Source organism: Psychrobacillus sp. OK032, assembly GCF_900111345.1.
Taxonomy (GTDB): Bacteria; Bacillota; Bacilli; order Bacillales_A; family Planococcaceae; genus Psychrobacillus.
Window position 1 is genome coordinate 57,672 of record NZ_FOGY01000009.1, and the last position, 57,671, is coordinate 115,342.

The 57,671-nt window shown below is 37.6% G+C and carries 58 protein-coding genes and 1 pseudogene (1 of these 59 only partly in view); 45 read left to right on the plus strand and 14 right to left on the minus strand.

The window, feature by feature from the left end; translation table 11 throughout:
• Positions 1-20: 20 nt before the first annotated feature.
• Entirely contained in the window at positions 21-1,541 is a 1,521-nt protein-coding gene (locus tag BMZ04_RS16765) for a glycosyltransferase family 2 protein (RefSeq protein ID WP_369802685.1), read from the minus strand.
• Positions 1,542-1,869: 328 nt separating this feature from the next.
• Here BMZ04_RS16765 and BMZ04_RS16770 point away from each other — a divergent pair, with 328 nt between their 5' ends.
• Together BMZ04_RS16770 and BMZ04_RS22480 are read left to right on the plus strand one after the other, a co-directional pair.
• Complete coding sequence (locus BMZ04_RS16770; RefSeq protein WP_093274058.1) at positions 1,870-2,115, plus strand: hypothetical protein; 246 nt, start codon at positions 1,870-1,872, stop codon at positions 2,113-2,115.
• Positions 2,116-2,356: 241 nt separating this feature from the next.
• On the plus strand, positions 2,357-2,515 hold the full coding sequence (locus BMZ04_RS22480) for a hypothetical protein (protein WP_177184486.1): 159 nt from the start codon (positions 2,357-2,359) through the stop codon (positions 2,513-2,515).
• 560 nt (positions 2,516-3,075) lie between these two features.
• On the opposite strand, the gene BMZ04_RS22930 is transcribed toward BMZ04_RS22480, so the two are convergent.
• Entirely contained in the window at positions 3,076-3,183 is a 108-nt protein-coding gene (locus tag BMZ04_RS22930; RefSeq protein ID WP_255367985.1) for a putative holin-like toxin, read from the minus strand.
• 398 nt (positions 3,184-3,581) lie between these two features.
• On the opposite strand from BMZ04_RS22930, the gene BMZ04_RS16780 reads away from it, so the two are divergent.
• Positions 3,582-4,022 (plus strand): Lrp/AsnC family transcriptional regulator, encoded by a 441-nt coding sequence (locus tag BMZ04_RS16780; protein WP_093274064.1) that lies wholly within the window; start codon positions 3,582-3,584, stop codon positions 4,020-4,022.
• Positions 4,023-4,034: 12 nt separating this feature from the next.
• On the plus strand, positions 4,035-4,640 hold the full coding sequence (locus BMZ04_RS16785) for a LysE/ArgO family amino acid transporter (protein WP_093274074.1): 606 nt from the start codon (positions 4,035-4,037) through the stop codon (positions 4,638-4,640).
• A gap of 59 nt (positions 4,641-4,699) precedes the next feature.
• Here BMZ04_RS16785 and BMZ04_RS16790 read toward each other — a convergent pair whose 3' ends face one another.
• A complete protein-coding gene (locus BMZ04_RS16790; protein ID WP_093274078.1) occupies positions 4,700-5,506 on the minus strand; it encodes an IclR family transcriptional regulator domain-containing protein in 807 nt (268 codons plus the stop codon).
• Between the two features lie 179 nt (positions 5,507-5,685).
• Here BMZ04_RS16790 and BMZ04_RS16795 point away from each other — a divergent pair, with 179 nt between their 5' ends.
• The 15 genes from BMZ04_RS16795 to BMZ04_RS16865 all read left to right on the plus strand — a co-directional run bounded on the left by BMZ04_RS16795 (position 5,686) and on the right by BMZ04_RS16865 (position 19,767).
• Complete coding sequence (locus BMZ04_RS16795) at positions 5,686-6,453, plus strand: dioxygenase family protein (RefSeq protein ID WP_093274082.1); 768 nt, start codon at positions 5,686-5,688, stop codon at positions 6,451-6,453.
• 137 nt (positions 6,454-6,590) lie between these two features.
• A complete protein-coding gene (locus tag BMZ04_RS16800; protein ID WP_093274085.1) occupies positions 6,591-7,424 on the plus strand; it encodes an alpha/beta fold hydrolase in 834 nt (277 codons plus the stop codon).
• Between the two features lie 14 nt (positions 7,425-7,438).
• Positions 7,439-8,161 carry a carboxymuconolactone decarboxylase family protein gene (locus BMZ04_RS16805; protein ID WP_093274089.1) on the plus strand — a complete coding sequence of 241 codons (723 nt, stop codon included), beginning with the start codon at positions 7,439-7,441 and terminating at the stop codon, positions 8,159-8,161.
• Between the two features lie 12 nt (positions 8,162-8,173).
• The gene (locus tag BMZ04_RS16810; protein WP_093274093.1) at positions 8,174-8,860 is read left to right on the plus strand and encodes a CoA transferase subunit A; all 687 of its coding nucleotides are present in this window, start codon (positions 8,174-8,176) and stop codon (positions 8,858-8,860) included.
• Complete coding sequence (locus BMZ04_RS16815) at positions 8,857-9,495, plus strand: 3-oxoacid CoA-transferase subunit B (RefSeq protein WP_093274100.1); 639 nt, start codon at positions 8,857-8,859, stop codon at positions 9,493-9,495. Before BMZ04_RS16810 ends, BMZ04_RS16815 begins: the two co-directional genes overlap by 4 nt.
• 21 nt (positions 9,496-9,516) lie before the next feature.
• Positions 9,517-10,629 (plus strand): muconate cycloisomerase family protein, encoded by a 1,113-nt coding sequence (locus tag BMZ04_RS16820; RefSeq protein WP_093274105.1) that lies wholly within the window; start codon positions 9,517-9,519, stop codon positions 10,627-10,629.
• 18 nt (positions 10,630-10,647) lie between these two features.
• Positions 10,648-11,841: a thiolase family protein gene (locus tag BMZ04_RS16825; RefSeq protein WP_093274108.1), complete on the plus strand. Its 1,194-nt coding sequence runs from the start codon at positions 10,648-10,650 to the stop codon at positions 11,839-11,841.
• Positions 11,842-12,118: 277 nt separating this feature from the next.
• The gene (locus BMZ04_RS23075; RefSeq protein ID WP_304442107.1) at positions 12,119-12,886 is read left to right on the plus strand and encodes a LysM peptidoglycan-binding and 3D domain-containing protein; all 768 of its coding nucleotides are present in this window, start codon (positions 12,119-12,121) and stop codon (positions 12,884-12,886) included.
• A 526-nt stretch (positions 12,887-13,412) separates the two neighbouring features.
• A complete protein-coding gene (locus BMZ04_RS16835; protein ID WP_093274112.1) occupies positions 13,413-14,501 on the plus strand; it encodes an ABC transporter substrate-binding protein in 1,089 nt (362 codons plus the stop codon).
• A complete protein-coding gene (locus BMZ04_RS16840) occupies positions 14,491-15,327 on the plus strand; it encodes an alkaline phosphatase family protein (protein ID WP_093274113.1) in 837 nt (278 codons plus the stop codon). Before BMZ04_RS16835 ends, BMZ04_RS16840 begins: the two co-directional genes overlap by 11 nt.
• Positions 15,328-15,358: 31 nt before the next feature.
• Complete coding sequence (locus tag BMZ04_RS16845) at positions 15,359-16,201, plus strand: ABC transporter permease (RefSeq protein WP_177184493.1); 843 nt, start codon at positions 15,359-15,361, stop codon at positions 16,199-16,201.
• Positions 16,201-16,986, plus strand: coding sequence for an ABC transporter permease (locus BMZ04_RS16850; RefSeq protein ID WP_093274116.1), 786 nt, complete (start codon positions 16,201-16,203; stop codon positions 16,984-16,986). The genes BMZ04_RS16845 and BMZ04_RS16850 overlap by 1 nt, the downstream gene beginning before the upstream one ends.
• On the plus strand, positions 16,983-17,987 hold the full coding sequence (locus BMZ04_RS16855) for an ABC transporter ATP-binding protein (protein ID WP_093274119.1): 1,005 nt from the start codon (positions 16,983-16,985) through the stop codon (positions 17,985-17,987). Before BMZ04_RS16850 ends, BMZ04_RS16855 begins: the two co-directional genes overlap by 4 nt.
• Entirely contained in the window at positions 17,984-18,769 is a 786-nt protein-coding gene (locus BMZ04_RS16860) for a DeoR/GlpR family DNA-binding transcription regulator (protein WP_093274123.1), read from the plus strand. Before BMZ04_RS16855 ends, BMZ04_RS16860 begins: the two co-directional genes overlap by 4 nt.
• Entirely contained in the window at positions 18,766-19,767 is a 1,002-nt protein-coding gene (locus BMZ04_RS16865; protein ID WP_093274127.1) for a histidinol phosphate phosphatase domain-containing protein, read from the plus strand. Before BMZ04_RS16860 ends, BMZ04_RS16865 begins: the two co-directional genes overlap by 4 nt.
• A 590-nt stretch (positions 19,768-20,357) precedes the next feature.
• Here the strand turns inward: BMZ04_RS16865 and BMZ04_RS16870 are convergent.
• The gene (locus BMZ04_RS16870; RefSeq protein WP_093274130.1) at positions 20,358-21,404 is read right to left on the minus strand and encodes an acyltransferase family protein; all 1,047 of its coding nucleotides are present in this window, start codon (positions 21,402-21,404) and stop codon (positions 20,358-20,360) included.
• Between the two features lie 328 nt (positions 21,405-21,732).
• Between BMZ04_RS16870 and BMZ04_RS16875 the strand changes: the two genes are divergently transcribed.
• Positions 21,733-22,170 carry a hypothetical protein gene (locus BMZ04_RS16875; RefSeq protein ID WP_093274133.1) on the plus strand — a complete coding sequence of 146 codons (438 nt, stop codon included), beginning with the start codon at positions 21,733-21,735 and terminating at the stop codon, positions 22,168-22,170.
• 531 nt (positions 22,171-22,701) lie between these two features.
• On the opposite strand, the gene BMZ04_RS16880 is transcribed toward BMZ04_RS16875, so the two are convergent.
• Complete coding sequence (locus BMZ04_RS16880) at positions 22,702-23,643, minus strand: urea transporter (RefSeq protein WP_093274138.1); 942 nt, start codon at positions 23,641-23,643, stop codon at positions 22,702-22,704.
• 248 nt (positions 23,644-23,891) lie between these two features.
• Here BMZ04_RS16880 and BMZ04_RS16885 point away from each other — a divergent pair, with 248 nt between their 5' ends.
• From BMZ04_RS16885 to tsaD, 14 genes are all read left to right on the plus strand, one after another.
• Positions 23,892-24,110, plus strand: coding sequence for a DUF5342 family protein (locus BMZ04_RS16885; RefSeq protein WP_093274143.1), 219 nt, complete (start codon positions 23,892-23,894; stop codon positions 24,108-24,110).
• Between the two features lie 392 nt (positions 24,111-24,502).
• Entirely contained in the window at positions 24,503-24,805 is a 303-nt protein-coding gene (locus BMZ04_RS16890; protein WP_093274147.1) for an urease subunit gamma, read from the plus strand.
• A 16-nt stretch (positions 24,806-24,821) separates the two neighbouring features.
• A complete protein-coding gene (locus tag BMZ04_RS16895) occupies positions 24,822-25,136 on the plus strand; it encodes an urease subunit beta (RefSeq protein WP_093274151.1) in 315 nt (104 codons plus the stop codon).
• Positions 25,137-25,140: 4 nt separating this feature from the next.
• A complete protein-coding gene (ureC, locus tag BMZ04_RS16900; protein WP_093274154.1) occupies positions 25,141-26,853 on the plus strand; it encodes an urease subunit alpha in 1,713 nt (570 codons plus the stop codon).
• A gap of 9 nt (positions 26,854-26,862) precedes the next feature.
• Entirely contained in the window at positions 26,863-27,318 is a 456-nt protein-coding gene (gene ureE, locus BMZ04_RS16905) for an urease accessory protein UreE (protein ID WP_093274157.1), read from the plus strand.
• Positions 27,311-27,997 (plus strand): urease accessory protein UreF, encoded by a 687-nt coding sequence (locus BMZ04_RS16910; protein WP_093274161.1) that lies wholly within the window; start codon positions 27,311-27,313, stop codon positions 27,995-27,997. Before ureE ends, BMZ04_RS16910 begins: the two co-directional genes overlap by 8 nt.
• Before the next feature lie 25 nt (positions 27,998-28,022).
• The gene (ureG, locus tag BMZ04_RS16915; protein WP_093274166.1) at positions 28,023-28,634 is read left to right on the plus strand and encodes an urease accessory protein UreG; all 612 of its coding nucleotides are present in this window, start codon (positions 28,023-28,025) and stop codon (positions 28,632-28,634) included.
• A gap of 1 nt (position 28,635) precedes the next feature.
• Complete coding sequence (locus BMZ04_RS16920; RefSeq protein ID WP_093274171.1) at positions 28,636-29,460, plus strand: urease accessory protein UreD; 825 nt, start codon at positions 28,636-28,638, stop codon at positions 29,458-29,460.
• Between the two features lie 40 nt (positions 29,461-29,500).
• Positions 29,501-30,160, plus strand: a complete 660-nt coding sequence (locus tag BMZ04_RS16925; protein ID WP_093274175.1) for a HoxN/HupN/NixA family nickel/cobalt transporter — start codon at positions 29,501-29,503, stop codon at positions 30,158-30,160.
• Positions 30,161-30,410: 250 nt separating this feature from the next.
• Complete coding sequence (locus tag BMZ04_RS16930; protein ID WP_093274179.1) at positions 30,411-30,821, plus strand: YugN family protein; 411 nt, start codon at positions 30,411-30,413, stop codon at positions 30,819-30,821.
• A 128-nt stretch (positions 30,822-30,949) separates the two neighbouring features.
• Positions 30,950-31,402 (plus strand): tRNA (adenosine(37)-N6)-threonylcarbamoyltransferase complex ATPase subunit type 1 TsaE, encoded by a 453-nt coding sequence (gene tsaE, locus BMZ04_RS16935; RefSeq protein ID WP_093274184.1) that lies wholly within the window; start codon positions 30,950-30,952, stop codon positions 31,400-31,402.
• Positions 31,399-32,085 (plus strand): tRNA (adenosine(37)-N6)-threonylcarbamoyltransferase complex dimerization subunit type 1 TsaB, encoded by a 687-nt coding sequence (gene tsaB / locus BMZ04_RS16940; protein WP_093274190.1) that lies wholly within the window; start codon positions 31,399-31,401, stop codon positions 32,083-32,085. Before tsaE ends, tsaB begins: the two co-directional genes overlap by 4 nt.
• The gene (rimI, locus tag BMZ04_RS16945) at positions 32,075-32,536 is read left to right on the plus strand and encodes a ribosomal protein S18-alanine N-acetyltransferase (protein WP_093274193.1); all 462 of its coding nucleotides are present in this window, start codon (positions 32,075-32,077) and stop codon (positions 32,534-32,536) included. The genes tsaB and rimI overlap by 11 nt, the downstream gene beginning before the upstream one ends.
• Positions 32,533-33,552 (plus strand): tRNA (adenosine(37)-N6)-threonylcarbamoyltransferase complex transferase subunit TsaD, encoded by a 1,020-nt coding sequence (gene tsaD, locus BMZ04_RS16950; protein WP_093274197.1) that lies wholly within the window; start codon positions 32,533-32,535, stop codon positions 33,550-33,552. The genes rimI and tsaD overlap by 4 nt, the downstream gene beginning before the upstream one ends.
• Before the next feature lie 424 nt (positions 33,553-33,976).
• Here tsaD and BMZ04_RS16955 read toward each other — a convergent pair whose 3' ends face one another.
• Positions 33,977-35,908, minus strand: a complete 1,932-nt coding sequence (locus BMZ04_RS16955) for an ABC-F family ATP-binding cassette domain-containing protein (protein ID WP_093274635.1) — start codon at positions 35,906-35,908, stop codon at positions 33,977-33,979.
• A 130-nt stretch (positions 35,909-36,038) separates the two neighbouring features.
• On the opposite strand from BMZ04_RS16955, the gene BMZ04_RS16960 reads away from it, so the two are divergent.
• Positions 36,039-36,683 (plus strand): redox-sensing transcriptional repressor Rex, encoded by a 645-nt coding sequence (locus BMZ04_RS16960; RefSeq protein ID WP_093274202.1) that lies wholly within the window; start codon positions 36,039-36,041, stop codon positions 36,681-36,683.
• 168 nt (positions 36,684-36,851) lie between these two features.
• On the opposite strand, the gene BMZ04_RS16965 is transcribed toward BMZ04_RS16960, so the two are convergent.
• Entirely contained in the window at positions 36,852-37,565 is a 714-nt protein-coding gene (locus BMZ04_RS16965) for a CPBP family intramembrane glutamic endopeptidase (RefSeq protein ID WP_093274207.1), read from the minus strand.
• 532 nt (positions 37,566-38,097) lie between these two features.
• On the opposite strand from BMZ04_RS16965, the gene groES reads away from it, so the two are divergent.
• Positions 38,098-38,382, plus strand: a complete 285-nt coding sequence (gene groES / locus BMZ04_RS16970; RefSeq protein ID WP_093274211.1) for a co-chaperone GroES — start codon at positions 38,098-38,100, stop codon at positions 38,380-38,382.
• Positions 38,383-38,615: 233 nt separating this feature from the next.
• Positions 38,616-40,247: a chaperonin GroEL gene (groL, locus tag BMZ04_RS16975; RefSeq protein ID WP_093274217.1), complete on the plus strand. Its 1,632-nt coding sequence runs from the start codon at positions 38,616-38,618 to the stop codon at positions 40,245-40,247.
• 97 nt (positions 40,248-40,344) lie between these two features.
• On the opposite strand, the gene BMZ04_RS16980 is transcribed toward groL, so the two are convergent.
• The 4 genes from BMZ04_RS16980 to BMZ04_RS16995 all read right to left on the minus strand — a co-directional run bounded on the left by BMZ04_RS16980 (position 40,345) and on the right by BMZ04_RS16995 (position 43,750).
• Positions 40,345-40,632, minus strand: coding sequence for a tyrosine-type recombinase/integrase (locus BMZ04_RS16980; RefSeq protein ID WP_369802689.1), 288 nt, complete (start codon positions 40,630-40,632; stop codon positions 40,345-40,347).
• Positions 40,633-41,679: 1,047 nt separating this feature from the next.
• Positions 41,680-42,240 carry a cupin domain-containing protein gene (locus BMZ04_RS16985; protein WP_093274224.1) on the minus strand — a complete coding sequence of 187 codons (561 nt, stop codon included), beginning with the start codon at positions 42,238-42,240 and terminating at the stop codon, positions 41,680-41,682.
• Positions 42,241-42,345: 105 nt separating this feature from the next.
• On the minus strand, positions 42,346-42,861 hold the full coding sequence (locus BMZ04_RS16990) for a ferritin (RefSeq protein ID WP_093274229.1): 516 nt from the start codon (positions 42,859-42,861) through the stop codon (positions 42,346-42,348).
• 496 nt (positions 42,862-43,357) lie between these two features.
• Complete coding sequence (locus tag BMZ04_RS16995) at positions 43,358-43,750, minus strand: tyrosine-type recombinase/integrase (protein ID WP_093274234.1); 393 nt, start codon at positions 43,748-43,750, stop codon at positions 43,358-43,360.
• 168 nt (positions 43,751-43,918) lie between these two features.
• On the opposite strand from BMZ04_RS16995, the gene BMZ04_RS17000 reads away from it, so the two are divergent.
• Positions 43,919-45,097 carry a M24 family metallopeptidase gene (locus tag BMZ04_RS17000; protein ID WP_093274239.1) on the plus strand — a complete coding sequence of 393 codons (1,179 nt, stop codon included), beginning with the start codon at positions 43,919-43,921 and terminating at the stop codon, positions 45,095-45,097.
• Between the two features lie 337 nt (positions 45,098-45,434).
• A complete protein-coding gene (locus BMZ04_RS17005; RefSeq protein ID WP_093274243.1) occupies positions 45,435-46,004 on the plus strand; it encodes an SF0329 family protein in 570 nt (189 codons plus the stop codon).
• A 911-nt stretch (positions 46,005-46,915) separates the two neighbouring features.
• Here the strand turns inward: BMZ04_RS17005 and BMZ04_RS17010 are convergent.
• The gene (locus BMZ04_RS17010) at positions 46,916-47,878 is read right to left on the minus strand and encodes an aromatic acid exporter family protein (RefSeq protein WP_093274247.1); all 963 of its coding nucleotides are present in this window, start codon (positions 47,876-47,878) and stop codon (positions 46,916-46,918) included.
• A 487-nt stretch (positions 47,879-48,365) separates the two neighbouring features.
• Here BMZ04_RS17010 and BMZ04_RS17015 point away from each other — a divergent pair, with 487 nt between their 5' ends.
• Together BMZ04_RS17015 and BMZ04_RS17020 are read left to right on the plus strand one after the other, a co-directional pair.
• On the plus strand, positions 48,366-49,001 hold the full coding sequence (locus BMZ04_RS17015; protein WP_093274251.1) for a YczE/YyaS/YitT family protein: 636 nt from the start codon (positions 48,366-48,368) through the stop codon (positions 48,999-49,001).
• A 981-nt stretch (positions 49,002-49,982) separates the two neighbouring features.
• Positions 49,983-51,644, plus strand: coding sequence for a hypothetical protein (locus BMZ04_RS17020; RefSeq protein ID WP_093274255.1), 1,662 nt, complete (start codon positions 49,983-49,985; stop codon positions 51,642-51,644).
• A gap of 405 nt (positions 51,645-52,049) precedes the next feature.
• Here BMZ04_RS17020 and BMZ04_RS17025 read toward each other — a convergent pair.
• A pseudogene (locus tag BMZ04_RS17025) lies at positions 52,050-52,322 on the minus strand (tyrosine-type recombinase/integrase); the annotation flags it as partial.
• Positions 52,323-52,476: 154 nt separating this feature from the next.
• Here BMZ04_RS17025 and BMZ04_RS17030 point away from each other — a divergent pair.
• Together BMZ04_RS17030 and BMZ04_RS17035 are read left to right on the plus strand one after the other, a co-directional pair.
• On the plus strand, positions 52,477-54,150 hold the full coding sequence (locus BMZ04_RS17030; RefSeq protein ID WP_093274262.1) for a sensor domain-containing protein: 1,674 nt from the start codon (positions 52,477-52,479) through the stop codon (positions 54,148-54,150).
• Positions 54,134-55,429, plus strand: a complete 1,296-nt coding sequence (locus BMZ04_RS17035; RefSeq protein ID WP_093274265.1) for a globin-coupled sensor protein — start codon at positions 54,134-54,136, stop codon at positions 55,427-55,429. The genes BMZ04_RS17030 and BMZ04_RS17035 overlap by 17 nt, the downstream gene beginning before the upstream one ends.
• Before the next feature lie 418 nt (positions 55,430-55,847).
• Here BMZ04_RS17035 and BMZ04_RS17040 read toward each other — a convergent pair whose 3' ends face one another.
• A complete protein-coding gene (locus tag BMZ04_RS17040; protein WP_093274269.1) occupies positions 55,848-56,228 on the minus strand; it encodes a YmaF family protein in 381 nt (126 codons plus the stop codon).
• A 319-nt stretch (positions 56,229-56,547) separates the two neighbouring features.
• Here BMZ04_RS17040 and BMZ04_RS17045 point away from each other — a divergent pair, with 319 nt between their 5' ends.
• Together BMZ04_RS17045 and BMZ04_RS17050 are read left to right on the plus strand one after the other, a co-directional pair.
• Positions 56,548-56,733 (plus strand): hypothetical protein, encoded by a 186-nt coding sequence (locus tag BMZ04_RS17045; protein WP_143128316.1) that lies wholly within the window; start codon positions 56,548-56,550, stop codon positions 56,731-56,733.
• A 461-nt stretch (positions 56,734-57,194) separates the two neighbouring features.
• On the plus strand, positions 57,195-57,671 hold the 5' portion of the coding sequence (locus BMZ04_RS17050; RefSeq protein WP_255367987.1) for a YybS family protein. The gene runs 84 nt beyond the window's last position; only the first 477 of its 561 coding nucleotides appear in the window; it begins with the start codon at positions 57,195-57,197; the stop codon falls past the right edge of the window.

The window sequence follows — 57,671 nt, forward strand, 5'->3', positions numbered from 1 at the left end:
TAGAGCACTTCTTGAAATTTTTAAGCTCTATGCCTAACTCTTAATTTCCAGATTTGATAGATCATAGCCAGAGATGAGTAAACCGTTAAATATGTTAGAACTACCCAGCCTGTTTCTAAATAAGGCTGTACTGCCGTCTGTACCTTTTCACTTGTTAATAAAGCTCGTTGATCAATACAGAAGTAAGTTCCTAGTGCAATCAAAAGGATAATAACTACGATCCCTTCTGTAAGTTTACTTCGTGTATTGCCTCTCTCGGCGTTATACTGGATTGCCCAACCGTCTTTTTTTACAGCGGAGAATTTTCCTAACCATACATTTGCAAAGGTAATTAAATTGACCCATAAATATATTTCAGGGCTAATCAGCAATGCAGCTAAAATGACATCTATTGGTCTATGCATGGGGGTTTTTATTGCTAGTATAGTATTTAATATAGATGCTATAACAACAGGTGTAAGCCATATCCAAGACCAAAAGAATTGGTCTGTTGCAAGAGCTACAACTAGTAGTAACATTAATAATGCGCGTATTGTCAAATTGATAAATGATTTTATTTGGGAACGCCATATTCTTGCGCGGTGTTTTGATTTAACTCCGATATCCCTATTTGTAAGTAATTCAACAGTTCCCGATTGCCATTTATTTCGTTGTTGTCGAAAGGTATGATACGACCTCATCGCGTCCACAAAACAACGGGCAGTAGGACTAATTAGTGTTTTCCATTTCTTCTGGATTTGCCAGGTTAAAAGCATATCCTCTACATCACTTTCATCTTGCCAAGGACCATCTAACTTGTTTTCATCTATAACTTCTTGTAATGCTTCTGGTCTAAATAAGGTCGCTTGGCCGCCAAGAACGTATGTACTTCCTCCGCTATATTGGAGATCTAGTAGCCAGCTTGCCATATCTTGTTTTTGTTGATGTGTCCACCAACGTGAAATTGGACCCCCATACTCACCGGTTGCAATCTTTTCTTCATAATAAACATCATCTTTTGGAATAAGGCTTTTCTTTTTTGGCATCCTCATGGTGTACTTAGCCATTACTCCACCAATATTTCGAGAACTCATGAGTCCATCCCATAATTGAGATAATGCGTCTGGTGCTAGTCGACTATCTGCATCCATCCCAAGTATTGCCTTGATGGAATGTTTGTAATATTCCTCTTGTATGTTTAATTTTTTATCATATAAGTCTAAAGGATCTCCATAAATACTTTTCCAAGCTGAGTTTAACGCTCCGACTTTTCGTTGTTTATTATTTTTTGTCGTAAGAACTCTCAATCTTAGGTTGAATTCAAGTCCTGCTTCTAATGCTATTTCCTCTGTCCGATCTGTACAGTTATCAGCAATCACAATCACATCAAGTTCCACGTCTTTTGGTAAGGTTTGATCCCCTAAACCAGCTAAACAGTCACGGATTGATTTCTCTTCATTATGTGCGGGAATAAAGGCAACAATTCTTGGCTTCATATACGTATTCCTTACTCTTGCTACAGTGCTACCATTGGAAATATTCATCATAGCGGAATCCATCATACTTAACCAATCACTCCTTCATCTTATAAAACAAAAAACGGGCAAGATAAATAAATTGTTATGCTGAATGTAATTATAAGTAAGTACATAACTAAAATATGTGGGATGATAGGCAAGTAGTACTAGTTTTTAGTTGTCCCGTAATTTATTCCTTACTACCAAAATGAAAACTATGTAATTGCTAACTTTAGGCTTTATGAGTCGATATATTTGAAGGAATATATAACTTGGCATATTTCAATTTAATGGTAATGTTATCCTTTTTTATTGTACATAGTATCCATAAAATGATGAATACTATAGAGGAAAGCTAAAAGGAGCGATACTTATGGCGATGTGTCCTTTATGTAATTCATTAAAAGAATTAGAAGTTTCTTGTCCCAATTGTGGTACCCAGTTAGACGACTCAGGTAAGGTATCTGATTTTTTAGATCCATATGGACATTATAATGATGAAGAGACTGTGAAAATGGGTGATGGGTATCCAAATACAGCGAGAGATCAAATTTGTCCTCATTTGATGGTCTGTAATGATTGTGGATATGATGTGGTGAAATTCATACAAGAAGAATAATCATAATATGCTCCACGAAGCATCGGTGTTTACACATGGTGCAACCGAGTTTACAAGAATGTTAAATGGGCCATTTTTCAAGACAGTGACTTTTGGTAGACTAGACAGCCAAACGCTTACGCGAAAGGCTGTATTTTTTGTGGGGAGAGATGCTCGGATCATTAAGTTTTAAAAGAAAATGTTAGAAACAATTATTTTAGGGAAAAGAAAGGGTGAAAAGAACATTAGGAAGGTGAATGTGATGAAAAAAGAGTCAAATCATGAAAAGGATTCCTCCAATCAAAAAGATCTAACTGTTGAACAAGGAAAGCCTAATGAGTTAAGTGAGCAACAGAAAGAAAAACTTCAGGTGAAAGATGGTCAAAATGACCACCATGTGGATGAACGCGGCGGAAATTAAGTTTAGAAAGTTAATATAATGAAATCCGTGACTCCATGTGGGATTTTTAATTTAGATTCTCTTTTTGGGGGGAACAGCGCAATTGAGGCAACAACACCTTAGGTGGTTGTTGCCTCTCTGAATTAAAGCATTTTTGAATTATCGTTTTTTTGTGTGCTTGGATTTTCTACTTTAGGTTTAATATGTTGTTTGGCGATATCAGGATTCATTTGTAACGTTGCAGCATCTAAATTATTATTCATTGCACCTGTTTTTCATTTTTCGCGTTTACATCATGTTTCAAGCTACATTCCCTCCAATTTGATATGACCTATACCTTATTTTGCTCTTTAAAATATACTGTATGTATAGATTTGTCGGAAACATTTTCAAGATAGTACTAAACAGTTTTCTTTCACGTCGTATATGTTGAATGCAACAAAGTTTCTGTATATAATGAATTTAGAAACGTACAATAAAAAGACTGGATACGCGAATATCCAGCCTCACAATTGCAAACCGCAGAAAGAGCGGTTGGTCCGGGTAAGAAGTAACCGTTAAACCTTTAGCTCAGGGGACGGTTATTTCTTTTTTTCAAAGAAAATAATCAATGTCACAACGATTGAAAAAGCCGCTAATAGTACAGCACTAAGCTGTATTAACAAACTGATTGCTTCGTATATGGTCATTGGCATCACCTCCTTGAAAGGAAGTGACCAACCGCCCACCCTGCTATGCAATTGTAAAATGATTATAGCACATAATAGAACGAATGATCTTTTTGAGGTCAGAATTATCAAAAAAAATTATCCAGGTCAGAGGCAATGAAAGGTTGTTTCTGACCTGGATTTTGTTTTGAGTAATAAATGTAAGGCTCTTGAATATTTCGGAATAGTGTTGGAGTGTTCAAGAAGTAAAAAGTTGCTTTAGATTTTAAAGTGTTTATTTATAGAGAACCTTTAATGTTTTAATAAATAAAGTGTATTTAACAAATACTTTATTTATTATTGGTTTTTATTGATTCTATTTATTAAGTGTAAGTATTTTATATAATATAGTTAAATGAATGCGAAAAGGTGATGGAATCATGGATATAATCGATGCGAAAATTCTAGAAGTGTTAAAGGAAAATGGTAGGTCCACAGCTTCTGACATTAGCAAGAAAGTGAACCTCTCCATACCTGCTGTATCGGAGCGAATCAGAAAATTAGAAGTTGCAAACATAATTGAACAATACACAGTTAAAATAAACCGTGAAAAAATGGGCTATAAATTGTTAGCAATTATTTTTGTAAATATCGATCATACAGCGAATATCCAGCAATTCAGAGAATCGATTATTCAGTTTTCCGAAGTGATGGAATGCCATCATATGGCGGGAGAATATGATTATATGTTAAAGGTGTTAGTAGAAGATACTGCTCAATTAGAAGTTTTTCTAAGTGAAAAGCTAAAATCGATTCGAGGAGTTCAAACTTCCAACACTTTGATCGTGTTATCTACATTAACAGAGAAGTTAAATCGGTAGGGGAAATAGCAGATGATTTGGAAAGGGTTTCGTTTTGGAATGTTTCTGCAAATTGCAGTTGGGCCAATCTGTTTGTTTATTTTTCAAACTGCAGCCACTTCTGGATTTGTTGCAGCAGCAACAGGTGTATTGGGAGTAGCCATAATTGATGGTCTCTATATACTTGCCGCAATAATTGGAATAGGGAAGATACTGAATAAGTATCCAAAGATGAAAGAAGTCATTCGTTACTTTGGAGCAGCAGTCCTTGTTCTGTTTGGTTTAAGTAACATAGTAGGGGTTTTTGGTTTTTCCATTATCCCAAGTTTAAATTTTCACTCTGAACAAAGTGTAGAAATAATATTTGTTAAAACGCTTGTTTTAACACTTTCTAATCCATTAACGATTCTATTTTGGGCTGGCGTTTTGTCTACTAAATTAGTAGAAGAAAATTTACAGCAAAGGGATATGTATTCCTTTGGGCTTGGTGCGGTGTTATCTACTTTGTTTTTTCTAATGCTCATTTCTATTTTGGGTAGTTTTCTACTTATTTTTGCAGAGCCAGTTGTGCTGAAAGGATTGAATATAATCGTAGGAATCGTGTTGGTGGCGTTTGGAATACGAACAGCAGTCAAATAGAAATCCAGGCAGAAACCATTTAGTTTGCCTGGATTTTATTTTGAGTAATTGTCTAAAGCCTACACATATCTCGAGTCATTCGTAATCGCCATAGCTTCACTGATTTTCTCGCCGGTTTCTTGTAAAAGGGGTAAAAACTCATTACGTAGTACTTCTCTTGAAACGCGCCCTGCATGAACAGAGCAGTTAAAAGCAGCGAATACTTTTCCAGATGCATCTCGAAGCGGTACAGCGATGGAACGGAGACCTTCTTCTAACTGCTGATCGACACCGCCCCATTCATTTTCCCGAACTTCTTCTAGCATAGTGAGCAGCTGCTCTTTATCAACAATCGTTTTATCTGTAAATTTTTCGAAATCGAAGGACTCTAAATAACTTTCTAATCTTTCTTTTGGCAAGTATGCAAGTAGGACATGGCCCATAGATGTTGCATATGCTGGTAGGCGTGAACCTACATCTAAGTTGATGGACATAATTCGTTTCGTGGAAACACGTGCTACATAAATGATATCTGTGCCATCTAGAATTGAAATAGAGCAAGATTCTCCGGTTTGATTGACGAAATCACGCATAAACGTATGGGCGATGCTCCAACGATTATTAGAAGATAAGTATGCGTAGCCGAGTGATAGTGTACGAGCCGTCAATGAGAATACACTGTTGTTGGATTCGGCGAAGCCTAAATGTTCTAGTGTTAATAAAATTCTTCGAGCGGTAGGTCTACTTAGTCCAGTTATTTTCGAAACAGCACTAATTGTGAGTGCTTGATTGTCCTGTGAAAACGCTTGAATTACTTGTAGTCCGCGTTCTAAAGATTGTATGTAGTCTCCTGATTGTTTGAAATTATCTAACTTCTCTGTTGACAAGTATATTACCCCTTATGTTAAAATGAATTTGTACGAATAAAGTACTCGTGTACGTATATCGTACATAAATTAAAAGTATTTAGCAAGTATTCTTTCAATAGTTTCTTTATTTTTTTAATAGAAATGAATGCGCTTACAAAGAAGATGGGAAAAACAAACAAATCTTAGGGGGAAATAAAATGACAGAAGTAGCAGTGAAAAATGCAAGGGTATTAGAGGCGTATGAAGGATTCGTAAAACATATGAAAGCATTTTTAGACGAGCAACAGTTTAATCATGAAGAGTATACAAACTTCGTTAAATGGGCGGATCGTTTAGGTAGAAGTGGAGAGATTCCATTATTCTTAGACGTTTTTGTAGAAACATATGTGTTAGAAGCAAAATATAAAAACGCTCCAGGAACAGAGCCATCGTTACTTGGACCTTACTATGAGGAGAACTCACCACTGCTCGAAGGATCTAAAGTGGTTATTCCGCAACGTCCTGATGAGCCTGGAGATAAATTGAGATTTATCGGAAACGTTAGCTCTGTAAATGGACCAATCGGAAAAACGAAGGTCGAGTGGTGGCAAGACGATGCGGACGGATTATATTCGAACTATGATTCTACTGCACCGGATTTCAATTTAAGAGGGCAGTTCTACACAGACGAGAATGGAGATTTTGAAGTACAATCGATCGTACCAATTCCATATCAAATTCCAACAAATGGTCCTACTGGTGAATTTACATTTGCTGCAGGTTATCATGCATACCGCCCAGCGCATATTCATATTAAGTTCGAACACGAAGGACATGAAACTTTAATTACACAAGTATTCTTTGAAGGAGACCAATGGTTAGAAACTGATGTTGCCAGCGGTGTTCGCTCAACCCTTACAACTAAACTGATTGATAAAGGTGACCATAAAGAAGCTAGCTTAAACTTTGTTATGCGAACTGAATAAAAAAATAATTCTATAGCTATCGAGTGTATCTTGATAGCTATTTTTATTAGACTTTTTCAAATATTTTGGTATGATAAATATAATAATGTACGAATGGAGTAAAAGTGTACACATATCGTACAAAAAGAGGTGGAAACATGGAATTTTACAAAGTAAATGTTAATGGAAATTCTATTCAAGTTGCTGATTATCCAGGAGAAAAGGGACCGATTATTGCGATTCATGGGTTAACTGGAACGCATAAGAATATGCATTACTACGCTGAAAAGTTTAAAGGAGAATATCGTTTTATTTCAGTAGATTTACGCGGTCGCGGGAATAGTGATGAGACAGATGTAGAACCATCCATTTTCAAACATGCGGATGATATTGTCGGTTTAATAAATGAGTTGAAGATTGAAAATCCTATTCTATTAGGATATTCGATGGGTGCTTTTATTTCGGCGATTGTGGCGAGTCGATTAAAGTCGGTGCAAGGTCTAATATTACTGGACGGTGCTGCAAAAACTACGGAACATCAACGAGAGATTGTACAGCCTTCTTTAGGAAGAATTAGCAGAGAGTTTACGTCAAAAGAACATTACGTAGAAGAAATTAAAAAAATATATACGAACCTAGGCGTCGAGTGGAATGGTGTATTACAAGATACAGTTGAATACGAGGTCGGGCTTGTAGGAGACCATTGGGAGAACAAATCAACGGAAGCACGTATAGTTGCTGATTTTAATAGCTTCTATACATTTAGTCCAAAAGAGATCTGTGCGCAAATTGAATGCCCAGTACTACTTGTATATGCAAAAGGCAATATCGGTTCGATGCCACCACTTTTTTACATAACAGATTATGAAGAAACACAAAGCTATACAAAGCAAATCGAAACAGTTGTCTCGGACTGTAATCATTACACGATGGTGTTTGAAAAACGGGAAGATATTAATAGTTATTTAGAAACTTTCTTAAACAAAATTTAATAGAGGTGGAAACTATGAGTAAAGGGCTGGAGTATTTTAAACAAGTGTACGATGAAGTTCCGGGTTGGGTGCAAAAAATGCATGATTACAGCCCAGTTGTACTGGATCATTATACTGAGTTACGTGGAGAAATCATGCAAGACGGAGCGTTATCTCGCAAGGAAAAAGATGTGCTTTTAGCGAGTATGAACGCAGCTAGATTGTATGCACGTAGTATGGGTTATCACACGAAGGGCGCGATTGATTTTGGTTCGACGATTCCTGAGTTAGTAGAATACTTTTTAGTTTCTTATTTATATGGAGGAACTGCAGCTTTAAAAGTATCGCTCGAGGGACTTGCCTATGCTCTGGAGTTAAAAGGATTAAAAGTAACGCAATCACAGAAGGATCCGGAATCGCTTGAAGAGATTTTTGAGACGATCATTACGTGGTTAGGTAGCGAGGATACTAGCTTTATAGTAGATTCACTAGCAATAATTCAAAGTGGTGACAAGGCTAAAATTGAAGAAAAGCTTCTTGGTGAAGGCCATGTGTCTACGCGTATGAAGCATTTGAATATGGTTGGAAATTATATTACTCAGTTACGAGGAGCGGATGCGGTTCCTTGGATCGAAAAAGCAAGAGCAGTCGGCGTAACGGAAGCTGAATTAGCGGATGTTGGGTATATTTGTGTGTTAACGGCTGGTATTCCTGCATGGTTTGAAATTAGTGATTCATTAAAGTTAGAGATTAAGTAAGGAGAGTTCAATATGTCAAAGGTTATCAGTGATATTAAAGATGCTTTAGCTTGTGTAGAGAGTGGTCATACCGTTTTAGTAGGTGGTTTTGGTTTAATAGGAGCACCTCTTTCATTAATAGAGGGGTTAACAGAAAAAGATGTAACGGATTTAACGATTGTTAGTAATAACTTAGGTGAATCGGGAAAAGGTCTTGGTATTTTACTGAATCAAAACAAGATTAAAAAAGGGATAGGCTCTTATTTTACAAGTAACCGGGATGTTGGGGACAAGTATCAAAAAGGAGAAATCGAGCTAGAATTGCTTCCTCAAGGGACATTGGCCGAATCTTTACGTGCAGGTGGAGCTGGACTAGGAGGATACTACACGAAGACTGGTGTTGGAACGGATCTCGCAAAAGGTAAAGAAGAACGAGAGATTGATGGAGTGAACTATATTTTCGAAAAGGCAATTCGTGCTGATGTTGCACTAATTCGTGCACATAAAGCAGACACCCTTGGAAATCTTGTTTATTACAAAACTGCTCGTAACTTTAACCCGCTTATGGCAACTGCTGCTAACAAAGTAATCGTAGAAGTGGATGAAATTGTGGAACCTGGAGAGTTAAATCCAGAAGAAATCGTGACGCCATTTTTGTATGTCGATACAATCATTAAAGCGCAGCAAGTGTTGACGAAGGAAGGGGTTGTGAACAAATGACTTCAATGAATAAAACAGATATGCAGCATTTAATCGCTAAGCGTGTCGCAGCTGAACTCGAAGGACCTTGTGTTGTGAACTTAGGAATTGGTATTCCTACGCTTGTTGCAGAATATATGGATGCAGGAAATATTTACATGCATACGGAAAATGGTCTGCTCGGAGTAACAGATGTAGAGGAAGCGGATATCGATCCAAACCTTGTAAATGCAGGAAAGTTACCAGTCGGGGAGGCAATTGGTGCCTCATATTTCAATAGCTCAGATTCCTTTGCGATGATTCGTGGAGGGCATGTAGATGTAGCAATTCTTGGTGCGCTTCAAGTTGATCAGATTGGTGTTATTGCGAACTGGGCCGTTCCTGGGAAGAATATTATGGGTGTCGGCGGTGCGATGGATTTATTGGTCGGTGCAAAGAAAGTATTTGTGACGATGAGCCATACATCTAAAGATGGTAGTAGCAAGTTGCTAAAAGAGTGTACATATCCAATTACATCGACAAGAAGCGTTGATATGATTTTCACGGAACTCGCAGTGTTTGAAGTAGTGGATAAGCAATTGAAGCTAGTCGAGTTAATGCCAGGTGTAACGATTGAAGAATTACGAGCAAAAACGGAAGCTGATTTTATACATTAAATAGAAGAGGATTGGTTCTATATGAAAATACGTTCTTTTGATGTTTATATATTAGATTTACCAACAATTCGCCCACACCAATTAGCTATGCATACAATCGTCTCCCAATCGATCGTCGTAGGTTGTGTCACGGATGAAGAAGGTCGTGAAGGTTGGTCCGAAGTGGCGACAATTGGAGGAGCATCCTATGGAGAGTCGACACCTGAAGCGATTAAAGCAAATATTGATACGTATATTGCACCACTAGTAATAGGGAAAGATCCAGTTCACTTTGACAAGATTATGTATGAAGTTTCCCAACAAGTAAGAGGCAATAACTTTGCCAAAACGGTTGTGGAAGCAGCAATTATCGATTTAGCCGCGCGTAGTAAAGGAGTGGCAGCTTTCGAATTGTTCGGAGGCCAAATTCATACTTCATTGCCAATTGCATGGACGCTTGCTAGTGGAAATACTGCAAAAGATATTGAAGAAGCGAAAGAATTCTTGCATCAAAAGCGCCATAATATTTTCAAATTGAAAATCGGAAAAGGCGATCCTTTTAAAAATGTTGAGCATGTTCGAAAGATTAAACAGGCCGTTGGAGACGAGGCACGCATTACGGTTGATGTCAATCAAGCGTGGGATGAGGATACAGCAAATTATTGTATCGCTGCTTTAGAAGATGGTGGCGTTTCTATGGTAGAACAGCCACTACCAACGTGGAATTATGAAGGAATGGCAAGGTTGACGTCTCGTTTCAAAGTACCGATTATGGCAGATGAAGCTGCAAATAGCATACAAGATGTGTTCCAAATTTCGAAGCACCGTGCAGGAAATTGTATCGCGTTAAAACCTTGTAAAGCAGGAGGGCTAACGCAAACAAAAAAAGTGGCGGGTATAGCGGAAGCAGCAGGAATTGGATTGTATGGAGGTACGATGATCGAGTCTAGTTTAGGAACAGCGATTTGTGCTCAACTGTACGCAACAATTCCAGAAATGAAATTTGGTACAGAGATATTTGGTCCTTTATTATTTAAAGATGATCTTACGTTGGAACCTATTAAGTTTGAAAACTTTGAAGTGGTTATTCCAACCGGTCCTGGATTTGGTGTAGAAATTGATCGTGAAAAAGTGAAGCATTATGCAAGAAGCTAATAGGTTGGAGATGATGAAATGAAAAATGTAGTAATCGTAGATGCTGTTCGTACAGCAATAGGAAAACTTGGTGGAAGCCTTGGCAATGAAACAGTAGATTTCTTAGGATCACATGTAATAGAGGAATTAATTCGTCGCACAGAAATAGATAAAACTGCTGTAGAAGAAGTGATTTTAGGTCAAGCGAAACAAAGTGCGGATGTATCAAACCTAGCAAGAGTTGCGATGCTTCGAGCTGGGCTACCTGTAGAGATTCCTGGATATACAATTCATCGACAATGTGGATCAGGCGTTCAAGCGCTAAACTCTGCAGCTCAACAAATTCAAACTGGATTAAGCGAAATTATTATTGCGGGTGGAGCAGAGTCGATGAGTACTGCACCATATTACGTGAATAGTGTACGCTTTGGAACAAAGTCTGGAGATGTCTCGCTGAAAGATCCGAATACTGCAAGTCAACCTGGCTCTCAGCCAAGAGAAGTATATGGCGATTTGAATATGGGAATCACAGCAGAAAATGTAGCAGAAAAGTATGGTATTTCAAGAGAAGCACAAGATGAATTTGCATTAAGCAGTCAGGAAAAAACGAAAAATGCAATTGAAAAAGGATTTTTTGATAAAGAAATAGCACCGTATCCAGTGAAAACTCGTAAAGGCATTGTAGAATTCAAAGTCGACGAGCACCCTAGAGAAACAACTTTAGAGAAGTTGGCAGCATTGAAACCAGTATTCAAAGAAGGCGGTACGGTAACTGCGGGTAACGCTAGTGGTCGTAATGATGGAGCAGCTGCGTTATTAGTAATGTCTGAAGAAGAAGCATTAAAACGTGGCTACAAACCAAAGGCACGAATAATCGCACAAGCTTCTGTAGGATGTGCACCTGAGTTAATGGGAATGGGTCCTGTATATGCGATGCAAAAGGCATTGAAGCAAACTAATTTGTCGATGGCGGATTTAGATGTAGTAGAATTGAATGAAGCGTTCGCATCGCAAGCAGTTGCCTGTGTGAATGAGTTAGATTTAGATTACAGCAAAGTAAATCCAAACGGTGGAGCCATTGCAATGGGTCATCCAATTGGCGCAACTGGTGCTATATTATTGACGAAGTTAGTGCATGAATTAGAACGTACTGGTAAGAAATACGGTGCGGTGACACTGTGTATAGCTGGCGGTATGGGCATTGCAACAATCATTGAGAATATGCAAGTTTGAGTGAGAGCTGCTTAGGCGGCTCTTTTGTTTTGTGAGAGACTCCGAATAGTTGCTTATCTCACAAATTTCGTTTCCTTTAGCCATTAATTTCTAGTAAAACTGTACTTTCTTATACTGGAATTTCACGAAAAATAAAGCCATTTTTCAAAACAGATTTTAATTGTTTTGGAAGATGGCTTCTTTTTATTTAATTAGAATGTTTGTTTTTCGAAGTTTTTGGGCAAGACTGTGAGGAATTAAAATGTTTAACAGTTTACTTGCAAAGGAGGAGTTTTATTTGAATTTTAGAACATTTTTGTTCATTGTGCTTATTACGTTTTCAATGAATACTGTAGCACAAGCGGCGGATCTCCCTATAGGCATAGGTGCAAGCGGTTTCGATGCTTCCGATAGTTTTCCGGTAGAATATGAACTGCCATTTCAATATGCTTTAGATATGGGTATGGTCAATTATCCACCAGTGGAACTGGAAGCAGAGCCTAAAACATATAAGGTTATGGAAGGGGATAATTTGTTTCGAATTGCACTTAAACATAATATTCCATTGGAGTCGCTAGTTGAATGGAATAACTTAGCGGGAGATGTAATACATCCAGGTAAGGAATTAATTGTGAGCGGTGGTGTCAGTGTGGATACCGTTCATAAGAAACCTGATAGGAAGGTGGCGACCGTATCCAGCCCAATTGTTACACCCCCACCAGTCGTAGTACCAGAAGTGAAGGAAGAAAAAGTAGAGGTCGCAGAGGAACAAGTAGTGAATGAATTGCTTGTAACAGCGACTGCTTATACCGCATACTGTACAGGATGTTCTGGAACGACAGCATATGGAATTGACTTGCGTTCCAATCCGAATCAGAAAGTAATTGCCGTTGATCCAAGAATTATTCCACTAGGCACAAAAGTTTGGGTGGAAGGTTATGGAGAGGCCATTGCCGGTGATACAGGTGGGGCTATAAAAGGTCATAAGATCGATGTATTTATTCCATCCTATGATAGTGCGATGGAATGGGGCGTCAAAAAGGTGAAACTTAAAGTACTCAATTAATAAGCGGAATCCTATGCAAAGTGTTTTGCATAGGATTTTTTTATGAGACTTGAAATCTAATATTATGGGGTAACTTTCTTTGTCGCGTTCGGTAGCTGGTTTGTCGCTTTCGAGCTGGTCTTTGTCGTGTTCGAAGGCAAGTATGTCTCGTTCGCAGTGGATTCTGTCTTGTTCAACCATTTATTGGAATGAAATTATGAGTCAAAAACTTTATTAAGATTATCCGCTGATTAGGCGCATTCCATTGATTGAAGCGGAAGGCGTCCGCCTGGAATGAAAATCCAGGCTGTCACCTTAGAGTGTACTCTATTCCTATTACGCAAACTATCCTATATAAGGGTAGTTTTTTTGTGCTTAAAATGAAGGAGTATCTCAATCGTACTCCAAGTTCTCCATACACCTTCACAATAACTCAACAATTTTTACTTAACATTATTAACCCCTCCATACTTGCTTAATGTTTGTTTCGTAATATAAACCTTGTAAGCAAATCAAAACAAACATAAACAAACGGAGGTTTTCATCAATGTCTTTTAATCGCGTCTGGAAGAAAAGTTTAATCGGTGTACTAGCGATATCTATTTTGGCGGCTTGTTCGGATAGTTCGGCTAAAACAACAGTTAATGGCAACGATTTATCGTTAGATGAGATTACAACAAAAGCAAAAGAAGAAGGTAAAGTAAATTCGGTCGGAATGCCGGATACTTGGGCAAACTGGGTGGAAACTTGGGAAGAGCTTGGAACTGAGTACAACTTAGACCATTCAGATACAGATATGTCGAGTGCAGAAGAACTTGCAAAGTTTGAAGCGGAAAAGGAAGATGCAACGGCTGATATCGGAGACGTTGGTATTGCGTTTGGACCGATTGCAAAAGACAAAGATTTGACATTAGCTTATAAAACTTCTTACTGGGACGATATTCCAGAATGGGCTAAAGACGATGAAGGTCATTGGGTTGTTGGATATACAGGTACAATGTCCTTTTTAACGGATACAAATAATGTGAAAAACCCACCTAAATCATGGGATGACATTAAAAACGGTGATTTCAACGTGAGTATTGGGGATGCATTAACTGCAAACCAAGCACAGTTTGCTATTTTAGCAGCAGCTATGGCTTATGGCGGAGATGAGAAAAATTTACAACCAGGTATTGATTTCTTCGCAGAGCTTGCGAAACAAGGTCGTTTACAAGGTGATGCAACAGTTGCAAACTTGGAAAAAGGTGAAATTGATGTAGCAATTATGTGGGATTTCAACTCCTTAGGCTACCGCAGCCAAATTGATGAATCTCGTTTTGATGTAGTAATTCCAGAAGAAGGATCTGTTATTTCTGGATATGCAACAGTTATCAATAAATATGCAAAAAATCCACATGCAGCAATGTTAACGCGTGAGTATATATTATCGGATGCAGGACAAGAAAATCTGGCAAAAGGATACGCTCGTCCAATTCGTGAAAGCGTGGAGCTTTCTGCAGAAGTAGAAGCATTGTTATTACCAGCGGAAATGTATGCAAATGCAAAACCAGTTGGCGATCAAAAAGCGTGGGAAGAAACTACGAAACAAATTCCACAAATGTACCAAGAACAGGTGTTAATCCATGTCAAATAATCGTGTAGTTCTTATAGTGATAGATGCACTTAGATATGATACTGCATGTACACATATGGGATTTATGCAACATTTAGTGGAAAGAGGTGCTGCTGCGCGCTATGAAGTGCGCTCAGAAGTACCATCTCTTTCTCGCCCATTATATGAGACGATTTTAACGGGGACACCTCCAATTATTCATGGTGTCACTAGCAATGCTACTGTACGTTTATCCAATCAAACAAGCTTATTTCATTTAGCAAAAGAGAGCGGGAAAACAACCGCTGCTGCTGCTTATCACTGGGTAAGTGAACTATATAATCGTGCCCCTTTTAATCATTTTGCGGATCGTATTCAATTGGATACCGATCTTCCGATTGAAAATGGCTTATTCTATTTCGAAGATCATTATCCAGATAGCCATTTATTTGCAGAAGCAGCTTGGTTAATGGATGCTAAACAGCCGGACTTTTTATATATTCATCCGATGAATGTGGATGACGATGGACATAAGTTTACGGCAGATTCCAAGGAATATCGTAATCGTGTATTAGCGGTAGATGCGATTCTATCTTTGTTCATTCCTAAATGTTTAGAGCAAGGGTATGAAGTGGTTGTAACTGCCGATCACGGAATGACCAACGATGGGAATCATGGCGGTAATACGATTGAAGATAGACATGTTCCAATGTTTGTATTGTCGAATCAAGTGAAGCCGGGTATTAATGAAGGAATTGTTTCACAGCTTCAAGTGGCGCCTTTAGTTTGTCAATTACTAGATATAGAGCCTTCAGAAGAAATGGTTCCTCTTCTTCTGAACGGTGCACGTACGAAAAAAGAGGCCTAGTGCCTCTTTTCTTACTTTTAAAAAGGAAGTAGTGATCTTGTTGACTTCTAAAAAGCAATTACTCGTTTGGATATTGCCGTTTTTAGTGCTCGTCTTGTTATTTTTCATCGTACCACTGTTATATATGGTCATTTCAAGTTTTAGTAATGGTGGCGGCTTTACGCTCGGTCATTATCAAGAGGTTTTGACAAGCAGTTATATTTTACAAGGATTTAAAAATAGTATTACGTTATCTGCAGTTTCGGCTATTATTGCGCTAGTTGTAACGTTGTTTGCAGTGTATGCGATGATGCGTTTTTCAGAGCCGGTGCGTGAGCGTATCCTAATGGTTTCGAATTTGACGTCGAATTTTTCCGGTATCCCACTAGCGTTTGCCTTTATCGTTTTGTTAGGTAACAGTGGTTTGTTTACACTGTTATTTGAAAAATGGGGGATCGATTCGTTATCCTCGTTCTCTTTGTATAGCTGGGGTGGATTACTACTTGTGTATATTTACTTCCAGTTACCTCTTTCACTAATGCTTTTATATCCAATCTACTACGGTATTCAGCAGCAGTGGAAGGATGCAGCAGCCTTGCTCGGAGCATCGACATTTCAGTTTTGGAGAAAAATCGGAATTCCCATTATGCTTCCAGGGATTGTTGGGACGTTTAGTGTGCTTTTTGCGAATGCGATGGGGGCGTATGCTTCTGCCTATGCACTGACAGGCAGTAACTATAATTTGGTGGCCATTCGAATTGGTGCATTATTAAGTGGTGATATATTTGCACAGCCAGAACTAGCAAGTGCGATTGCAGTGTTGCTCGGAGTGACGATGGTTATCGCGATGTTATTAAGTGAGTGGAGTATTAAGAAAACTAGGAGGAATTTATAGTGAAAAAGAAAGGTTTTGCGGATCTATTCTTTGTCTTCCTTCTTTTATATTTATTTCTCCCAATTTTAGCAACGATGCTTTATGCATTTGCAACTAATTGGAACAAAACAGTGTTACCGGAAGGACTTACGTTTAAATGGATTGCTACGTTATTTCAGGATAGTAGTTTTATCGAGGCGTTTGGCCGATCGGTGTTACTTTCTGGAGGCGCGGTATTACTAGCTTTATTGTTTATCGTTCCTGCGATTTTTGTTATCGTACTTTATTTTCCAAAGTATGAGAAATGGATTCAAGCGGCAGTTGTGATGGTCTATGCTTTTCCGGGTGTTATTTTAGCGGTTGGGTTAATTCGTGCGTATGCCCATATAGGGGTGCCGATGATTTTAGCTGTATTGGGTGCCTATGTGATTAGTATTTTGCCTTACATTTATCAAGGTACGCGTAATAGCTTGCGCAGTGTAAATGCAAGACAGTTGTTGGATGCTGCGGAGTTGTTAGGTGCATCTAAAGCACAAGCATTTTCGAAAGTATTATTACCTGCAGTATATCCAGGACTGTTTGCTGGTGCGTTATTATCATTTTCCGTGTTGTTCGGTGAATTTGTTTTGATCAATTTAGTCGTTGGTTCACGTTTTGAAACGGTTCAAATCTATTTGATGAAAAAGTTAAGTACGAGCGGCCATATTGCGAGTAGCGTTGTGTTTGTTTACTTAGTATTAATGGGGATTTTAACCTTTATCATATCCATGTTAACGAAACGATCAAAAGGGGCTGCAAAAGTATGAGTTATGTTGTAATAGAAGGTCTTCATAAAACGTATGGCACGAATGCGGTGTTATCCAATATTGATATGACGATTGAAGAAGGAGAATTTGTTACGTTACTCGGTCCGAGTGGTTGCGGGAAAAGTACGATTTTACGTATTGTTGCCGGTTTAACAGATGCGACTTCGGGAACTGTGAAAATCGAAGGAAAAAATATGAACAACATCCAACCGAAAAATCGTGAAGTAGGAATGGTGTTTCAGTCCTATGCATTATTTCCGAATATGACAGTAAAAGAAAACGTTGCATTCGGGTTAAAAATGAAAAAAATGAACGCGAGTGAAATAGAGCAAAAAGTGAAAGATGCATTAGCACTAGTGCACCTGTCCGATAAAGAGCATGCTTTTCCACATGAATTATCCGGAGGACAGCAGCAACGTGTCGCACTTGCAAGAGCATTGATCGTGCGTCCAAAAGTATTGCTTTTAGATGAACCATTAAGTGCATTAGATGCGCAAATTCGTAAAAAGTTACAAGTAGATCTACGTTCGATTCAAACAGAGCTTGGCATGACGATGGTTTTAGTAACACATGACCAAGAAGAAGCAATGGCTGTGTCGGATAAAATATTTGTCATGAATAAAGGAGAAATCGCACAATCAGGGTCACCAACGGAAATTTATACGAAACCAGAAAGTGAATTCGTTGCTAATTTCATAGGTCATTATAATGTGTTTACACGTAAAGAATTGGAGCAAATGATTGGTGTGAAATTACCTGGTGAACGGGAAAAGTTCGCAATTCGTCCAGAAGCTATTCATTTAAAAGCAAAAGAGGGAGATTTAAGTTTTACAGGTATTGCGAAAGAAGCTGTGATGAGTGGAAATGTCATTCGAACTGTTTTTCAAGTAGGAGAACGTACTATTTCCGTGGAGCAGTTACATGAAAGGCAAGCTTCGGTAGTACTTGGCAATACGTACGAATGCTATGTGTCCCAAGAAGATGTGGTTGCGTTATTATGACCTATTCCAAATTAGAACGTTTTGAACATATTTTAAGTAAGCTAGAGTTCGAGCGAAAAATTGTTGTTTCCGTTGTTGCAGAAGAGTTGAATGTGGCGCCAGAAACAATTCGCCGTGATTTTGCTGAGTTAGAGGAACAGCATTTATTGACAAGAGTGCATGGTGGCGCTGTAAAGTTCATCAACTTGCGAAAAGAGCCCGAGTATTTGCGGAAGATGGATATGCAAAAAGAGGAGAAACGTGATATTGCGCGCCTTGCAGCAGCGCGTATTAAAAACGGCGACACGGTTGCGGTTGATGTCGGGACGACGACTGTTCACATTGCGGATTTTCTCGTAGAAGTGAATAATGTAACGGTTGTAACAAATTCCATTTCTGCCGCTGTAAGATTCAACGTGGCGTTGGAAGAAAAAAGAATGACTGGGAAAGTAATTTTACTTGGAGGGACGACGAATCCAGAACAATCTTCCGTCTCTGGAGCAATGTCATTAGAATGGCTTAGTCGCATGAATTTGGATAAAGCATTCTTATCTTGCGGCGGAATTGATGAAGGGATCGTGTATGATTACGATTTGGATGAATCGCTTGTTTCTGCAAGGATGATAGAAAATAGTTACTGTCGTATATTGCTGGCGGATACTACGAAGTTAAATCAAAAGTCTTTTTACACGATATGCAATTTGAATGACATTTCGGAAGTTATTTGTGATGAAGCACGTCCTGCAAGTTGGACAGCGTTCGAAGGGAAATGGACAGTGGCAAATGGAGGTAAGTGTGAATGAAAATAGATTATCATGTACATTTGGAAGAAGGTCCATACTCGTTTCGTTGGTTGGAGCGAACTTCTCAGGCAATTACCGCTTTTCATTCGCCAGAAGGACTGGAAAAAGGCTCAAAAGAATATATGACTTGGCAAATAAATGTATTGAAACATAGAGTAGATCAAGGTTGTTACAGTGAAGAATGGTTAGACTTTTACTTGACTCGTGCGAAGCAGCTCGGATTGAAAGAAGTCGGTATTGTAGATCATTTATACCGTTTTAAGGAGACGAAAGGATATTTTGAAAAAAATATGATCTTGGATGAATCGGATTTAGGTAAGTTGCAACGGTATTGGTTGGATAGTGTGATGACGGAAAATATGAATGATTTTGTGACTACTATCTTACGTGCAAAAGAGAAATGGCATCGTGAAGGCGTCGAATTAAAATTAGGAATTGAAGCAGATTATTTTGCAGGATGTGAAACAGAGATTAATGAGCTTTTAAGCCGGTATCCGTGGGATTATGTAATTGGTTCCATTCATTTTGTAGATGGCTGGGGATTTGATAATCCGCAAACAGTGGATAAATTTGAAGTTGTCGATTTAAAAGCATTGTATGAGCAATTTTTTACGACGGTAGAAAAAGCGATTCGCTCGGAGTTGTTTGATTTTGTAGCGCATTTGGATAATTTGAAAGTGTTCAATTTTCAAGTGGATGATGTGAATTTTATGATGAGTTGGTATAAACGAATTGCGGATGCGCTTGTGGAGACTAGGACTGCAACAGAAGTGAATGCTGGGCTTTATTATCGTTATCCAGTGAAGGAAATGTGCCCTGGACCTGATTTTGTGAAGGTTTTAGTGGAACGTGGTGTAGAGTTTACAGTGTCTTCTGATTCCCATTATCCAGATGATTTAGGGAAATATACCGTTGTGAATGCAGATATGCTAAGGTGCTTAGGAGTGCAAACTCTTGTTGGCTTTGATAAGAGGATAAAGAAATATCATTCATTGTAAGTAAATAGAATAACGACAAAAAAACCTCTTCCGTAGCAGGAAAGAGGTTTTTTAAAAAAGAATAGGAAAGGATAATAATAAAAGAAGGGAAAAATAAAAGATAAGGAAGTGTATACTTTTTGTGTGCGTAAAGTCCCTGGTACATTGAAAGATAGGAAAATGTAGTGGATTTTACACAAGGTAAGGTAGAGCGGATGGACCCGGTTTAGCTTGCAAGAATTTTTCAGTAAAGCATTTCTGCTAATTTTCTTCTACTGGTAAAAGAGTATATGACCCAAAATAGTTAGCATATATTGTATAGAGGAGTACTAGAGCACCCGAAATTGCATCTTCGGGTGCTTCCTTTATGAGTTAGAAAGCATCTTTTCACTCATTATCCAAAGAGATCTTAACCTTATTCGTACTGTTGAAGGGGAGCGACGGACAGACAAACGCCATAAAATTACCGAAAAAAGAGAGGCTGGTCGTGACGTCAGTCACGACCAGCCTCTCCAGAAAATCAATCGGTAATAATATAGCTATAAGTCTTTCCAAAGACTCCGAAAACGATACAAAACAGGTTTTGTCCTTAGAGAGTGTTAGCGTTATCCTTATAGGTGAATTGGTTTTTTGGCACGAATATCTCCAAGAAAGAACTTTCCGTATGGTATTAACTTTTGAATAACAATGGAAGCGATAATTGGAATAGCTATACCTAATATTGTAAATCCAATTAATCCATATTGGAAATAATCGTTCATGATAATATCCGTGAATATATGCAAGTACATAATAGCAATCGAGTGTTTTTCTACTTTTGCCAACCATTCTAGCGGTAGAATAACCGTCAGCCTTTGGAAAATGCCGAGAATGACAATTATAAAGGCAATTGGAATCAATAAATCGAGTATAAAATGGTCATAGCGCAAAAACTTCATACTCAGATGATAGTCGATCAATCCTACATAATCTGCAGCTACTGCACCAAATACCACTACGAGAGCACCAAATAACCATGGAAGCGTTACATTCATCCAAACAGATTTTGCATAATAACCAAGGGAAAAATAGACAATAGCCATTAACACAACATCCAAATTCCATAACATTGGAATTGTTTGAGCAGATTCAGCTGGAGCTCCACTAATAACATGCATGGCAACAATACTTTCTAAATGTGCTAGTAAATAGAAGATAACTAGTAGCGTGATTTGTTTTATACGGCTTAAATATTTGGTCATCCAAATGAATAGCAAGTATGTAAAAAATAACGTCGTTACAAACCAAAAAACTCCGTAGGCTCCTCGTGCAAAACGGCCTGCAATAACTAGTTTCCATAAATCTTGCAAGTACCAAGATAATTCAAAGTTTCCTAATGCTAGTTCCATACTATAACGAACAGCTGTAATGATAAATAGGAAGAACAGATATGGTACCATTAGCTGCATAAACCTTTTCTTTATCGTCTTTTTAGTGTTGTGATCATCTTTTATTTCTTTGAAAAATATGCCACTTAATAAGAAAAAAGCCGGCATATGAAACCAATAAATATATTTGATGAATGGGAAATCTAGTTCTCCAGGATAATGACCGATGACAACAAGAATCATCAAGAACCCTTTCGTAACATCCACCCACGTTAATCTCTTTTGCGACATAAAACTTCCTCCAAAACATCATTCTCTATGATTATGTAACCTATATTAAGTGAATATAAACGTATAGTCTGTTTCAATTCGATTACATTTTGATTAATCTAATTTTCCAAAAAACTCACTGAGGATATCAGTGAGTTTCTGATTTATTTAAAATAACTACTTGTAAGATACCTATTAATTTAACATAGAAAGCCTCGATATTATTTGTGAAAACCTACCAATTAAATTAGCTAGATTTACTGGTAAAATACTAAATGTAGGGTTTGATATACGAAAAAGGGATAAAACCGAATAAGTAATTTATGAAAATGTCGAAAGGAGGGTTTTTATGATAGAAAATTTTCAATATGAAAAAGAATTTTTTGAAGGCTTGCCTCATAATATAATCCAATTTAGTTTCTCCGTTGAGGACAACACATTCAGAGGGCATTATAAAGATGGAGAAATTAATTGGTTTCATCCAAAACCTGAGCGGCTTGTAGATGCGCTTCCTCATGAGATCGAGGAGGCAGTGCTGAAGAAAATGGAGCACGAGCTAGGGATATTTATAATGATGAAGAATTTTAAAATTGATAAAATTTTTGAAGGCTTGCCGCATGAGGTAATTCAATTTAGTTTCTCAATGGAGGAAAACTCCTTTAAAGGACACTATAAAGATGGCGAAATTAGCTGGTTTTCTCCAAAACCTGAGCATCTTACAGAGGATGTACTTTCGGATGATGTGAAATCAGCAGTGTTAAAAAAACTGGGACCATATATTGTATAAGGCAGCCGATGTGCTGTCTTTTTTCTATCGAAAAATTATAAGTTAGACATTATTAACTACTGTTAGTGTTGCTTATTTGATGGGCAAGCTCTTCTAAATCCACTAAATTTGACAAAAAGAACTCAGCACATTTTATGTGGTCACTGAAAAAGTCCAATGGAGAGTTTTTTTTTATAGTAAATATTTGATGTAGCAGTACTACACACTATAGGATTTAGCGCGGCGGCGTGAGACTCCTGTGGGAAAGCGAACGGAGCCGTGCTAAATCCGATCTTATTTGAAAAGATTAAAAATGGGCTTTTCACCCTCCAAAAAGCATTAAAATAAAAATGCTCACTAAATGGGGAATAAAAGACCTTAATTATTTATATGAGCGACGATACTCAAGTTATTGAACCGCCGTATACGGAACCGTACATACGGTGGTGAGAGGTCGGCTAATCCAATAATGATTAGCCTCCTACTCGATTGGGTTTAGTCGCGTTCAACCAAGTATTGGTCCTTTTAGTATTATTCCCCTTTTAGAGCACTTCAATCTTTCAAAAAACTATTCCGTAACCACAAAAAAATCCATGTCGTCACGATAAACGGAAAAGTGAGGGCAGACAGACCAAGCGGAAATATTAACAAGTTGATACCTGCAGTGACAATGACGGAAGCCATTGCAGCTATAATACCAGTAATGGGGAATCTTCTTTCTTTATGATCAAAAGTCAAACCAACCGAAATAATGGCTAAAATAGCATTGAAATTGAAAAGACCCAATTCAATCTTCTCCGTATTCACTCCAAAAAAGTATGCAGTCAGTATAGCAACAATTGTTCCCATGATCGCATACACCCCGTATTTCCATCCTGCGAAGAAGAGTGCAACCAATATTAGAAGGCCAGTCCAAAGGGAATCGATAAGAAAGACTTCACTAAACCCTTTTACCAATACCAAACCAAAATTGGGCAAAGCATCGGGACTGAAGGTAAAAAATGTTCGAGTCTCTACGATAAACTCTGGGTTTACGGGGAAAATACCTAAGTGAACACCAGCAAGTTGCATGAACCAAGTAATAAGAACAAATGGTACCGTAAGCACGGGTATATTTTTCTTTTTAAAAGAACGGTGCAGTATTAGAAAGAAAATAGAGGAAGCAGTAGCAGTAATTAATGCGAACGTCCAGCTATAAGGACTATTTACAAGAAACATAGTAGCCATTCCGGTTAAAGTGGGGTTAAACCCAAAAAGCCCTATGCTTAAATCATTCATATCCCCTTTTAAATAATAGGAGAGCATTGTACCCAATAGGGATGAAACAAAAGCTATTAACCCTAAAAGAGGGGAGTATAACATAATTCCAACAATAATTAGTATCCCTGTAATAACACTGTCTATTAGTAGAACTTGTGAGACTCCTTTAAAAGCATAGAGAATAAATGAGAAGTATTTGTTGGCGTATAAAGAATTCCTTTCCTCTATATTCATCCGAAATCACTCCTTCCTCATAACAAATAGGTTGCGTAATAATTTAGCATAAAATACTTTGAAATTAACTATTAAAACCTTCCAATTTATTTAGGGGATATTAAGAAGACATACACAATTTTGTTTTAAGCTAATAAAAATATGATTCACTTGAACGAGTGAATAAATACTTACATGAGGGTTGAATAATTGAAAAAGGGGTAAAACTGGTTAGGTAATTTAAGAAATTGGATAAGGAGGTTGTTTAAGTGATTGAAAATTTTCAATATGAAAAAGAAATTTATGATGGTTTGCCCCACGAAGTAATTCAATTTAGTTTCACCATTAAAGAGTATAAATTTTCTGGACATTATAAAGATGGAGAGATTAAATGGTTTCATCCTCAGCCAGGGACTATTACGGAGGAAATAGTCCGTGAGGAAGTGGAAGCAGCGGTATTAAAAGAAATAAGACCGTATATTTCATAAGACAGCCTAAGTGCTGTCTTTTATTTTTGTTTTTCAGGCAAATATACAATTAGTAGATAATCTGTAAAGGAAAATAGTTAAATTCCCCACATAGCCTGTTTATTTGAAGGATAAGTTTCTTTATTTAAATCCACTAAATTTGACAAAAAGAACTCGGCAACATTTTATAGAGGTTTTTTTAAATGTATAAGTTTAGGTTGATTAACCTAAACTTACCACTGAAAGATGCTACTTTTTTAACTAATTAAAAATGTGCTTTTTATACAAAATTGCAAGCTCTCGGGATTGGCGGGAAGTATGTAAATATTGTAAGAAAACACCATTTTTGATTTACTATTTTGACTAAAAAAATGAGGTAAAACTATTTCATTTTTACGATTGGAGGAAATGCCGTGCATTTATTACCGCGCGAACAAGAAAAATTATTAATCGTCGTTGCAGCAGATTTAGCAAGACGTCGAAAAGAAAGAGGCTTAAAGCTCAATCATCCGGAGTCGGTATCACTCATCACGTACGAAATATTAGAGGGGGCCAGGGACGGTAAAACGGTAGCGGAATTGATGTCTTATGGCGCCACTATCTTATCTGCGGAAGATGTAATGGACGGTGTTCCAGAGATGATCGACGATGTGCAAGTGGAAGCCACATTCCCAGATGGCGTGAAACTTGTTACCGTACATTCACCTATTCGTTAAAAAGGAGGGTTCCGACATGATACCTGGAGAATATGTTTTAAAAGAAGAAGACATTATTTGTAATGAAGGAAAAGAAACGAAAATCATATCAGTCGTTAATAATGGGGACCGCCCTATTCAAGTTGGTTCACATTTTCACTTTTTTGAGATTAACACTTGGATTGAATTTAATCGGGAAGAGGCTTTTGGTTTTCGTTTGAATATCCCAGCGGGTTCGGCAGTTCGCTTTGAACCAGGAGATCCAAAAGAAATCGAACTTGTACCTTTTGGTGGAGAACGACGCGTTTATGGACTGAACAATAAAACTGAAGGATCATTAGATCGGGGGTAATACGATGAGCTTTAAAATGACAAGACAACAGTATGCTTCTATGTATGGGCCTACAACTGGAGACGCTGTACGCCTAGCGGATACTGAATTATTTATAGAAATTGAAAAGGACTACACAACTTATGGTGAAGAGGTTGTATTCGGTGGAGGAAAAGTAATTCGTGATGGAATGGGAAGTCATCCTCTTGCAACACGTGATGAAGGGATTCCAGATGTAGTCATTACGAATGCGATCGTTTTGGATTATACAGGAATTTACAAAGCAGACATTGCAATTCGTGACGGTAAAATTGTTGGAATAGGAAAAGCCGGAAATCCATTATTAATGGATAATGTGAATATCGTCATTGGTGCATCTACCGAAATAATTGCCGGTGAACATAAAATTTTGACTGCTGGCGGTATTGATACACATGTGCACTTCATTAATCCAGCACAAATTGATACAGCGCTAACTGCTGGACTTACGACGTTAATCGGTGGTGGTACTGGCCCTGCTGAAGGTTCAAAAGCAACGACTGTAACTCCGGGTGAATGGCATATACACCGTATGTTGGAGGCGGCGGAAGATATGCCAATCAATGTTGGCTTTTTAGGAAAAGGTCATGCAGCTGCAGAAGAACCACTTGCTGAGCAAATTCGTGCAGGCGCAGTCGGATTGAAAGTACATGAAGACTGGGGTGCAACTTACTCATCCATTGATATGTCTCTAAGAGTTGCCGATGAATACGACGTTCAAGTAGCGATTCATTCGGATACACTAAACGAAGGTGGATTCGTAGAAAATACAGTTGCAGCATTCAAAGATCGAGTGATCCACACGTTCCATACAGAAGGAGCGGGCGGCGGACATGCTCCAGATATTATAAAAGTGGCGAGTCAGATGAATGTATTGCCAGCATCAACTAATCCAACCCTTCCTTATACTGTCAACACAATAGATGAGCATTTGGATATGCTGATGGTTTGTCATCATCTAAGTCCAGCTATTCCAGAAGACGTAGCCTTTGCTGATTCTCGTATACGTGCGGAAACGATTGCTGCTGAAGATATTCTTCAAGATATGGGGATTTTTAGTATTACTAGTTCCGATTCTCAAGCGATGGGGCGTATTGGAGAAGTGCTAATTCGCACATGGCAAACAGCGGACAAAATGAAAAAACAGCGTGGAAAGTTTGAAGGAGACGAAGGAATCGGCGACAACAATCGTGTGAAACGTTATGTTGCAAAATATACGATTAATCCTGCAATCGCACATGGCATTTCCGACTATGTCGGATCCATAGAAGTAGGGAAATTCGCAGATTTAGTTCTTTGGGAGCCTAGATTCTTTGGTGTAAAACCAAACAAGATCCTTAAAGGTGGAATTGTGGTAAAAAGTTTAATGGGAGATGCAAACGCTTCTATCCCAACTCCACAACCCGTTCTTTATCGTCCTATGTACGGAACGATGGGTAAAGCGAAGTATAAAGCATCGATTACGTTTGTTTCGACAGCAGCATACGAAGCTGGTGTACACGAAAAACTTGGTTTACAAAAAACAGTGCTTCCTGTTCATGGGATTCGTAATTTAACGAAAAAAGATATGAAACTAAATGGTGAAACTCCGAATATTGAGGTAGATCCAGAAACGTATGAAGTACGTGTAAACGGAGAGCTTATAACGTGTGACCCAGTGGATACGGTGCCAATGGGACAACGATATTTCTTATTTTGAGGTGAGATAATGATAGTTGAAGAAGTAGTAGCGAATATCGATCAACTAGATCCAACTATATTGGCAAGTACGCATAAAGAAAAAGTTTATTTGGAAAGCAGTGACTTAGTAAAGCGAATACAACGAGTTACCACCGATCATGGAAAAGAGATTGGGATTCGCTTAAAGGAAGCGAGAGATTTACAAGCTGGTGATGTGCTCTACATGGATGAAAAAAATATGATCATTGTGGAGGTTTTTCCAGATGATTTATTAATTATTCAACCGAAAAGTATTAAAGAAATGGGAACCATTGCGCATCAACTAGGGAATAGACACTTACCTGCTCAATTTGAGGAAAACCAAATGCTTGTTCAATACGATTATTTGGTAGAAGACTTATTACAACAACTGGAAATCCCCTATATGCGCGAGAAGAGAAAGGTGAGACAAGCCTTCCGTCATATTGGGCATAGTCATGACTAATTATTTCTTGTCCCTACTTCAATTATGTGATTCGAATTTACCGACCGGAGGATTTAGTCATTCTTTTGGTTTAGAAACGTATATTCAAGAAAATAAAGTGCAGGATAAGGCCAGTTTTGCAAAATGGCTGAGAATGTACTTAGATGAGCAGCTCGTCTATTCGGATGGGCTTGCTTGTCGACTAGTATATGAGGCATTAGAAAATAATGATCTTGCAAAATTATGGGAACTAGATCGACGTATTACCGTTCAGAACCTGCCCCGAGAAACGCGAGAAGGTACAAATAAAATAGGGGAGAGAATGCTCACTATAGGAGTAGATCTATATGCTAGTCCTCTCTTGCAAACGTATAAACGACGAGTATTAGAAAGTGTGTCATTTGCTCATCCTGCCATAGTATTCTCTATAATAGCTTTTCAGTTGGAAGTTCCTCAAAAGTTAGGGATTTCTGCGTATCTTTATTCTTCCATTTCGGGTTTAGTTCAAAATGCGGTACGTGGAATACCCCTTGGTCAAACAGCTGGGCAACAAGTGTTGCGGGAATTTCAGTCGTATATTCAAGAAGCTGTGGACAAAATAGAAAACCTTGCGGAAGAAGACTTTGGTGCCGTAGCTCCGGGTCTAGAAATAGCACAAATGAAGCATGAAAGAGTGAATATCCGTATATTCATGTCTTAATGGACTAAGGAAGGGAGTATTTTTTATGGAACCCATTAAAATCGGAGTAGGCGGTCCAGTAGGCGCTGGTAAAACAATGTTAGTGGAAAAGTTAACGCGCCATATGGCAAATGAAATTAGCATGGCTGCCATTACGAATGATATATATACAAAAGAAGATGCCAAATTTCTAATGAACAATGGTGTCTTACCGGAGGATCGTATTATTGGAGTCGAAACAGGAGGCTGCCCACATACTGCAATTCGGGAAGATACTTCGATGAACTCCGCTGCCATTGAAGATTTAATAAAGCGTCACCCTGATCTAGAGCTAATCTTTGTCGAAAGTGGTGGAGATAACTTAGCAGCGACATTTAGCCCAGAGCTTGTAGATTTCTCTATTTATATTATTGATGTTGCACAAGGGGAAAAAATTCCTCGTAAAGGCGGACAAGGGATGATTAAATCTGATTTGTTCATTATTAATAAAATCGATTTAGCGCCTTATGTGCATGCAAACTTAGATGTGATGGCTTCGGATACGAAAGTATTCCGTGGTAACAAACCATTCATCTTTACAAATCTTCAAGACAATACTGGGTTAGATGAAGTAATGGATTGGATTCGTAAAAATGCGTTATTATCAGGATTGAAATAAGATGGAAAAATGGACGGGTATCCTACAACTTGTGATGGAGAAGAAGAAAGAAAAAACCGTCACAAAAACTGTGTACTTCCAAGGTGCATTAAAAGTGTTGCGCCCCAATTATCTTGATAATTCCGGACAAGCTTGCTTTTTTATCATAAATCCTGGCGGTGGTTATGTTGGTGGTGACCGATATCGTATAGAAGTGACGCTGGAGGAGCAAGCCGAATTGATATTAACAACTCAATCTGCCACAAAAGTATACAGAACACCAAAAACACCAGTACTGCAGGAAACGGAATTTATTTTAAAAAAGGGCAGTGTCCTCGAATACATCCCAGATCCTTTAATTGCTTATCGTAATGCAAAATATAATCAAAATACAGTAATTAGAATGGAGAAGGGATCGACACTTCTCTATACTGATATATTAACACCAGGTTGGTCTCCTGATGGCGAATGGTTTAAGTATGATCATCTGAGGCTAAAGAATGAAATTTATTTGGAAGAACAATTAATCGCTTTCGATCATTTAAAACTACAACCTAGCGATTCGCAAGTAGATGAAATTGGATTTATGGAAAACTATACCCATTTAGGTTCCATGATAGTAGTGGATGAACGGTGTTCAACTAGTTTTCTCAATCAATTATATGAGGAGTTAGAAAGCCATATAATTGATTGTAAAATAGGGGTGTCGATGCTTTACGAGTCGGGGTTTACAATCAGAATTCTAGCTTCTTCCACGCAACAAATTGAAAAATTATTAGCAGTATGCACGTCCTTTATTCGACGAGAGTGGTTTACTAAAAAACCTATGTTATTAAGAAAATACTAGGTAGCTAATCGTTCAGATTTTAAAGGAAAGGGGAGAATAAATGAGTATAACTTTAATTTCAATATTATCATTAGGTTTTGTTCTCGGTATCAAGCATGCAATTGAGCCGGATCATGTTATTGCTGTGTCTACAATTGCAAGTAAAAGTAAGAAGCTTTGGCAATCTACACTAGCAGGTGTTTTTTGGGGAATTGGACATACGTTAACACTGTTCATCGTTGGTATTATTTTAATCATAATGAAGGATGAGATCTCAGCTAAGATTTCGATGTCTCTTGAATTTTTAGTAGGAATTATGCTCGTTTATTTAGGAATTATGAACATTATTAGTTTTCGTGAGAAAAAACAGCATGCACATTCACATGTAAGCTCTTTAGAAAACAAATATCCCTACTTAAAATCTACTGCAATTGGTTTAGTTCACGGACTAGCTGGTAGTGCTGCAATGGTATTACTTACAATGACGACTGTGCAGACGGCTTGGGAAGCTGCTATTTATATTATGGTTTTTGGAGCAGGTACCATTTTAGGAATGCTCTGTTTCACAACTGTACTCGGTATCCCATTTGTTTTTAGCTCCCGAAAATACAGCGTAAACAGAATACTGGTAGTAACAGCAGGCGGGATTAGTTTTGCTTTCGGTATTTACTATATGTATAATCTTGGCGTTACAGAGGGATTGTTCTCTCTTTGGATTTAATAGAATCAATACAAGACTAATAAAGGGAGACTTTATGACCCTTATTATTAGTCTTTTTTAAAATGAAGATATCTTCGAATGTTGTATCCTTACATGTATAGTTGCATACATTTCGTATTTCCATCACCATCCAAGGACTAATCAAAGGAGGTTATGACACTTTTTCATTAGTCTTTTTTACATTCCACCTGTATGTAAATACTTCTTTTGGAGAAGATATAATGGATTACTTTAGAAGGAGTGAATAGTATTGTTGCAACTAGAAACAGATTTAGCAGGAAAGCAAGCGTATTTTGGACAAGTGCGAAGTAGTATTCAAGGTTTGGGATATAGTATTGGAGGAAACTGGGACTATCATAAAGGAAGCTTCGATAATGTTTTATGGCGCGAAGCAGGTGAGACAATCTATTTAAGGCTTCCATTTGAGGTATTAGAAGGAGACTTGGATCATCAAGAAGCATTTATAAGATTTCAAACACCTTATGTTATCAAGCATGTAGTGAATGTTGGCTTAGATAATGATGAAAATGCATTATTAACTTCTACTGGGTTCAATCAGTTCCAAGAACCTCTCGACAAAGACGGTAAAATTGAGGATAAAAATAGATGGGTGCATGCTGGAGAACAGGCTGTAGAAAAAATTGTACGTCTAGTCCACTAAAGAAAGTAAAATCATTTCGCAATTTTGCGAAGTGATTTTTTTGTATTAAAAGGCTGTCTACTTACATTCCTTCTCCTATTTCTTTATAATAGAAGCAAATAGATAAGTTTTTGAAAGGATAGCGACCGATGATATACGAGCAAATAATTAATTCGGAGCAAGAAACAGAGAAACTTGCGTACCAGATTGCTGACAAGCTAGAACCCAGTGACGTGCTCACTTTAGAGGGAGATCTAGGAGCGGGCAAAACAACCTTTACGAAAAGTATTGCTAAAGGGTTAGGGATTACACGAAATGTGAATAGTCCAACGTTTACGATATTGAAGCAATATGAAGGTCGTGTTCCTCTAAACCATCTAGATGTATATCGTTTGGCAGATAGCGATGAGGATTTAGGATGGGACGAGTTGTTTTACGGAGATGCGGTGAGCATAATCGAATGGGCTCATTTGATAAAAGAAGACTTGCCAACGGAGCGTTTAGCGATACAAATCCTCCGTTTGGAAGACGATAAGCGAAAATTTACATTTACTCCGTTTGGACAAAGATATGAACGATTATGTGAGGAGCTTTTTGAATGATTTGGTTAGGAATAGATACATCCCATACACCACTTGCGGTAGCTGTTGTGAAAGATGACCAAGTACTTGCTTCGTACCAGTCATCTCTTAAAATTACCCATTCAATTGGGGCGATGCCTGCAATTGAAGAGTTATTAAAAAAAGCAGATATAAAGCCAGGCGAAATTGATGCGATTGCAGTTGCGATAGGACCGGGTTCCTATACGGGTGTTCGAATCGGTGTAACGATAGGAAAAACACTTGCTTGGACATTGAATATACCTATTGTTTCAGTGTCGAGTTTGCAAGTGTTAGCTAGTAATGCACCGTATTTCCCTGGAGTTGTTTGTGCCATTATGGATGCTAGACGCGGTAATGTATTTGCCGGAATTTACACGAACGGGGAAGTTGTGAAAGAAGCACATATGTCACTTGTGGAATTGTTAGAGACAGTGGATGAAATGGGACAGCCGGTTTTATTTGTTGGAATGGATGTAAGTATTCATTGGGAGCAAATTAAAGAAGTACTTGGAGATAAAGTTGAGCGTGCAAATGCGGCATTCTCTTTACCAAGTGCTGCTGTATTAATCGAACTTGCCAAAAAACTGAAACCAACAGAAGTACATACGACGGTACCTGAGTACCTTCGCATCACAGAGGCGGAAGCAAACTGGATGAAAGAGCAGAAAACTAATGATAACTAATGAAACAATTACGTATCGAAAAATGACATTGGACGATATCGACCGAATTTTGGTAATAGAAGAAGAAGCATTTCCTGTGCCTTGGACAAGAGAAGCATTTGAACATGAAATGACGACGAATTTGTATTCGCACTATATTGTAGCCGAGACGGAAGCGAAAGAAATAGTTGGCTACTGCGGAATGTGGATTGTCATGGATGAAAGTCATATTACAAATGTGGCCGTTTTGGAACGTATGCGCGGATTGAAAATTGGGGAAGGGTTAATGCGCGAAGCAATTCGTGTAGTGCTCGAACAAGACGTCGTACTTATGACGTTAGAAGTACGCGTGACAAATGATATCGCAAAAAACTTGTACTATAAACTGGGTTTTCAAGACGGTGGTATTCGAAAAAAATATTATACAGATACACAGGAGGATGCTCTTGTCATGTGGGTGGAATTTAAATGATAAAAAACCAATATATATTAGGAATAGAAACAAGTTGTGATGAAACAGCGGCTTCCATCGTGAAAAACGGTCATGAAATTATTTCAAATGTAGTAGCTTCCCAAATCGAAAGTCATAAACGATTCGGCGGGGTAGTACCAGAAATTGCTTCAAGACATCATGTCGAGCAAATTACGATGGTCATTGAAGAAGCACTGAAGCAAGCAAATATGTCACCAAAAGATTTGGATGCAGTAGCAGTAACGGAAGGACCAGGGTTAGTAGGTGCACTTTTAATAGGTATAAACGCAGCTAAAGCCTTTGCATTTGCAAATAGTCTTCCACTTGTCGGTGTCCATCATATTGCTGGTCACATTTATGCAAACGCACTTGTACAGCCAATGGAATTTCCGCTTTTGGCATTAGTTGTGTCAGGCGGACATACAGAATTAGTATTGATGAAAGAAGATGGCCAGTTCGAACTAATAGGTGAAACAAGGGATGATGCCGCTGGTGAAGCGTATGATAAAGTAGCCCGAGTATTAAACTTGCCGTATCCAGGTGGTCCGCATATCGATCGACTCGCAAATGATAGCGACAGTGCAGTGTCTTTTCCAAGAGCTTGGCTAGAAGAAGGATCTTATGACTTTAGCTTTAGTGGCTTGAAATCCGCCGTGATTAATTATCAACATAATGCAGAGCAACGCGGGGAAGAGATCAATCCTAACCATTTGGCAGCAGGCTTCCAAGAAAGTGTTATTGAAGTGTTGACGGCAAAAACGTTAAGAGCAGCCCGAGAATTTAATGTGAAACAAGTAATCGCTGCAGGTGGAGTTGCTGCGAATAAAGGACTTCGCAAATCGCTGGAAGATACATTTGAAAAAGAAAACATTCCTTTCTACGTGCCTCCAATCTCGTTATGCACGGATAATGCAGCCATGATTGCAGCAGCAGGAGATTCTAAGTTTTCTGCTGGAAAAACAAGTGATATGTCGATGAATGGTCGACCAGGTATGGAATTAAATAGTTGGAAATAAACGAAATCCTCTTTTCTTCGACAAGAAAAGGGGATTTTTTAACAGGTATTATTCGACTTGTCAATAGGGAACATTCGTACTTATGCACAGTTTGGGGATAAGTTGTGTATAAGTTTAGTGTTTTCTATATATTGTGTATTGTTTACAAACAATTATGTGGGCAAGTTAGTTTGAAATCTGTGGATAATGTGGATAAGTCTGTTGATATGTTGCTATTACTAGTTTTTTATTGTTAATAAGATTGTGGAAAGATTAATCGTGAAAAAAAGTACTTGACCAACATATATGGTCAAAATTCGACAAAGAGTTAATGTTCTTTTTGCTAATCGGAGGGCTCACTACAAATATCGGATAGTCCCATTCAATTTTTCATTTCTAAATAAAAAAGCAGTGCAAACCATTCACTTGGTTTACACTGCTAATTTCATGTATTTATTTCTTCTAATTGTTCTTGTAACTCTAGCCATTCATTCGATAGGTCATCTTGTTTCTCTTTCCAGCCATCTAATTCCACTTGCAATTGTTGTACTGCTTCATGGTCTTGGAATATAGCTGGATCGCAAAGCTTTTCTTCAATAGAAGCAATCTCTAAATCCACCGTTGGAATTTGTGCTTCTAGCTCTTCCAGCTGTCGACGTAATTGACGTTCTTTCTTCTTGGCTTCTTTATCAATAGTAGAAGTGTTCGCCTTCACGACAACTGTTTTCTGTACAACAGCATTTTCTTGTGCAAGCTCTTCTAGTTCTTCTTTCTTTTCCAGGTAATAATCATAATCACCTAAGTAAAGTGTTGCTTGATCACTTGCTAACTCAATCACTTTTGTAGCAATCCGGTTAATAAAGTATCGGTCATGCGATACAAAAATAATCGTTCCTGGAAAATCGAGTAATGCATTTTCAAGTACTTCTTTACTATCTAAATCTAAATGGTTTGTCGGCTCATCGAGTACAAGTGTATTCGCTTTTAATAGCATTAATTTAGCTAGTGCAAGTCTGGCTTTCTCTCCACCAGATAAGGTAGCAATTGTTTTTTGTACATCATCGCCGCTAAAAAGGAAGCGTCCCAATACTGTGCGGACATCTTTTTCATTCATTAGAGGCCATTCATCCCATAGTTCTTGCAATGCGGTTTTATTGCCAGTAAGTGCGGCTTGTTCTTGGTCGTAATAACCGAATTGGACGTTTGTTCCATACTGGATTTTCCCAGACGGACTTTCCAGTTGCTTCATCAGTGTTTTCAGTAGCGTGGATTTTCCGACACCATTTGGTCCAACAAGTGCAATTCGATCCTGTTTATAAACGGAAAAAGAGATATTCGAAGAGACGATTTTGTTTGGATACCCAACGGAAACCTCCTCCAGTCGTAATACGTCATTTCCACTCGGGCGATCGATTGTAAATCCAAAAGTTGCGGATTTTTCGTCGCTATCAGGAGCATCCATCCAGTCCGTTTTTTCAAGGACCTTACGCCTAGATTGTGCCATTTTCGTTGTAGAAGCACGTGCAAGATTTTTGCTCACAAAATCTTCTAGTTTTGCTTTTTCTTCCTGTTGTTTCTCGAATTTCTTTTTATCGAGCTCATAATTTTTCGCTTTTTCATCTAAATAAGAACTATAATTCCCAACATATCTAGTCACGTTATGGCGAGAAACTTCGTAAACAAAATTAACTACTTGATCTAAAAAGTATCGGTCATGAGAAACGATTAAAATAGCACCATTATAGTTTTTTAAATAATTTTCTAAGAAGCTTAACGTTTGAATGTCTAAGTGGTTTGTCGGCTCATCTAGGATAAGTAGGTCTGGTTTGCTTAATAGCATTTTTGCTAGTGCCAGTCTCGTTTTTTGCCCACCGGATAATGCTTGCACAGGCTTATCATAGTCTTCTGGGAAGAACTGCATTCCATGTAGTATTGAGCGGATGTCCGATTCGAATCGGTAACCCCCAGCTTCATTGAAAGCGAGCTGCAACTCATCATACGCTGCAGTTACGCGGGCATACGCCTCTGAATTCTCATAAACGGATGGGTCAGCCATTTGTGCTTCTAATGAACGAAGCTCTTTTTCAGACTCGATTAGGTGGCTGAAAATAGATTTCATTTCATCCCATATAGAGAGCTTCGATTCGAGTCCGGCATGTTGCTCTAAATAGCCTAAGCGAACAGTTTTTGGCATAATGATATCGCCGGAATCATACGACATTTCCCCAGCAATTATTTTAAGTAAAGTAGACTTACCAGCACCGTTTCGTCCGACGAGTGCGACACGATCTCGGTCTTGCACTTCTAGCTTTACGTTAGTTAATATATCTTCTCCATTAAAGGATTTTGTTACTTGATTGACTTGTAAAACAATCACGATTATTCGCACCTCAATTCTCTCCTTAGTGTAATAGATAGGGCCGAACGTTGCAACGCCCTAGCTTTACAAGGAAGGAAATGTCTAGTAATATAATAACGATTTGTACCAATGAAATAGGAGGGTTTTCATGAAACCTGAACTTCCAAGAATTCCTCAAGCAACAACGAAAAGACTTCCGTTATATTATAGATTTCTACAAAGCTTTCATAATTCAGGTCATAAACGAGTTTCTTCCCAAGAACTAAGCGAAGCGATGAAAATAGATTCCGCAACGATCCGAAGAGATTTCTCGCATTTCGGCGCACTAGGTAAAAAAGGTTACGGCTACGATGTTCCGACGCTCCTAGAATTTTTCCGAAAAACACTCGACCAAGATGAAGCAGCGCATGTAGCATTAATTGGTGTCGGTAGTTTAGGAACTGCATTCCTTAAGTATAATTTTCAGAAAAATCACAATACGAAAATTGTCGTTGCGTTTGACACAAAAGCGCCTGTAGAAGGAACGATGAAAAGTGACATTCCCGTTTTTCATCCAAGTGTGATGGAAACAAAGCTTGCGGAGTATGGGATTGAATTAGTAATTTGTACGGTTCCAAGCCGCTCTGCACAGGAGGTTGCGGATCGATTAACGAAAACCAAAATAAAAGGGATTTTGAACTTTACACCAGTGAGATTAGCTGTCCCAGATACAATTCGTGTACATACGATTGACTTGTCTGTAGAGGTACAGACTCTAATTTATTTGATACGAAACGAACATACTGAAGAATGAAAGAAAAGGCCTTCCAGTGATGGAAGGCTTTTTGTATGGGGAAGTGGAACGAACTCAAGATATCCTGTGAGCAATAGAAAGGGGTATCCGAGCAAAGAGTTGGCGTATCCAAGCAATCACGTCTAATCAAAAATAAACAGCTCAGATACATTATCTGAGCTGTTTATTTTATGGCATTTGCGAATAGGTTTCTAGAAATTTTTTAATATCTTCCCCGTAAAATTGGACGACTACCACAAACCCATTTAACAACATATGGGAAATAATCGATGCTATGATACGTTTTGTTTTGTAATAAATAAACGCGAATATAAACCCAGACACGGCATATAGTAGGATGTGCACGAACTCGAAGTGTATAACCGCAAAAGCAATTGCACTAACCATCGCAGCTACAAAAAAGTTTGTTTTAGGCAATAAAGAACCGAAAATGATACGGCGGAAAATAAACTCTTCTAATATAGGCGCAAAAATTACAATAGCGAAAATCGCAAACGGGACACTATGCGCTATTTCTATAAATTGCTCCGTATTAGCAGAACCTGGTTCTATTCCAAGTGCAAGCTCCAAATTTGCCGCAAATATTTGTCCAAAAAAAACAAGGAAAAAGCCAATTATGCCCCACCCAATTGCTGCACCTATAGAAGCTTGCTGTCCTTTTAATGGGCGTAGGAATGAATTATCTTTGCGAATAATGAGTAGTGTAAGGAGGGTGGCAATTCCCATGCTGATGAATACCCACCAGCCGAAAGTGGTAAACACTGGATCTTTCACATCCATTGTTTTGATTAATTTATGAAGGAGGGGTATAAAAACTGCTCCTGAAAGTTGCATAACACAGTAGATGATTAAAATGTATAATGCGGTTTTTTGTTGTTTCATTTGAAATGATTCCTCTCTATATTACAATCTTCTTTCATTGTAAAGGAACTGAGAGATAAAGTGAAACTTCATTCAAGTAGGGGGTTTCCCTACCTCCCCCTACTTGAATGTTAAATTGAACTCAGGCAAATAACACCGCGTCTAGTGGAAGGCAATCTAAGTTCACCGCATCATGCGGCAACGATTGCATGACCCACGTCCTGTGGGCCTTAATGCCTGAGTGACCAACATCCTGTTGGCCCGAGGCTCACAGGATGTGAGTCACATAGATGATGCCACACGACGTGGCGTTATTCATCTATGTTCTACATCGGGCCTTTATGGGCAGTTTATCCCCCATTTATCTTTCATTGATTTCCTCGAAACCTTGAAGTGGGGGTATTAACTTCCCGTTAAGGCAGGATAAAAGAAAAAGTTAGCCTTCTTACTTGCAAAATGTTCTGTTATTAATTATTATTATAAGTGTGTTAGCACTCAAAGAGTAAGAGTGCTAATAATATAAAATTCGACAATTTTAGGGAGGTTGTTTCACTTGTTAAGACCATTAGGTGATCGTATCGTAATCGAATTAATCGAAGTAGAAGAGAAAACAGCATTTGGCATCGTACTTCCAGACTCTGCTAAAGAGAAACCACAGGAAGGGAAAGTTGTTGCTGTGAGTTCTGGACGAGTACTTGATAACGGCACTCGTGTAGAATTGGACGTAAAAGAAGGAGACCGCATTATCTTCTCTAAATATGCAGGTACAGAAGTAAAATATGAAGGCACTGAATATTTAATATTACGCGAAAGCGATGTTCTAGCAGTAATTGGCTAATATAGAAAAGCGCAAGCGCCTATGTCGGAGGAATACAGTCTAAGTTCGCGACATCGTGGTGCTCCTGCACAAAGCTCGTCGCAAAATAAAAAAACATTTCGCAACGACTGCATGACCTGCATCCTGCAGGCCTCCGACAGACAAGGCGCTGGAGTTGGATCAATACTGAGTAAAAAAGCTTATACTTTATTATCTAAAAAAAAATGAGACAATAATTAGGAGGTAACTAAATCATGGCAAAAGAAATTAAGTTCAGTGAAGACGCTCGTAGTGCAATGCTTCGTGGGGTTGATAAATTAGCAGACGCTGTAAAAGTAACGCTTGGACCAAAAGGACGTAACGTCGTTCTAGAAAAAAAATTCGGTTCACCACTTATTACAAATGATGGTGTGACAATTGCAAAAGATATCGAGCTAGATGATGCATTTGAAAACATGGGTGCAAAATTAGTTGCAGAAGTTGCATCGAAAACAAATGATATCGCTGGTGACGGTACAACGACTGCTACTGTTTTAGCTCAATCTATGATTCGTGAAGGATTGAAAAACGTAACAGCTGGAGCAAACCCGGTTGGAATCCGTAAAGGGATCGACCTTGCTGTTGCAGCAGCGGTAACAGAGCTAAAAACAATTTCTAAACCAATCGAAGGCAAAGAGTCTATCGCACAAGTTGCGGCAATCTCTTCTGGAGATTCTGAAGTTGGCGAATTGATCGCGGAAGCTATGGAACGCGTTGGAAACGACGGAGTTATTACAATCGAAGAATCTAAAGGATTCACGACTGAGCTTGACGTTGTAGAAGGTATGCAATTCGACCGTGGATACGCATCTCCTTATATGGTGACAGATTCAGATAAAATGGAAGCAATTTTGGACAATCCATATATTTTAATCACAGATAAAAAAATCTCTAGCATTCAAGAAATCCTTCCAGTGCTTGAGCAAGTTGTACAACAAGGTAAACCACTTTTACTAATCGCTGAAGACGTAGAAGGGGAAGCATTAGCTACTCTAGTTGTTAACAAATTACGTGGAACATTCAATGCTGTAGCGGTTAAAGCTCCAGGATTCGGAGATCGTCGTAAAGCAATGCTAGAAGATATTGCGATCCTAACTGGTGCGGAAGTAATTACAGAAGATTTAGGACTAGATTTAAAATCTACGGACATTACACAACTTGGACGAGCTTCAAAAGTGGTTGTTACAAAAGACAACACAACAGTTGTTGAAGGTAATGGGGAATCAGATCGTATTGCTAGCCGTGTAGGTCAAATCCGTGCGCAATTAGAAGAAACAACTTCTGAATTCGACAAAGAAAAACTACAAGAGCGCCTAGCTAAACTTGCTGGTGGTGTTGCAGTAGTGAAAGTCGGAGCAGCAACAGAAACAGAACTAAAAGAACGCAAACTTCGCATTGAAGATGCTCTAAACGCAACTCGCGCAGCTGTGGAAGAAGGTATCGTTTCTGGTGGTGGTACTGCACTAGTTAACGTATACAACAAAGTAGCTGAAGTTGCAGCAGCACAAGAAGGCGACGTAGCAACTGGTCTGAAAATTGTACTTCGTGCACTTGAAGAGCCAGTTCGTCAAATCGCAAACAACGCTGGTTTAGAAGGTTCAATCGTAGTGGATCGTCTAAAACGCGAAGAAGTCGGTATTGGTTTCAACGCAGCTAACGGTACATGGGTAAACATGATTGACGCTGGTATCGTAGACCCAACAAAAGTAACTCGTTCAGCACTTCAAAATGCTGCATCTGTAGCTGCTTTATTCTTAACGACAGAAGCAGTAGTAGCAGACATTCCAGAACCAGCAGGCGGCGGAATGGGCATGCCTGATATGGGCGGCATGGGCGGCATGATGTAAGAGGGGTTTATAAATCTTGATATATCAACGTTTTCTACGTTATATTGAGGTTTTTGTCCTTGGTTCTCAAAACTAGACAAAATAAAAAGTAGATAAATTATAAGAGAAGGTCTTTCATCAGTTCACTGAACTGTTGGGAGGCCTTTTCTTCCATATTGGCAATCATATGGGCGTAAATATTCATTGTTGTATTTATATCTGAGTGACCTAAACGCTGCTGTATCTCTTTAATCCCAACTCCTGCTTCAATTAATAAAGAGGTATGAGTGTGCCTAAAAGAGTGTGGAGTAATGTTTTTCTCAATCCCGCCCTTTTTGAGTAGCCGTTTAAGCCTGGTTTCAATAGCTTTTCTTAGTTGCAGATGGCCATCTTCTCGAGCAAAAATAAACCCTGAGTCTTGATACTAGTCTATTTTTTAACTTGATTTCATTTTGATAAATTCTGTGCTTTTTAATTAGACCGACAATCATTTCATCAATTCGGATGATTGCTCTCAATAAGGTAGAAAGTATAGATGAAGTAACCAAACATAATTGGTATTACAATGTGTATGTTAATGGTTAGAGAGTACAGGGGATAGGCAACTAAAGGTATTTTTATTTTTCTATTCAATTTATTACGAATCAGTGAGGGGGAGCATTTCTAGTTGCGAATTATAGAGTAGCTATATAGGTGGTGATTTGTGGAACAACTCGAAAACGTTCCATGCAAAGACCTCAAATATGGGTCTTAGTCTAAGCCTTTGCATTAATTAAACATAGGCTATACTATATCCTGTTATAGGAGGAAAAAAGTCCAATGCAGCATCATCCTCCTCCTCCTCATTATATTAGACCCTCACACTCAATGTATCCCGTTAGTAGGCCCATTTTTAGATCCCGTTATGGAGCAGGTTATGGAGACGGTTATGCAGACCGAATATTTCCCGGCTACGGAAACCAAATGTATCCCAGTTTTCCTAGATAAATAGGAATAGGAGGATCCTGTGACTGTTCATGCCGTTTAAGGATCCTTTTTTAAGTTTCTGTTTTGAACGAGGGAGGTGGGAGGACTTTCATTATATATATCAATTAATTTGGCTCTACATGAACCTGGATAAACAAATAATCTATCTCAATTTCTTTTAGATCTTGGAAGAATTCTATTTTTTTCATATTTGTCTCCTTGTGATTAAGGTTCTTTAACAATTAGTCCTTCTTCAACTAACCTCCCTTAACGATCCGTTAAGCATAAAAATTGCATCTTACCAAAGAAAATGAAAGATGATTAAGTTCTTTCATGGGAGTTCAATAACTTCAACAAAAATGGTGTTAATCCTTTTGGATCAACACCACTTATAGATATTAAGTGAAAATCTCACAAATTCTTCTGTGCATTAAAAAAATCCAATCCATACATGGATTGTTTTAAAATCATGCCGATGACTATCACCCTATTCCGCAGCCATTGCATCTGCTTTGGTAGGATGAATAGTACCAAATGGGTGGTTGGGAGGAGCATATATCGAATAAAGTTTAAGTGGAATATTACCTGTATTTGTTACATTATGCCATGTCCCAGCAGGTATCATTATTGCAGAATCATCGTAGACATCTCTTTTAAAGTTTAAATTATCTTTACTATTACCCATTTGAACAATCCCCTGGCCTTGTTCAATACGTAAGAATTGATCAACTTCAGGATGTTTTTCCAAACCGATATCTTCTCCAACATTGAGACTCATTAAAGTAACTTGTAAATGTGCCCCTGTCCATAAAGCAGTACGATAAGTATTGTTTTGCTTACTTGCTTCATTGATATTAACTACAAATGGTTTTGGTCCATAATCTGTTAACAATATTCTACTATCACTACTGGAAGAGCGATAAGAACCAAATCTGTTTACATGTTCTAACTCATTAGGATATGTCCAATATACCGATTGTCTTCCATAGTTATTCATTGGTACATTAGCATAATAAGGGTAATGATACATATAAGGATCATAATACATTTTTCTCAATCCCTTCACAGTTTATAAAATCATCCTATGCAACTTGTTAAAGGAATGTACTTAGACTTAAGCTTTCTGAAATCACAACTATTTGTATAATGTTCTTTAACCTCCAGCTGGGGCAGCAGGGGTAGCTGCTGGCTGCCGTTTGCCCAATTCCTGATCAACCAATAGAATGGCAGACGGATTATTTTGAGCTATAGTGAGTCTGGAAATAATTGTTTGTGTTTGTGCTTCTTCATTAATCTGTTCTATTAAAAAATCTTGTATAATGACGGTTGCCTGTGGATCCGCTTGGTTTACATAATTGAACGCTTGACGATATGAGTTCGTTACAAACTTTTCATGCTCAAGCACCTTTTGAAAAAGTTCCAATGGTGAGCCAAAATCACTAGGTAAGGTAGGAACACTTGTTAATTGTACCGTGGCATCTTTATCGATCATATAATCAATTAATTTTAACATGTGTGTCCGCTCTTCCTCTGATTGCAAACGAAGCCATGTAGCCATCCCTGTATAATTCTGCCTCCCCATTTGAGCTGACATCGCCAAGTAAAGTGCAGATGAGTAATTTTCAACTTGAATCAAATTATTAATTAACTCTTGAAGCTCTTCGTTCAACTTTTCCACCCCTTTTTATCTTTCATAAGTAACGTATGCTTTTTTTCTTAAAATGCCACCGATCAAACCTTTATTAATATTTCTACACTTATACTTTTTAAGTACATCACTTATTCAGCTATCCCGCGTCTTTTGAACAAGAAAAGAGCTTTATTATCAGCTCTATATTTCACTAAAGCACCCCGTTAGAACAAGGATATCTATCCTTGTTTAATACCTTTTCTACTTGCACTAAACTGCACCGTTAGTTTAATTGGAACATTTCACACTTGTTCCCCAATCCTCAAGTATTTGTCCTCGGCTCTGTCCTCGTAAAATTTTATAACTATTTAATTAAAAGTAAATTTTAGAAAACGTTGATATCGTAGGGTTTCTTAGCCCTATTTTCTTCTATTAACTATCTGGATTGGGTGGCATGATGTAATAAGAAGCTTCAACCCTTGATATATATGGGTTGTATGTAAGTTGAAAGTAAAATACTAACATAGAGGATAATCTAGAGGCTTCTCATTAGTTGTAAAAACTTTTGGGAAGCTTCTTTATTCATTTCTTTTGTAACGTGGAGATAGACATGCTTGGTGATTTGAACATCGGAATGGCCAAGTCTATCCATGATTTGTTCCTGTTCCAGTGCTACACCAACCTCTGCAAGAAGCGATGTGTGTGTATGTCGTAAAGAGTGTGGGGTTAATTCGAGATTTAAGTTTGCAAGAGCAAGCAGTCTTGCCATTTTCAATTGTGCCGTTTTGATTACGATAGGATATCCGGGTCGCCACTCTGTTTTGGCAAAGATAAAATCTTGATTATTATAAGCATCACCTAACTGTCGAATGATTTTTTCTTGATTCTCTTTGTGAAGTATTAAAGCTTTTATCACATCTTCATCCACATAGAGATAAAAAACGACAACATATAGCTAATATTGCTAAATAATAGATAATGAATAAAGCAATGCTTAAGACACCCTATTCACCTAGCTAAAAGGCATTTTTCACTAAATTAATGCATACAATAGGAAAACTATGAGAATTGTAAAAAATATGTTGGGGTGATAGGAATGCTCAAGCAAGAATTAACCAACCGGATGAAGCAATTGCAAGAGAGGTTAATTGCGAACCAATATGACGCTTATATTATTACTACCGAAGAAGACATCTGGTATTACACAAACATTACATACAAACCAGAGGAACGCCCCTTTTTTATCATCGTTGTCCCCGATCAAACACCTAAATTACTTGTACCAAAGCTTGAAGAATCCCACGTACATAAAAGTATTATCGGTTATGATATTGTTTCTTATTGGGAGTTTCCATCTTCAGAGGGCAGCAATTGGTATGATAAATTAAACCAATTGATCCAAGGTTATTCAAGAGTAGGAATTGAGAGTAACGTGCGTGCAGACGTATATCATCTCATGCAAGCAAAGGAACTAGTTTTAGCGCAGTTAGTCGAAGCACAACGTAAAGTGAAAAGCGTCTATGAACTTGAAAGAATTCGCATGAGTGCTAAAGTGTGCGATGAAGCAATGGAGGATATTTTTAATACGATTTATCACGGTGCAAGTGTGTTAGAACCATTTACCTTGTCAAAAAAAGTACAAACCAACCTTATAAAATCAAAGCAATTTGACCCAATCACAACTTCATTGCTCACAGCAGTTTGGAATGCACCGACAAGTGCGATGCCGCATAGTATTCCTGAGTTAGGTGATCGATTTGGGGATGGACCGAACGTCGCGATGGCCTATTATCGAATTAACGGATATTCAGCAGAGTGTGAACGGACGTTTTTTCTTGGACAACCTACCAAAGACGATATGGAAATGTTCCAACATATGCAAAATGCACGAAATCGGGCGTTGAGTATGGTGCGAGCTGGTGTAATGGCAGCAGATGTCGATGCAGAATCACGAGCTTACTTTGATCAACATGGGCTACTTAATCGTTTATTACATCGTACCGGGCATGGAGTCGGATTGCGAAATCACGAAGGACCGTATATTGCAGAAGGTAGCAACGAAATATTAGAGGAAAATATGGTGATTACGATTGAGCCGGGCATCTATATTGAGGGGGTAGGTGGATATCGACACTCCGATACCATCCGTGTAACCGAGGATGGCTATGAAGTGCTTACAACATTTCCTACTGATTTAGTAGATATGACGATCACCAAATCGAACATATTGGCAAAGCTAAAAGGGAAGTTTATACAGAAGTATTTGAAGCTTTGATGTTAAGTTTGGAATGAGGTTTAATGAAAAATATTTATCACGTTAGCGTATCATATCGCGGTGATGCTTACCACACCAAACCTGATAACTTCTATAATTGATTTTATTGAGTCAATGAGTGTTTATAATGAATAGTACTGTAGTACAGGTGAAACGGGTAATATGAAAATAAGAGGTGACCCTCATGGGTCACCTCTTATTTATGGTAGGGATGATTATTATAGATATGATATGCTCGATATATCATTAGTATGATCGACGTGTTGGTTATTGTATTATGGATAATAGAACGACTGCCCCAAAAAATATTTATAATATAAAAATTAAGGAGAATTACATGGCCTGGAGCAAATTGAAGCAAAATCTGGAGAGTTTTCTCTGTCCTGCATTATATGGAAGGGTTGAATACCTTGCAACCAGCTACCGTTATTTACCTGATAAAGCAGGACTTTGTTATATTGCGGTAGATAAAAAGAATGTACTCAATATGAGTGATAAAACTACTTTAATCAGATGGTATCAGACGGAGCTGGAAATTAAGAATGATTCAGATATCCAAATTCCTATCAACGATGAGGAAATTGAAGCGGTAAGAAAAGAAACCAAGGGGATAGTTCCAGAGGATCGTTTACAAGTAATAGCAAGGGGTAGAAAATTATCAGAATATTCAAAGGAGCTTTTGTCAGCGCAGTCATCATTAAGTAAATCAAATTTTATCGTTGTAGCTAATAAGTTTTTATCCACTTCTATAGAGGAAAGCATAGAGAGCAATGATATCCTATTGAATATTCTAGCTTTGGTGGACAGAAGGGTTGGAAAAAAACGAATTTTAAACATGGCTGAGAAGATGAAGTTAAAGCATCCAATTGTTCAGTATTTTTATGAACTACGGCTTAGTACGCTATGATAATAAATAACTCATCAACTCTAATTGCTAGCTCTGTAAACTCAATAACAATGTATAAATTTTCTTGGATTGAACACGAAGGAAATCTATAAGTAATGAAAGGTTTTCAGGATATTACAATGAACATTTTTACAAATGTTGATATAGCGCACTTTTGGGACACATCGTTAAAGATATTACACGCTTTCAACTTACGTGCAGAATGATGTAATAAGACGTTGCAACCCTTGATATGTATGGGTTTGTATGTAAAGGTGATAGTGGCATGCTAACATAGTGGATAATTTAGTGGCTTCCCATTAGTTGTGCAAACTCTTGGGAAGTTTCTTTTCATTTCTTTTGTAACGTGGAGATAGACATTCTTGGTGATTTGATCATCTGAATGACCAAGTCTATCCGTGATTTGTTCGAGTGCTAGCCGGCCTCTGCAAGAAGCGATGTATGTGTATGTCGTAAAGAGTTTTGGGTTAATTAGTAGATATAAATTTGCAAGAACAAGCAGTATTGCCATGCTCAGTTGTACTGTTTTGATTACGATAGGATACCCGGATGTCGCTCTGGTTTGGCAAAGATAAATCATATACTCTACACATGTTGAGTGCTGTTCGTTACTTGTGCGAAAAGATTGAATGAAGAAATATTGTAGTGAGGTAAAGCTAATTAAAAAAATGGAAAATGTATTATTTTATTTGCGGTGAACCGTATAGATAAGTAAATGAGGTTTTAAAAAAGCACCTTTTGCATTAGTAAATAGTGCTGCTGACAATTCATAAAGAATCTCTAACATATCAGCAATGCCATTTCTCAATATTGGTTACTTCAGGGAAAAACCATGGGGCAGGTCCCTTAGCTTAATAAGCCGAGAAACCTGTCCCCGTGGCCATTGCCAAGATGATGACTAGCCTCTGGAGCTAAAGTTTACTTCTTTTAAAAATATTTTTCTTAATAATTAAGTAGTTCTTAATCTCGAAATTTAAATAAAATAGATTTGCTCTAATTTCAAATTCTTCCCTTGTCTTCGGTAATTCTGTTTCACGTATGGACTCTTCGTACTCCTCTAATTGCTTTAATGCAATGGTTGTATCTCCTGAATCAACGTGTTGACTGATATTCAGAAAGATATTAGCAAGCATTCCTTTTTGTTTGACATCTAATTCTGAAGAAGAAACAATGCTTAGAATGGCTAGCATCCGTTTTAGGATTTCCAGTTGATCCTCTCGCATTTCGAGATAATAATAATCTTTATTTTCTTTTCTTAACAGATGATTTTCTACATCTTGTATAGCAATGTTTTTAGCCTGATTAAGGATATTTTCTACTTCGACTAATTCTTTTCCGTCCCAGTTTCGCTCACTATCCTTTAAAAGTGATGAGAATTCGTATAGAATAACGCTAAATTTATTTTCAATTTCTGTTTTATATTTTTCAATTTCATTCTTAAAGCTTGGCATAATGCTGTTTACGAGTAAGGCGATTCCTATACCGATGAAAATAATATAGAGTTCATTCAATAAGTTTTCTAGGCTTGCTTCCTTCACTGTATAAATATGTAAAATGATAACTATGCTTGTGACAAGACCGTCCTGAATACGCACTTTAACAAGGATTGGGACAAACAATAAGATAAATAGAGTTAAGACAATTGGATGATATCCTAATATTTCAAAACATATGGAACCAAGAATTAAGGATAAAAGAGATGCGAAAAACTTTTTCTGAATGGAATGTAATGTCTTTTTCTTTGTCTTCTCAATACACATAATAACGATTATGGCTGCAAATGATGCAAATTCCAAGTCGAGTAAACTCGCAATCCAAATTGCTAACCCTGCTCCTATTGCAGTCTTAATTGTCCGATATCCCATTCCAACCATAAGTACCACCCTATTGTTTTCTATATTTTCACTATAACCAGTAGTTATTAATTCTAACAGAAAATCATGGGGACGTGAAAGTCACGGGACAGGTTTCTTGGCTCAATAAGCCGAAGTACCTGTCTCCGTGGCCTTTTTTTGCGTATAAATTTTATTTATATAATTAGTGAGGAGAGGTCGTAAAAATGCTCCTCCATTTTATATTACCTTAGAAGTTGGTACGGTGAACCGTACCATAAGAAAATGAGTTCTTTTTCTTTCAACTAAATAAGTTTTAAAAAAGAAAAAGTTGACGTGGCTAAATGATATTGATATTTCCTTCGTCAGCTTTTCAGTTGTTAAAACGAATAAGACTCCATGACTCTCCTTTAATAAGAAAATGAAAGATATTATTTTGGATGATATTTCGGAAAATATAGATTATAAATTCTGTCCAAATTTAATGTTATATTAATAAAAAAGTGTGATATAAGATAGAGGAGCGGTTATGAAAAAGGAATGGATTCTACGCTGGTCTTTTTTTGTTTTTGGATTAATGGTGTTAGCATTTGGCATATCTTTAACCATTGAAGGAAAGCATTTAGGGATTGGACCATGGGATGTTTTTCATTATGGTCTATTCACTAAATTTGGCTTTACTATTGGAACTTGGTCGATAATAAGTGGATTTTTACTTTTGTTGATCAGTTCAAGTTTCAATAAGGAGTGGCCAAAAATAGGGGCTTTTCTGAATATGTTGTTATTAGGATTATTTATTGATCTTTTTAATTTGATCTTACCTAGCATAGATAGTTTAGCAGGAGCAACAATTGCCTTTATCATAGGTGTTGTTTTAATTGGGTACGGTATTGGATTATATGTATCTGCTGATTTTGGAGCAGGTCCTAGAGACAGCTTTATGTTTTTAATCATTGAAAGAACGGGTTGGAGTATTCCGTTGGTTAGAAATGGAATAGAAGTACTCATTTTTCTTCTTGGTTGGATGTTAGGGGGGCCTGTTGGAATTGGAACAGTGTTTATTGCGTTTGGATTAGGTCCAATTTTAGGATTTTCTATTCCTCAATGTAAGAAACTGATGGCATATTTCCTTGGTCAAAAGGATCGCCTGTTAACGCATATGTAGACAACTAAAAATAAATAAATACGATGTATAGGGATCCCTTCATGGGGTCCCTTTCATTTTCAAAAGGATTTGCTAGTCCCGAGTCTCGATATGAGAAACCTCATTTAAATATGCTATGGTGAACCGTACATAGTTATTAGTTTTTTAAAGCGTCAAAGTAAAAAAATAGTCCATTCTTCTCCCCAGGACGATTTCGTCCGAGGTCAACGAAATCGTCCTTATGGGTATTATCAAATTAAACATGTGTAGTTGGGAGCCATACACCAACCATCCCGTCTGCTCTCCCATTGGCTACACCAGTAAACATTGGCCCAACTTCACTTATTCTATTTGCTTTTTTATTGAGTTTTATTAAGTTAATTTAATCGAACTTTATTCCGAGACTACAAATATTACTGAATAATTACGATATATAATTAATGAAACAGACACCAAAAATAATGTGTCTGTTTTTTAAATTCAATGTACAATAGGGCAGGAATGGGAAGGGTTTGAGGGGAACGGGGAGAATACCAATACCCTTATTTTTGACAACTACAGGCAAGCTATCAATGATTAAATATAAACAGTTATTGAATAATTGTTATATTATTTTGATAATATTTACTTTCTAGTTTTATTTGTAAAGAAAAAATTGGACAATTTTATCAAATTATACGAGGTTGGGAAACACTTGAAATACCAGAGTGAACAAATATGAAAGCATAATTATTTTTTAGAATAGAGTTGTTTGGGCTATATATATTATTTCATATATTGCAAAATTCTACAAATACGTAATGGAAGCGTCATTTTTTTTAATCAGAGTAAAATAATACGGTAACAAAGATTTGGTATATTCAAGGCAGGCAGATGATGGTGCTGCCGGAAAATTTGAGTAATAATCTTACTCGGGCTGATATGAGGTGAAATGATAATAACGGAATTTATGAAAAATCCATCCTATCAGTAGAAAAAATACGAATTAGGAGAGATCAAGTAATGAATAAAAAACAAATGGATTCTAAGAAAGTAAATAAAAACTTGTCGAAGAAAGTAGCACCACTAGTGATGTCAACATCAATGATGGCTGCAACCTTTTTAGCAGCTGGTGCACCTATTTCTGCAGCAGAGCTTGATACAAAGGGCGTTAATCCGGAAATTATTAAACAAGTGAAAAATCATGGTCAGGAAGTTTCTGCATTAGCAAAAAGTCTACCAGGATCTCCTGAAAAAGGTAAACTAGTTAGCAAACTAGCCCAAGTTAATTCCGGAGCGACTAATGATGATCCAGATAATAATGTTAATATAGATGAAACAAATAATGATGTGCTACAAGAAGATAAAATAAGTGATGATACAGCAGCTGATGAAGAAGGAACAGCTGTAGAAACAGAAGCACCGACAGCTGAAGCAGGCCAAGTAGAAGAAGGTACAGAAGCAGTTGAAGAAGGAACAGCTGAAGAAACAGAAGCTCCAACAACTGAAGCTGGCCAAGTAGAAGCTGGTACAGAAGCAGTTGATGAAGACGAAGCAGCAGAAGAAACAGAAGCCCCAACAACTGAAGAAGGCCAAGCAGAAGCTGGTACAGAAGCAGTTGAAGAAGACGAAGCAGCAGAAGAAACAGAAGCCCCAACAACTGAAGCTGGCCAAGTAGAAGCTGGTACAGAAGCAGTTGAAGAAGACGAAGTAGCAGAAGAAACAGAAGCCCCAACAACTGAAGAAGGCCAAGCAGAAGCTGGTACAGAAGCAGTTGAAGAAGACGAAGCAGCAGAAGAAACAGAAGCCCCAACAACTGAAGCTGGCCAAGTAGAAGCTGGTACAGAAGCAGTTGAAAAAGACGAAGCAGCAGAAGAAACAGAAGCATCGACAGCTGAAGCTGGCCAAGTAGAAGAAGGTACAGAAGCAGTTGAAAAAGACGAAGCAGCAGAAGAAACAGAATCACCAACAGCTGAAGATGACCAAGCAGAAGAAGGTACAGAAGCAGTTGAGGAAGACGCAGCAGCTGAAGAAACAGAAGCCCCAACAACTGAAGAAGGCCAAGTAGAAGGTGTTACAGAAGCAGTTGAAAAAGACGTAGCAGCTGAAGAAACAGAAGTACCAACAGCTGAAGAAGGCCAAGTAGATGGTTCACACAATCAAGAAGATAACTCTAGTACATGGGTAGATGAAACTTATCAGTTTATCGGTAATGGCTATCAAAGTGTTATTGGATACTATCAAACCCTTATTGAACAAAAATTAGCGCAAACAAGTGATGAATCTGAAAACGTTGAAGCAATTGATGTAGTATCCGATATATCTGCTGATGCTGGTAAAACAGATACATCCCAAGACATCCCTGTTGATAACGCAAATACAGATCTAACAAATGATACTGACGTTAATCTAGAAATCCCAGTTGTTGAAGAAAATGAAGATCAACCTTCTGATGTAGAAACACCAGAGCAAGAAACCGTAGAATCAGTGGAAAATACAGTATCAGATCTTGAAGAACCAGTACAAACAGTAAATGAGGAAGTGATTTCGGCTACTGAAACAGAACAAACGAGTCAAAATGAGGTAGAAAAGGAATCCGACCAAATCTCTTTAAAGGATAAAATGGTTGGATACTATCAAGGCCTAGCAGCTTCATTCTCTAACCTCTTAAACTTCCTAAAATAAGAGGGACTCTCTAGCATAATCGATTGTAGTATAAGAGTTTAATGGCTTTGGACTGAATAAAAAGAGGAAGGGGAATGAAGAAGGAGAATATTCATTCCCCCCTTTTTGAGTATATTGTAAACAAGACTTCCGAAAAAAAATTTTCAGGTGCAAACATTTTGCTAACACAATCAAGTGGAAAATAGTAAATTCCCGCTAAAGATGTTACACCCTAGATTCAGCAAACCCTTGATATACCGAACTTTTCGCAAACATCGTTAAAGATATAACACACTCTCACCTTATGGACTGCATGATATAAAAATAACCAGAAACCCTTTGTAAATGAAAGGTTTCCAGTTCGTTTTGAACTGCTTGACCACTTTTTGACCACTTCGGTGTGTAAAAAAATGCATATGACTAATTTTAGAGAAGGTCTTTCATCAGTTTGCTAAACTGTTGGGAGGCCTTTTCTTCCATGTTTTTTGTCATGTGTGCATAAATGTTCATAGTGGTGTTTATATCGGTATGGCCTAATCGTTGTTGAATTTCTTTAACAGCTACTCCAGCTTCATTAAAAGTAAAGTATGCGTGTGTGTGTCTGAAACCATGAAGATTAAGGTGTTTTATGATGTCGGATTTCGGAAATAGGCGTTGCAACCTTGTTGTAATAAGTTTTATTACCATAGGAAATCCTTCCTTCCCGGCAAATCAAGCTGGCGTGAATAATTCAGGTTCATTTATACTATTAATCGAAGAAAACAATAGTTAGATATGGTACTATAGTCTATAATGAATTTACGGTATCAATTAAGTCAATTTTTGTGAAGATTCGTGTTAGGAGCGAAAGCTAATGATTCAAAAGGATTTGAAAGAACTATATGACATACAAGCTGCGCTAAACTCCACTACTATATTAGCGATTACAGATATTTTAGGTAAGATTACATTTGTAAATGATAAGTTTTGTGAGATATCTCAATACACCTCTAAAGAGTTAATAGGCAAAACACATAGTATCATCAATTCAGATTTCCATGAAAAATCTTTTTTTCAAGATATGTGGACAACAATTTCCGTGGGGAAATCGTGGAGAGGTGAAATTCGAAATAAAGCAAAGGATGGTTCTATTTACTGGGTGGACACATCCATAGTCCCTTCCTTAGACGAAAAGGGAAAACCCTATCAATATGTTGCGATTCGACATGATATAACAGAAAGAAAAGAGCTCGAAGTTCTTCTTCAAAAACAAGTCACCGAGGATGTCCTAACAGGTCTTCCTAATGCCATATTCTTTGAAAATGAAGTTAGAAATAGATTAAACAATAAGGAAAAGTTTTTTCTACTAGTCCTTAACTTAGATGATTTCAAAAGCATCAATGAAAGTCTAGGACTTTTCCATGCCAATCAAATTTTAAATAGAGTTGGAATACGTCTATCTGATGCTCTCCAGAGTAGTCAGCACGTTTTATCGAGAGTCTTTAATGATGAATTCTCTGTTATATGCAATACAACTGAAGAGGGAGTAAGGAAAATAATTCATTCCTTAATGCATCATTTTGAGAGCCCGATTTCATACTTAGACATAGATTATTACATAACGTTTAGTGTAGGTGTTTCTAAATTACCAACTAGTACGGATACATTTGAGGATACCCTGCAAAGTGCATTCCATGCAGTAAACGTAGCAAAAGCAAGTGGAAAAAATACATATGCTTTCTTTAATAACAGTATGATTATTGATACAAATCGAAAATTAACACTTAAAAATGCTATGCATGAAGCCATTCAAGAAAAACGTTTTATCATGCACTACCAACCTCAGTGTAATACTGAAATGGAGTTTACTAGTTTTGAATCGCTTGTGCGATGGAATGATCCTATTTTAGGTTCAGTATCTCCAGGTGAATTTATCCCATTAGCTGAACAAACAGGGTTAATCATTCCATTAGGTTATTTATTATTTGAGCTTGTGTTACAAGATCTGCCCAAATTACAAGAAGCTACTGGGGAAAAAGTAAAAGTTGCATTTAACTTGTCCCTAAAACAGTTTTTTGATACGAAGCTCATTTCAAAGCTGAAACAACTATGTAACGACTATGAGATAGATCCAAGCTATATAAAAATTGAAATTACTGAAGGGGTTTCAACTACAAGGACAGATTATGTAGTGTCTGTTATTCGTCAATTACGAGATGTTGGAATGGAAGTAGAATTAGATGATTTTGGCACTGGCTTTTCTAGTTTAAAGCATTTAAAGGACTTTCCGATTAACTGCATAAAGATTGATCAAAGCTTCGTAAAAGATGCCTTAAATTGCCCAACAAGTAAAGCGATTATTAACGGAATCATACATTTAGCACATGAGCTTGGATTTACAGTATTTGCAGAAGGAATTGAAGAGGAAGAACAACTAAAATATTTATTAGATGCGGGCTGTGATGGATTTCAAGGATATTTGCTTGGAAAACCTCAGCCACTTAGCTACTATCAAAAGGAGAAAACTTTAAATGGCTCTATTTTTTAACAAGAAGGATTCAACAAGCACAATTGATTTTAAACAAATGCTTCCTGTAACATTGGATATCTCAAATGAGCCAGAAGTACAAAAACAAATTGCTTTAATTCACTTAACTAAAAAAGACCTTTCTATTCTTCAACATCTACAACCTTACATTGAAAAAATATTAAATAATACGGTAGTACGTTTCTATAAATCTTTAGAAGCTGAACCTAAATTAATGAAGATTATTACAGATAATAGCAGTGTCGAACGACTGAAAAAAACATTGTATCACCATTTGTATGAAATGTTCGCTGGAGTAATTGACTCTAACTATTTGTCTCAAAGGAAAAAAATTGCACAAGTACATGTCAGAATTGGTCTAGAACCTAAATGGTATATGGGTGCTTTTGAAACGTTACACTATGAATTTTCACAATTTGTGATTGGATTATCGATATCTACTGAAGATCGAACTAATGCCATAACTGCTATCAATAAAATATTAAATTTAGAACAACAATTGGTATTAGAAGCCTATGAATTAGAAAATACGAGGCTGCGGTTAGAAGTAAAAGCTCTGCAAGATTCCGTTAAACAAGGCGTTTACAATACTGCTCAAGAACTAGCTGCTGTAAGTGAAGAAACAAGTGCATCTGTTGAACAGCTAGCTTCCCAAGCTAAAGCGATAGAAGAATTTACAACACAAAGTCTCTCATTTGTTACACATACAGAGGAGAAATCAATAGATGGGCAACTCCTTCTAGGTAAACAAACTAAACAAATGCAATTAATACATGAAAGTATTGGCACATTGCAGAAAAAAATGGAGCAACTCCAAATTTCTTCTAATAGAATTCGAGAAATTGTTGGTTTAGTTACAGCAATCGCCAATCAAACAAATCTGCTTGCGCTAAACGCTGCAATTGAAGCAGCTCGTGCAGGAGAACACGGTGCAGGTTTTGCTGTCGTTGCATCTGAAGTTCGAAAACTTTCCGAAGAAACCAAAAAGGCAATTGATAATGTGACCGCTCTCATTCAAGAGACAGATGATGGAATCATAGACATGACTCAATCCGTTTCAGAAATGAACTATCTTATTAATGATGGTGCAGAAACATATAATCAGGTTTCTAATTCTTTTAATGATATTGTAGAAGCAATGTCCGGAATTAAGATGCAGAGTGAACGATCCAATGAGGAAATCACTATAATTTCTACCATTTTGAATGAGTTAAATCAAGCAATTGAAATGATTGCACATTCCTCAGATGGATTAATTGATACGATTAATGATTTGTAGCACCTAATAATAAAAGTGAAAGGCGCCCACTCAGGTTTTCGGGTCACTTTGAACTGCACATATACCTACACCTTTAAAGATTTTTACTTTATTACATTTGTGAGATAGATTTATTCGGGTAGCTTTGTTCACTACCTAGTTTATGATATGCGTCTATTTGGCATGGAAATACAAGGTGCCACGGTGATGTTTGCGGTCAATTTCAAGCGAATACTCACATTTTTAAAAGAAAAAGAATAAAAAAGATCAAAGAAATAGGCAACTTCTTGTTCAAAGTCTAACAAGAAGTTGCCTATTTTAAGTAAACGCACCCCATTGAAGAGTAAAAACCCCTTGGAGGCCCAAAGGGTTTGTTTGATAATGAGTGGTTGTTATATAATTTAAAATTTTTATAAAAATTGCGAGTCAGAAAACGCCATTATAAACTTGTTCTTCCGCTATAACTGTGTCTATGTGGATTATCACCATTTACAGTAGTAAATCCACTAAACTCATGATAATGACCGCTGTTAGGAAGTGGAATAGCTGGACCGGTAACTCCTCGAATCTCATGTCGATGTCGATCATCGACAGATGTAAAAGTAAAGTATCTATGATTGTGTGGTACACCACTTGGTGCTGGTTCAGTAGTTCCGGCATATACATGATTATGTCCTACATTAAAAGATGTAACACCTCTAAATTCGTGGACATGAGCGGGCACGGGTCTTCCATCCCATTGAGTAATAAGAAGCTGATGGGAATGCGTAGGATCAGAATCGTCTGAATGATACATGAATCCGGAAACTGGTATTTCCAAAAGTATAACTCCTTTTTGCTTTTTCAATACTATATGTATGGGTAGTAAAAAAGGTTTCAAACTTATCCCGATAAAGAGGTTTGTTAGCAAAAATACGCCACACCTCTCGATTTATCATTTGATATATTTATTCAACAATTTGTGAAGTATTATACTTAAGTAACGGAGCCTTAGGACACCTAATATTATTTAGGTGTCTTTTTTTATAAAACTACTTGATGTACCAATTGAAGTTTAGCAATGCTGAGTATAGGCGAATGTACAGACTGTCAATTCTTACATAGCATAACCTAAATCATATTCAAAGGAGGAAAAAATAATGACACAATTTGGTTACGATCGACATGACAGGTACGATGATGAATACGGTTATGACGGTTATGGGAGACCTTACAGAAGACGACATCCACATTATCAATACCCATTTTTCCCTATTTACCCATTCTACCCAATCTACCCACCATACTATCGCTATCCATACCATCATTATCCATACCATCATTAACCATACAACCGTCCTTATGGCTCTTAATATATCTAATGCCAACTCTCAAAATCAAGGACCGGCAGAATTTTAAATATAAATACTGTCGGTATCGTTTCGTTTATTATGTTCATGAAATCGAATAATTTAAAAATGTGTTTTAGTAATTTCTCTCTTAAACTACCATGAAAATAAGTTTCTTCAAGACTCTTCTCAATCGTTAAAAAGAGGAGGGCGTACATAAATAGGTCAATGTATTTTGTGGGCTACTAGTATGACTCCTCTAACCATTTTCATTCCCTGTGGTGCAGCACTACTTTATGCTGCATGGATGGTTAAAATGAGCGTTGATCGAAGAAGGATTGATTTAAATAGGTACTATTTTTATAAGAAGTTCTGATTTAAAAGGAAATTTTTTTTGATTGTTGGGGGACGTAGCGTTGTATTGTATCTAAAAAACGTTTTGTATGAGGTGGACCGATGTGTTTTTAAAATCAATTTCAGATGATGTTCGATTTGCCCAATTAGAATTTCGTAAACATACAAAAGTGAAGAGGCTTGTTTTAGGATCTTTACTCGCCTGTATGGCTACTGTACTTCAGGCAGCTGGTGGCTTTTTACCAGGGATCGGATATTTTATCAGCCCATTTGCCACTTTACCTATTTTGATTGGTGCTATGTTTTCCATTCAGATGGGAGTGATGTCTTATTTTCTTACCATCCTGTTGCTATTCATTCTGTTTCCAAGTGAAATAGTCATTTTCCCTTTTACAACAGGGGTGATAGGGGTTGGTATAGGTGCAGCTTTTTCCTTTTTCAAGAAGAGATTAAACATTATTATTATTGGTGCCATTCTCTTAACGTTAGGTATTATGACTCTACTATATGTTTTCCACTTTCCCGTACTTGGTCCAGCCGTATCCGAATCTTATTCATTTCTTACAGCAGGAAGTATTTTT

Bases quoted from the DNA above. Each gene is read 5' to 3' on its own strand.
- BMZ04_RS16765 (WP_369802685.1), bottom strand. From the start codon at position 1,541: ATGATGGATTCCGCTATGATGAATATTTCCAATGGTAGCACTGTAGCA.
- BMZ04_RS16770 (WP_093274058.1), top strand. From the start codon at position 1,870: ATGGCGATGTGTCCTTTATGTAATTCATTAAAAGAATTAGAAGTTTCT.
- BMZ04_RS22480 (WP_177184486.1), top strand. From the start codon at position 2,357: ATGAAAAAAGAGTCAAATCATGAAAAGGATTCCTCCAATCAAAAAGAT.
- BMZ04_RS22930 (WP_255367985.1), bottom strand. From the start codon at position 3,183: ATGACCATATACGAAGCAATCAGTTTGTTAATACAGCTTAGTGCTGTA.
- BMZ04_RS16780 (WP_093274064.1), top strand. From the start codon at position 3,582: ATGGATATAATCGATGCGAAAATTCTAGAAGTGTTAAAGGAAAATGGT.
- BMZ04_RS16785 (WP_093274074.1), top strand. From the start codon at position 4,035: ATGATTTGGAAAGGGTTTCGTTTTGGAATGTTTCTGCAAATTGCAGTT.
- BMZ04_RS16795 (WP_093274082.1), top strand. From the start codon at position 5,686: ATGACAGAAGTAGCAGTGAAAAATGCAAGGGTATTAGAGGCGTATGAA.
- BMZ04_RS16800 (WP_093274085.1), top strand. From the start codon at position 6,591: ATGGAATTTTACAAAGTAAATGTTAATGGAAATTCTATTCAAGTTGCT.
- BMZ04_RS16805 (WP_093274089.1), top strand. From the start codon at position 7,439: ATGAGTAAAGGGCTGGAGTATTTTAAACAAGTGTACGATGAAGTTCCG.
- BMZ04_RS16810 (WP_093274093.1), top strand. From the start codon at position 8,174: ATGTCAAAGGTTATCAGTGATATTAAAGATGCTTTAGCTTGTGTAGAG.
- BMZ04_RS16815 (WP_093274100.1), top strand. From the start codon at position 8,857: ATGACTTCAATGAATAAAACAGATATGCAGCATTTAATCGCTAAGCGT.
- BMZ04_RS16820 (WP_093274105.1), top strand. From the start codon at position 9,517: ATGAAAATACGTTCTTTTGATGTTTATATATTAGATTTACCAACAATT.
- BMZ04_RS16825 (WP_093274108.1), top strand. From the start codon at position 10,648: ATGAAAAATGTAGTAATCGTAGATGCTGTTCGTACAGCAATAGGAAAA.
- BMZ04_RS16835 (WP_093274112.1), top strand. From the start codon at position 13,413: ATGTCTTTTAATCGCGTCTGGAAGAAAAGTTTAATCGGTGTACTAGCG.
- BMZ04_RS16840 (WP_093274113.1), top strand. From the start codon at position 14,491: ATGTCAAATAATCGTGTAGTTCTTATAGTGATAGATGCACTTAGATAT.
- BMZ04_RS16855 (WP_093274119.1), top strand. From the start codon at position 16,983: ATGAGTTATGTTGTAATAGAAGGTCTTCATAAAACGTATGGCACGAAT.
- BMZ04_RS16860 (WP_093274123.1), top strand. From the start codon at position 17,984: ATGACCTATTCCAAATTAGAACGTTTTGAACATATTTTAAGTAAGCTA.
- BMZ04_RS16865 (WP_093274127.1), top strand. From the start codon at position 18,766: ATGAAAATAGATTATCATGTACATTTGGAAGAAGGTCCATACTCGTTT.
- BMZ04_RS16870 (WP_093274130.1), bottom strand. From the start codon at position 21,404: ATGTCGCAAAAGAGATTAACGTGGGTGGATGTTACGAAAGGGTTCTTG.
- BMZ04_RS16875 (WP_093274133.1), top strand. From the start codon at position 21,733: ATGATAGAAAATTTTCAATATGAAAAAGAATTTTTTGAAGGCTTGCCT.
- BMZ04_RS16880 (WP_093274138.1), bottom strand. From the start codon at position 23,643: ATGAATATAGAGGAAAGGAATTCTTTATACGCCAACAAATACTTCTCA.
- BMZ04_RS16895 (WP_093274151.1), top strand. From the start codon at position 24,822: ATGATACCTGGAGAATATGTTTTAAAAGAAGAAGACATTATTTGTAAT.
- ureC (WP_093274154.1), top strand. From the start codon at position 25,141: ATGAGCTTTAAAATGACAAGACAACAGTATGCTTCTATGTATGGGCCT.
- ureE (WP_093274157.1), top strand. From the start codon at position 26,863: ATGATAGTTGAAGAAGTAGTAGCGAATATCGATCAACTAGATCCAACT.
- BMZ04_RS16910 (WP_093274161.1), top strand. From the start codon at position 27,311: ATGACTAATTATTTCTTGTCCCTACTTCAATTATGTGATTCGAATTTA.
- ureG (WP_093274166.1), top strand. From the start codon at position 28,023: ATGGAACCCATTAAAATCGGAGTAGGCGGTCCAGTAGGCGCTGGTAAA.
- BMZ04_RS16920 (WP_093274171.1), top strand. From the start codon at position 28,636: ATGGAAAAATGGACGGGTATCCTACAACTTGTGATGGAGAAGAAGAAA.
- BMZ04_RS16925 (WP_093274175.1), top strand. From the start codon at position 29,501: ATGAGTATAACTTTAATTTCAATATTATCATTAGGTTTTGTTCTCGGT.
- tsaE (WP_093274184.1), top strand. From the start codon at position 30,950: ATGATATACGAGCAAATAATTAATTCGGAGCAAGAAACAGAGAAACTT.
- tsaB (WP_093274190.1), top strand. From the start codon at position 31,399: ATGATTTGGTTAGGAATAGATACATCCCATACACCACTTGCGGTAGCT.
- rimI (WP_093274193.1), top strand. From the start codon at position 32,075: ATGATAACTAATGAAACAATTACGTATCGAAAAATGACATTGGACGAT.
- tsaD (WP_093274197.1), top strand. From the start codon at position 32,533: ATGATAAAAAACCAATATATATTAGGAATAGAAACAAGTTGTGATGAA.
- BMZ04_RS16960 (WP_093274202.1), top strand. From the start codon at position 36,039: ATGAAACCTGAACTTCCAAGAATTCCTCAAGCAACAACGAAAAGACTT.
- BMZ04_RS16965 (WP_093274207.1), bottom strand. From the start codon at position 37,565: ATGAAACAACAAAAAACCGCATTATACATTTTAATCATCTACTGTGTT.
- groL (WP_093274217.1), top strand. From the start codon at position 38,616: ATGGCAAAAGAAATTAAGTTCAGTGAAGACGCTCGTAGTGCAATGCTT.
- BMZ04_RS16985 (WP_093274224.1), bottom strand. From the start codon at position 42,240: ATGTATTATGATCCTTATATGTATCATTACCCTTATTATGCTAATGTA.
- BMZ04_RS17000 (WP_093274239.1), top strand. From the start codon at position 43,919: ATGCTCAAGCAAGAATTAACCAACCGGATGAAGCAATTGCAAGAGAGG.
- BMZ04_RS17005 (WP_093274243.1), top strand. From the start codon at position 45,435: ATGGCCTGGAGCAAATTGAAGCAAAATCTGGAGAGTTTTCTCTGTCCT.
- BMZ04_RS17010 (WP_093274247.1), bottom strand. From the start codon at position 47,878: ATGGTTGGAATGGGATATCGGACAATTAAGACTGCAATAGGAGCAGGG.
- BMZ04_RS17015 (WP_093274251.1), top strand. From the start codon at position 48,366: ATGAAAAAGGAATGGATTCTACGCTGGTCTTTTTTTGTTTTTGGATTA.
- BMZ04_RS17020 (WP_093274255.1), top strand. From the start codon at position 49,983: ATGAATAAAAAACAAATGGATTCTAAGAAAGTAAATAAAAACTTGTCG.
- BMZ04_RS17030 (WP_093274262.1), top strand. From the start codon at position 52,477: ATGATTCAAAAGGATTTGAAAGAACTATATGACATACAAGCTGCGCTA.
- BMZ04_RS17035 (WP_093274265.1), top strand. From the start codon at position 54,134: ATGGCTCTATTTTTTAACAAGAAGGATTCAACAAGCACAATTGATTTT.
- BMZ04_RS17045 (WP_143128316.1), top strand. From the start codon at position 56,548: ATGACACAATTTGGTTACGATCGACATGACAGGTACGATGATGAATAC.